Raw genomic sequence first — 56905 nt, 5'->3', positions numbered from 1 at the left:
AGCAATTGCAGCAGCTCCAGCAGCAGCAGCCACGGCGCCTCGGTGTCGTCGCGGCGGCCGATGGCGATGCCGTCGCGTATCAGCGCGGCGAGGGCGTCGGCGTCCACCAGGATCAGTTCGCGCTGCCGGGCTTGCAGCTTGCGCAAGCTGTCGAGCAGCAGCGCGCAACCGGCCGCCTCGACCGCCGTCACGCGGGAAAACTCCAGCCGCAGCACCGGGCTGGCCGCGGCCGATTGCTGCAGCCGTTCCAGCTGGGCGGCGATGTGCGGATCGAGCACGCCGGCGAAGGCTTCGGTCGGCGTCAGGCCGGCAAAGTCGGGCGAGGACGCGGCCAGCGCGGCCGGCGCGTTCCACGGCGGCGGCGAGGTTTCGAAGGTGCTGGCGTAGTCGATCGACAGGTTGTCGAAGCGGTCGCGCTGGCCGCTGACCTGGTACAGGTCGAACAACATCCACCAGACGGTGCGGTCGCCGCCGGCGTCGGCCAGGCTGGCGTCGAGCAGCTGCTCGGCCACGGCGCCCTGGCCGTTGGCGTACAGGATGGCGATTTCCTCCACCACGGGCGCGGTCTCGGCGGCCACGGCCGCCTGCGGCAGGTCGTCGTCGCGCAGCAGCAGGGTGGTGGGGATGTCGGCCAGCGCCTCGGTGTCGGGGCCGCCGTCGGCGTGGGCGGCGGCCTTCTTGGGCCTGGCCGGGCGGGCGGCGCGCTGGCTGCCCCAGGCCGGTTCCGGCTGGTTGAAGATGTCGAAGGTCATCGCCGATTCGATGGCGTCGATCTTCATCGCGGTGGCGCGGGCGATCTCGCGCTGGCGCGCCTGCTGTTGCTGGCGCTCGGTTTCGCTGTTGGCGGCCAGCCGCGCCGCCTCGTCATCGTCGTTGCTCGACTGCGGGGCGGGTGCGGCGTCGCTCTTCTTGAAGATGGAGAACAGTCCCACGCTGATCCTCGTGTTTGCCGTAAAAAAAAGCACGCGGCTGCGTGCTTTTTTTAACGTCCCGGCGAATTAATCGCCGTACAGTTTCTGCTTCAGTTCGCGGCGCTGCTGGGCTTCCAGCGACAGCGTGGCGGTCGGACGGGCGATCAGGCGTGGAATGCCGATCGGTTCGCCGGTTTCTTCGCACCAGCCGTAATCGCCGCCGTCGATGGTGACGATCGATTGCTGGACCTTTTTCAGCAGCTTGCGCTCGCGGTCGCGTGTGCGCAGTTCCAGCGCGTGTTCTTCTTCGATGGTGGCGCGGTCGGCCGGGTCCGGCACGAGCACGGTTTCGCGCAGGTGTTCGGTGGTTTCGCCGGCGTTCTTCAACAATTCTTTTTCAAGCGCTTGCAGCTTGGCTTTGAAAAAGGCCAATTGCGCCGGATTCATATAATCCTTTTCATCCATCTTCAGAATTTCTTCTTCGGTCAGGACGCGGTCGGCGGCGGCGGGGGTCGATTTATTAGTTTTGGTGGTCATAACTTCGCTTACCTTCGATACGACAGAGTTTTCAATTAATCAGCCCGGAGTTTGTGGCTATTTAGCCATCCCCACAAAACCCGGATAGTTTATACCAGACATTGTTCTAAACCGCTAATAAAGATATCTTTCGGCAGATTTTTGCCGATAAACACCATTTTGCTGCCTCGAACGTCGTTTTCTCCCCATTTGGCGCCCAAGTCGCTGCCCATAATCTGGTGCACGCCCTGGAACACTACCTTGCGATCGGCGTCTTTCATGAACAATACGCCTTTGTAGCGCAGCATGCGAGGACCGTAGACATTTACCAGCCCGCCGAGGAACTCGTCGAGCTTGGCGGTGTCGAACGGGCGTGTACTTTTGAACACAAACGCCGCGATATCGTCGCTGTGGTGGCCATGGTGGTGGTTGTGGCCGTGTTCCTCGTGGTGGTGGCCATGATCGTGGTGGTGGCCGCAGTGCTCGTCGTGCACGTGGTCGTCGTCGTGGGCCTGGTCGGTTTCCAGGAAATCCGGATCCAGCTCCAGCTTGTCGTTCAGGTTGAAGCCCTTCAGATCCAGCACCTCGGACAGCGGGGCGCGGCCGAAGTCGGCCGTGCTGATCGGTGCGCGCGGGTTGATGCGCTTGAGGCGGGCGGTCAGCGTGGCCACCTGCTCGGCGCTGACCAGGTCGGTCTTGGACAGCAGCAGCTTGTCGGCGAAACCGACCTGGCGCTGGGCTTCCTCGTGCTGGTCCAGCTGGTCCATGGCGTGCCGGGCGTCCACCACGGTGACCACGGCGTCGAGCATGTAGTGAGTGCCCACTTCTTCGTCGACGAAGAAGGTCTGCGCCACCGGACCGGGATTGGCGAGGCCGGTGGTCTCGATGACGACGCGGTCGAAATGCAGCTCGCCGGCCTCGCGCTTCTGCGCCAGGCCGCTCAGGGCGACGATCAGGTCGCCGCGCACGGTGCAGCAGATGCAGCCGTTGTTCATTTCGACGATCTGTTCGCCGCTGTCCTGCACCAGGATTTCGTTGTCGATGTTTTCCTGCCCAAACTCGTTTTCGATGACGGCGATGCGCATGCCGTGCTGTTCCTGCAAGATGCGGTTCAGCAGGGTGGTCTTGCCGGCGCCAAGGAAGCCGGTGAGGATGGTGGTCGGTATCAGTGCCATGGTGCTTACCAGTCTGGTCTAGGAGGAAACCCTAGATGGGGATCAAATGCGGAAATGCAACCGGCCGATTATGCCGGAATTTGGCCTGGGCTAGCAATTCGTCCGATTGAGCAACGTCAGTACGGCGGCAGGCTATTTCACCTTGGCGCGCGGATGGGCCTGGTCGTACACCTCGGCCAGGTGCTGGAAGTCGAGCGCGGTGTAGACCTGGGTCGAGCTGATGCTGGAGTGTCCCAGCATTTCCTGCACCGCCCGCAGGTCGCCCGACGATTGCAGCAGGTGCGAGGCGAACGAGTGGCGCAGCATGTGCGGGTGCACGTGCACCGGCGCGCCGCTGGCCACGCCATGGGCCTGCAAACGCTGCTGTATCACCCGCGGCGAGACCCGCGTGCCGCGCGTGCTGAGGAACAGGGCGTGGCCGCCGTCCGAGGGCGCCGGCCGCACGGCGATCCAGGCCGCCAGCGCCTCCAGCGCGGCCTTGCCCACCGGCACCACGCGCCGCTTGTCGCCCTTGCCGGTGACGATGACTTCGCGGTTGTCCAGCGCCACCCAGCCCAGCGCATCCTTGCCGGCGGCCAGGTCCAGCCCGGCCAGCTCGGACACCCGCAAGCCGCTGGAATACAACAGTTCGAACATGGCGCGGTTGCACAGTTCGGCCGCTTGCGGGGCGCTGCCGGCATGCGGCCGCGACGGCGCCACCAGTTGCACCGCGTCGTCCACCGACAGCGCGCGCGGCAGCGTTTTGGCGCGCTTGGGGGCGCGCACGCCCTGCACCGGGTTGGCCGCCAGCGCGGTCTGGCCGCCCAGCCAGTCGAAAAAGCCACGCCAGCTGGACAGCTTGCGGGCGATCGAGCGCGGGTCGAGCGCGCGCGCGTGCAGCTTGGCGGTCAGGCGGCGGATGGTGAAGTGGTCGAGCTGCCGCCAGTCCTGGCCGGCGGACAGCCCGGCCAATTCGTGCAGATCGCGCCGGTAGGCGCTGACGGTGTGCGGCGACAGCCGGCGCTGGTCGCGCAGCTGGGCCAGGTAAGCGTCGATCCAGGCCAGCTTGCTGTCCGGTTCGGCGCTCATGGCGGCGCTCAGGCCAGCAGCCAGGCCAGCGCGGTGCTGCTGGTTTCGCCGATGTGGACCAGGAAATCGGTGGCCATCAGCGAGGTGAAGCGCGCCGGGTCGGCCGAGCCCAGGATCAGCAGGCCGAAGGCGCTCTTGTTGCCCGGCTTGCGCAGCGGAATGATGACGGTGGAGGTGATGCCGGTGGCGTCCGGCAACCAGCGCACCGCCTCGAAATCCTTGTTGGTGCCGCAGTAGGGCGCCATCAGGCTGTTGGCGAAGATGCGCGCATCTTCCGTCACGCCGTTGACGAACCATTCGCCGAGATAGTCCGGCGCGGTGTCCCAGATGCGCAGCGTGGCCTGCGGTACATCAAAACTGGACTTCAGGCCGCTGATCACGGCGTGTGGCATGGAACCCACATCCTCGGCTTCCAGCAGCACCTTGGTCCAGCGGTGGAATTTGTTGGCGATCGCTTCGTTTTCCGACGCCAGGCGCATGAGATTGCTCATGCGCAATTCCAGCGCCTTGTATTTGTCGCGCATGACTTCCATCTGGCGCTCTTGCAGCGACACGGCGCGTCCCGTCAGCGGGCTGGCCAGCTTGATTTCACCCAGCAATTGAGCATGTTCGACGAAGAAATTCGGGTGTTCGGTCAGGTATTGGGCGACGAGGGTGTGATCCAGTGGGACAGTCATTGAGGTACTTTATTGGCGAGGTTGGAAAGGCTCAGTCATTCTAAACGAAAAAAAACGGACATGGTTGCCCATGCCCGTCATTCCCCAACCCAAGCGCCGGCAGTTCTTGCCGACCGCGCGGCTTAGAAGTTGTGGTGGATACCGAGGCTGTAGAAATTCAGCGTGGTAGCTGCCTTCTTGTTCGAGGCATCGACATACAGATAGGTACGGGCCGACAGGTTGTAGTCGTAGCCGATCGACGCTTGCTTGGTCTTGACCAGGGCCGGGTTGCCCAGGCTGTTGTCCGGCGTCTTCTGGCCGTAGCCGACGCGCAACATGCCGGCGCCGACGGTGTAGTTGGCGCCCAGGATCCAGGCCTTGGTCTTAGGATTGATCAGGGTGCTGTTGGACTGATCCTGCTTTTGGTAGGAAGCCATCAGTTTCAGCTCGTTGACCGGTTTGAACGATGCGCCGACCGACCACAGCTTGGTTTCGATGGCGTTCTTCTCGTAGGCGGCGTAGGCGGCGAACGGGCCGTTGTTGGCGGTGGCGCTGAGCGAGTAAGGCGTGGTCACCGGCGCGCTGTTGGCCGCGAACTGCGGTGCGGCGGCGTTGCCTTTGCCGATGATGGCCGGGCTGTTGTTGGCTTCCTTGGCGGCGACGGTGACGTTCAGCTGGAACATGCCGGCGATGACCGGGGTGTTGTAGAACACCGCGTTCGAGAAGCGGTTGCCCGAGTTGCCAGCCGGGCTCAGCGGATCGCTGGTGTAGGCGGCCACTTGCAGGTCGGTCTGGTAGCCGGCGACGGCAGGCAGGCCGCTCCATGGTTCGAAGGCGGTGCTGGTTTCCTGGAACGCGGTCAGGCCACGGCCCAGGCGCACGGTACCGAAGTCGCCCTGCAGGCCGACGCGGCTCTGGCCCTGGAACAGCGGACGGGTGGTGCTTTCAATCACGCCGGTGTCCGGCTCGTAGCGGATTTCCAGTTGGAACAGGGCTTTCAGGCCGCTGCCCAGGTCTTCGACGCCGCGGAAGCCGAGTTTGTTGTTGTCGCGTTTGCCAACCATGGTGGTGGTGCCGGTGCGCTTGGAAATCCCTGCATCTACAGTGCCATAGATGGTCACGGACGATTGCGCGTACGCGCCAGCAAATACGCCCATGAGAGCCAGAGCCACTAAAGATTTTTTCATTTGAGTTATTCCTTTATGAGTGAACGTGCATACATCCAAAGCTAGCGGGTCGCGTACTTCGACCCTCGGTTGATAGGAACCTTAATATCTCATCGGGCCAAAAGCGCTGAAATGGTTGATTACGACGGCTAGTTTTGGTCGAAAGCCAAAGAAACCGGGCTTCTTGTTGTATTTTTGAAACGCTTGATTGGCAGGCTATACCAGCCTGTTTGGCTATTATTTCCTTTCATTCAGGCATCAAAACAGCTCTAGCGTACAGGGCGAAGCGGGGTAGGCCGCTTGTGCAAAATCAAAGCGTTCTGCATATTGTTTAGTGTGTGGCGCGGATCGCACGCTACACTCATAAGCACCAACGGTCGTTCCAGCCTGCGCAAACGGCAGGGATGCAGCGCCGCATCGATGAATCGGACTAATAGTGAGACGATGGCTAATCGAGAAGAGTTAGGGATCATCCGGGGAGCCCGCGCGGGAGACGCCGTCTGCCAGCTGGCGCTGGGCAAGCTCTATCTGTTCGGCGGCGCCAGTTTGCCGCTCAGCCTGCCTACCGCGCTGCACTGGCTCAACCGCGCCGCGCTGCAGGAACAGGATGAAGCCTGGATGTTGATCGGCAGCTACGTTCCCTTCGAGCATGCCCAGCACTGCCTGCCGGCGGTGCTGTCCTGGTATGACCGCGCCTACGACGCCGGCGTCGAGCAAGCCGGCCTGGTGCTGGCGCAACTGGTGTTGAACCAGGCCGCGGGGCAGGAAGCGTCGCATTTACGCGACAAGGCCTTGCAGGCGCTGGAGACGGCCGCGCGCAGCGGCTCGGCCGAAGCGCAGTGGTTGCTGGCGCACCAGTCCGGCGCGCAGCCGCCGTCGTCGGCGCCGCAGGCGCCGCTGCCGTCGCGCCGCTCCCCGGGCCGGCCAGCGCCGCATCGCGCCAGCGTCCGCCAGCAGTGGCTGGCGCGGGCGGCCGACAGCGGCCTGGCCGCCGCCCAGTACGCCGTGCTGGAGCAAGCCTGGCACGGCGACCGCGCGGCATATCTGCAACGCGCCTTGCCGCTGGCGCGCAAGCTGCTCGCCGGCGCCCCGGCCGACGCCGAAGCGGCCCGGGCCGCCGACTGGCCGCTGGAGCCAGCCCAGCTGACACTGCTGGCGCGCTGCGGCGAGCTGTTCGACAGCAACACCGAGCACCGCGACGCGCTGCATCACTGCCGCGAACTGGCCGCCCACGGCGGCGACCGCCACGCCCAGCTGGCGCTGGGCTTGTGGTTCGCCCGCATGGACGGCGACGGCAAGCGGCAAGTCAACGGCATCGCCGCCGTCAACTTCAAGCGCGCCATCCGCTGGCTGACCCAGGCCGGCGAGCAGGGCCTGGCCGAGGCCTGGTATGCCTTGTCGCGGATTTATCTGAAACCGGAATTTTCCCAGCGTTGCGTGCCCGAAGCCCAGGCCTACCTGGAGCGGGCGGCCGAGATGGGCCATTGCGCCGCGCAGCTCGAGTGCGGCATGTACGCGTGGCGCAACCGCCGCACCGACGAAAACAGCGACGTGCGCGCCGCCTACTGGCTGCAGAAGGCGGCGGCCCAGGGCTGCGAGGAGGCGGAAACGGCGCTGGCGCGCATCGCGGCGGCGCCCAAGGCGTCGGACTGGGCCGATGCCATTCTGTGCGGCAAGTCGCGCGAAGCGCTGGAAGGCCAGCCCTTGCTGGCGGCGCGGCTGGAGCTGGCCGAGCTGTTCGGCCTGAGCCGGGCGGAAGCGCTGCTGCTGGATGTGAAGGCGGCCGACCAGGGCCATTGCCTGGTGGTCGATATCCGCGCCAGTTACGGCCGCAGCAAGCGGCGCCTGGTGTTGCTGCGCACGGCCCGCGAGCGCCAGGCGCTGGACCGCATCGGCCGCCTGTTCGAGCATCTCGACAACGGCCCGGACGGTCTGGAGGGCAACTACCGCCAGCGCCTGTACCGGCTGAAGACCTGGCAGCCGGCCGACGACGACCGGCTGGCCGCCTGAGTTGCCGCCTTAAATCGCGCGCCTTAAATCTCGATTTCGCCTTCGAACACCGTCACCGCCGGGCCGGTCAGCCAGACCGGCTGGCCCGCGCCCGCCCAGCTGATCGACAGCTGGCCGCCGCGCGCGTCGACCTGCACCGGGCTGTCGAGCAAGCCGCGGCGGATGCCGGCCACCACGGCCGCGCACGAGCCGGTGCCGCACGCCAGGGTTTCGCCGACGCCGCGCTCGAACACGCGCAGCTTGACGTGGTGGCGGCCGACGATCTGCATGAAGCCGGCGTTGACCCGGTTGGGAAAGCGCGCATGGTGCTCGATCAGCGGGCCGGTCAGCTCGACCGGGGCGGCGTCGACATCGTCGACGATCTGCACCGCGTGCGGGTTGCCCATCGACACCACCGAAATCAGCACGCTCTCGCGCGCCCCGCCCAGTTCCAGCACCAGCGGCCACAAGGTGTCGTCGCCCTGGCGCTCGCCGTGCAGGCCGTCGGCGTCGAACGGCACGCGTTGCGGCTCGAGCACCGGCGCGCCCATGTCGACCGTGATGCTGCCGTCCGCTTCCAGGCGGGGCGCGATCACGCCGGCCTTGGTCTGCACCGTGATGCTGCGCTGCGCCGTCAGGCCTTTTTCGGCGACGAATTTGACGAAGGCGCGCGAGCCGTTGCCGCATTGCTCGACCTCGCCGCCGTCGGCGTTGAAGATGCGGTAGCGGAAGTCGCAGCCCGGCTCGGTTGGCCTTTCCACCAGCAGGATCTGGTCGGCGCCCACGCCGAAGCGGCGGTCGCCCAGCAGCCGCCATTGCGCGGCCGAAAAGTCGATGTCCTGGTTGATGCCGTCGATGACCACGAAGTCATTGCCGGCGCCGTGCATTTTGGTGAATTTGAGTTTCATCTGCTGCCTGTGTTGTTACTCGGAACGCTGGTACAGCGAAGCTTCGCCGTTCGGGCGCGTCTTGAACCGCTTGTGCGTCCAGAAATATTCGGCCGGGGCTTCGCGCACGCGCTCCTCGATGAACTGGTTCATGCGGCGGGTGGCGGCAACCATGTCGGGACCAGGGTAATTGTCCCACACTGGATAGAATTTCACACGCCAGCCCTGGTAATCGGGCAGGAAGGTGGCGATCACCGGCATCACCTGGGCGCCGGTGGTGGCGGCGATGCGGGCGGTGGCGGTCAGGGTGGCCGCCTCGATGCCGAAGAAGGGTACGAACTCGGCATCCTTCTCGCCGAAATCCATGTCCGGCAGCATGAAGTAGGGCAGCTTGTCGCGCAGCGCGCGCAGGATGGGCTTGATGCCGTCCTGGCGGGTGAACAGCTTGACCGGCTGGAAGCGGGCGCGGCCGGCGCGCAGCACCCGGTCGAAGGCGGCGTTCTTTTGCTGCACATACATGGACGAGGCGCTGGTCACCATCGCGATCGAGGCGCCGGCCACGTCCAGGCAGACGAAGTGCGGGCACAGCAGGATGGTCGGCTTGGACGTCATTTGCTCCACCGGCACCGGGCCCGGCTCGATCGTGATCAGGCGCTTCAGCCTGGCCTCCGACGCCCACCACAGGATGCCGCGCTCCCACACGCTGCGCGAATACGCCTGGAAGTGGCGGCGGGCGATGCCGGTGCGCTCGGCGTCGCTCAACTCCGGCATGCACAGGCGCAGATTGGTCAGCGTGATGTGGCGGCGCGCACGCATCACCAGGAACAGCAGGCTGCCGACGGCGTCGCCGAAACGGCCCAGCACCGGCAGCGGCAGCCAGTGCAGCAGCCACATGATTCCTAACAGCAGCTTCATGCCGGATCTCCCGAGGATGGCGCCGCAATGCCGGCCGGAACTTTATAGCGGTTGTAGCTCCAGAAATACTGGGTCGGGCTGCGCGCGATCAGGCGCTCCATCGCGTGGTTGATGGTCTGCGCCTGCTCGGCGGCGCTGCCGTCCAGGGTGCCGTCGAAGGGCACGAAGCGGATCACATAGCCTTTGCCGCCCGCCAGGCGCTCGGCGTAGGTGACGATGATGGTGGCGTCGCCCAGCTGCGCCAGCTTGGCCGGCAAGGTCATGGTGTAGGCGGCGCGGCCGAAGAAGCTGGCCCACACGCCTTCGCCTTCCTGCGGCACCTGGTCCGGCAGCAGGCCGATCGGCTTGCCCTTCTTGAGGCACTTGGCCAGCATGCGCACGCCGGACATGGTGGCCGGCGCCAGCAGCAGGTTGTCGCGCGCGCGGGCGCCTTCGATCAGCGGCTTCAGCGCGGCTTTCTTGGGCGGACGGTACATCACCATCAGTTCGGTGCGCAGCGCGATTTCCTGCGCGACGATTTCAAAGCAGCCCAGGTGCGGCGTCAGGAACACGATGCCGCGGCCGGCGTCCAGCTCGGCCTGGACGATGGCCCAGTTCTCGTCGGTGGCGTGGCGCGACACGCGCTCCGGCTTGGCGCACCAGATGAAAGGCAGCTCGACGATGCTTTTGCCCGCTTCGGCGATGGCGGCCGACAGGTGCCGGGAATAGCCGGCCTGCGCCATGTTGTCGCGCATGCGGCGGCGGTAGGAAGGCGAACTCAGGTAGACAATCCAGCCCAGCGCGGCGCCCATTGCGTGTAGAAAAGGCAACGGGAAGATTGAGAGAAATCGAAAAATTGGTACAAGCATGAGTAATTCGTCTAATAGAGGGGTACTTTGGCTTCTGTTGCTCTGCCAAAATTTTTTAAGAAGCGTAAAATAACACGTATGGAGTATCCGCTGAGTTAACAGACAACTTGCGAAGCGGAATATAAATATCGCTAAAGCGTCGCAAGCCGTATTGGTGAGCGACAAAACATTCTCAACCAGTATCAGGAGCTTGCGATGTCTAACGATTATCTTTTCACTTCCGAATCCGTCTCTGAAGGCCACCCGGACAAGGTCGCCGACCAAATTTCCGACGCGATTCTGGACGCCATCCTGGCCCAGGACCCGAAAGCCCGGGTTGCCGCGGAAACCCTGTGCAACACCGGCCTGGTGGTGCTGGCCGGCGAGATCACCACCTTCGCCAACGTTGATTATATTCAAGTTGCGCGCGAAACCATCAAACGCATCGGCTACGACAACACCGACTACGGCATCGACTACAAGGGTTGCGCCGTGCTGGTGGCCTACGACAAGCAGTCGCCGGACATCGCCCAGGGCGTGGACGAGGGCGCGGGGATTGACCTGGATCAAGGCGCGGGCGACCAGGGCCTGATGTTCGGCTACGCCTGCGACGAAACCGCGGAACTGATGCCGGCGGCGATCCACTACGCGCACCGCCTGGTCGAGCGCCAGTCGCAGCTGCGCAAGGACGGCCGCCTGCCTTGGCTGCGCCCGGACGCCAAATCGCAAGTCACGCTGCGCTACGTCAACGGCCGCCCGGTCGCGGTCGACACCGTCGTGCTGTCCACCCAGCACGCGCCGGAAATGCAGCACAAGCAGATTGAAGAAGCGGTGATCGAAGAGATCATCAAGCAGGTGCTGCCGCGCGAATGGCTGGTCGACACCAAATACCTGGTCAACCCGACCGGCCGCTTCGTCATCGGCGGTCCTCAGGGCGATTGCGGCCTGACCGGCCGCAAGATCATCGTCGACACCTACGGCGGCGCCAGCCCGCACGGCGGCGGCGCGTTCTCCGGCAAGGATCCTACCAAAGTGGACCGTTCGGCCGCCTACGCCGCCCGCTACGTGGCCAAGAACGTGGTGGCCTCAGGCTTGGCGCGCCAGTGCCAGGTGCAGGTCAGCTACGCCATCGGCGTCGCGCGTCCGATCAACATCACGGTCTACACCGAAGGCACGGGCGTGATTCCGGACGACAAGATCGCCGCGCTGGTGATGGAGCACTTCGACCTGCGTCCGAAAGGCATCGTGCAGATGCTGGACCTGCTGCGTCCGATCTACGCCAAGACCGCCGCCTACGGCCACTTCGGCCGCGAAGAGCCGGAATTCACGTGGGAACGCACCGACAAGGCCGCCATCCTGCGCGCCGCAGCCGGCCTGAAGTAATCGTCGTCCGCTGCATCGCAACGCCCCGGCCTGCGCCTGCAGCCGGGGCGTTGTCATTTGGGCCGCAGCGGCGGCGGTGGCGGCGGATTCGGCGGCAAGTACCTGTCGCGCTGGTCGCGGTCCATGGTGTGCTCCTGGGGTGGATTACCGGGGATGCCAGTTGGCGTTCAATTTTTTCTGGGTCTTCAACCTTAGGTGCTCGGTCAGCAGCAGATCGTAGGGAAACTCGTCCGATTCGACCTTGTACCGGTTGCGCAGCGTCAGCAATTTCTCCTCGAACTCGGCGATGGAAAACGCCGCATTGATTTTCATTCGGATAATCAGCGCGTCGAGGTCGGCCCGCAGCGCGGCCAGACTGCTGACCGAGGCCGCGTGGACTTTGAGCCGTTTGGCGACGGACAGTTCCTTGGACACGATGGCGAGCAGGGTGCTGACGGATGTAAACACCGGCCATAAAAAAGTATAGTCGCTGTTTTTCCAGAATACGAGGCCGGTGAGCGCGGCGCCGCCGGATGAGATCGCCACGGCGATCTTGGTCACGCTGTCCAGCCAGGTCCAGCGCGCCAGCAGCGCCGTTTCAAGCTCTTCGGTAAAGCTGGCGTTGTACAGCAGATGATGGGTTTCATTCCAGATCGCATCGCGTGGGTCGGGCGCCATGGCGTGCTCCGGGCAAAAAGATCACTATAGGCTGTCGGCATATGGCCTATTTGCGCGGGCTCAAACCGGAATTTCTTGCGCCTGTCTTGCGCAACGGTGCTAAAATGCGGCTTCCGAGGAGCGTTGCGACGAATCATGATTCGCCAGGCTCGGAGTCCCAAACCGCGCTCACGTTACTTTTTTCAACACATGAAAGGAGGGCGTGATGAACGCCGTACTCAAATCCGCACAAGACTTCCTGGTCGCCGACATCTCCCTGGCTGCCTGGGGCGACAAAGAAATCAAGATTGCCGAAACCGAAATGCCTGGCCTGATGGCCATTCGTGAGGAATTCGCCGCCACGCAACCGCTGAAGGGCGCGCGCATCACCGGTTCGCTGCACATGACCATCCAGACCGCCGTGCTGATCCAGACGCTGGAAGCACTCGGCGCCAAGGTGCGCTGGGCCTCGTGCAACATCTACTCGACCCAGGACCACGCCGCCGCCGCCATCGCCGCCGCCGGCACCCCGGTGTTCGCCATCAAGGGCGAAACCCTGGACGAATACTGGGACTACACCCACCGCATCTTCGAATGGCCGGCGGACGCCGCCGGCAACGCGGTCTACTCGAACATGATCCTCGACGACGGCGGCGACGCCACGCTGCTGCTGCACCTGGGCGCGCGCGCTGAAAAAGACCTCTCGGTGCTGGCCGCTCCCGGTTCGGAAGAAGAGATCTGCCTGTTCAACGCCATCAAGGCCCACCTGGCGATCGACCCGCTGTGGTACTCCAAGCGCCTGCCGCAGATCCTGGGCGTGACCGAGGAAACCACCACCGGCGTGCACCGCCTGTACCAGATGCACAAGGAAGGCAAGCTGGCCTTCCCTGCGATCAACGTCAACGACTCCGTCACCAAGTCCAAGTTCGACAACCTGTACGGTTGCCGCGAATCGCTGGTCGACGGCATCAAGCGCGCCACCGACGTGATGATCGCCGGCAAAGTCGCCGTGATCGCCGGTTACGGTGACGTCGGCAAGGGCTCGGCGCAAGCCATGCGCGCGCTGTCGGCGCAAGTCTGGGTCACCGAAATCGATCCGATCTGCGCACTGCAGGCCGCGATGGAAGGCTACCGCGTCGTCACCATGGACTACGCCGCCGAACACGGCGACATCTTCGTCACCTGCACCGGCAACTATCACATCCTGACCGAGAAGCACATGCTGGCCATGAAGGACCAGGCCATCGTCTGCAACATCGGCCACTTCGACAACGAGATCGATGTCGCCGCGCTCAAGAAGTACACCTGGGACAACATCAAGCCGCAAGTCGACCACGTGATCTTCCCATCGGGCAAGCGCATCATCCTGCTGGCCGAAGGCCGCCTGGTCAACCTGGGTTGCGGCACCGGCCATCCGTCGTACGTGATGTCGTCGTCGTTCGCCAACCAGACCATCGCCCAGATCGAGCTGTTCGCCAACACCGACAAGTATCCGGTCGGCGTCTACGTGCTGCCTAAGCACCTGGACGAAAAAGTGGCGCGCCTGCAGTTGAAGAAACTGAACGCGCAGCTGACCGTGCTGACCGAAGAGCAAGCGTCGTACATCGGCGTGTCGCAAGCCGGCCCGTACAAGCCAGACCACTACCGTTATTAATCTGCCGGTATGAAACAGGGCCGGCGGAATCGCCGGCCCTGTTTTTATCCAGTCCTTATTTTTGCAGCGAGTTCATTTTATGCGTTTGGTCCTTACCTGGTTAATCAATGCAATTGCCTTGCTGGCAGTTCCCTACCTGATGCATTCCGTCGATGTCACAAGCATAGGCGCAGCCCTCGTCGCGGCTCTTGTACTGGGCCTGGTCAATACGCTGATACGCCCCGTGCTGTTGTTGCTGACGCTGCCCGTGACCGTGGTGTCGCTGGGCCTGTTCATCTTCATCATCAACGGCTTCATGTTCTGGCTGGTCGCCCAATGGGTGGACGGCTTCCACGTCGATAGCTTCGCGTCGGCGATCGGTGGCGCATTGTTGTACAGCGTGATTTCCTGGGCCCTGTCTACCTTACTTTTGAAGACGTCAGATGGCTAATCATAATTTCAGTATCGAATTCTTTCCGCCCAAGACGGCGGAGGGCGCGGAAAAGCTGCGCGTCACGCGCGCCAAGCTGTCCGAGCTCAAACCCAAGTATTTTTCCGTGACCTTCGGCGCCGGCGGCAGCACGCAGCGCGGCACGCTCGACACGGTGGTGGAAATCCTCGCCGCCGGTGAAGACGCCGCGCCGCACCTGTCCTGCGTCGGCGGCACGCGCGAATCGATCCGCGCGATCCTGACGGAATTCAAGGCCCACAACATCAAGCGCATCGTCGCGCTGCGCGGCGACCTGCCGAGCGGCTACGGCGCGGCCGGCGAGTTCCGCTACGCGAACGAGCTGGTGGAGTTCATCCGCCAGGAGACCGGCGAGTGGTTCCACATCGAAGTGGCGGCCTATCCGGAAGTGCACCCGCAGGCCAAGTCGCCGCAGGACGACCTGCTGGCGTTCGAGCGCAAAGTGAAGGCCGGCGCCAATGCCGCCATCACCCAGTACTTCTACAACGCCGACGCCTACTTCCAGTTCGTCGAGCAGACCCGCAAGATCGGCATCGACGTGCCCATCGTGGCCGGCATCATGCCGATCACGAACTACACGCAGCTGATGCGCTTCTCCGACATGTGCGGCGCCGAGATCCCGCGCTGGGTGCGATTGAAGCTGGCCAGCTTCGGCGACGACAGCGCCTCGATCAAGGCCTTCGGCCTGGACGTGGTGACGGCGCTGTGCGAACGGCTGCTGGCGGGCGGCGCGCCCGGCCTGCACTTCTACAGCATGAACCAGGCCGTGGCCACCACCGCGCTGTGGCAACGGCTGGTGTAACTACTCGGTGATGATGCGGTCCAGCGCCACATCGTGAGCGTCGCTGTCGAACTGACTCCGCAGGCACTGGTAGGCTATGCCCAGTGTCTGCGGACGCGGTGAACGCGCCAGCGTGCGGTCGTAGAAGCCGCCGCCATATCCCAGCCGGTAGCCCTGCGGATTGAATCCCAGGCACGGCACCAGCAGCGCCGGCGGATACGCCTGCTGCAAGCGCAGGTCGGCCGGCACCGCCACCCCCATCGCATCCTTGACCATCGCCTCGCCGATGCGCCATTCGGCAAACTCCAGCGCAGCATGTTTTTCCACCACCACCGGCAGCAGCAGCCGCGCACCCAGGCGCGCCAGCTCCGCGTAGGCCGCCTGCAGGTCCGGCTCGTCGCGCAGCGGCCAGTACACGCCCAGCGCCGCCGGCTGCGCGGCCTTCCACCATGCGATCACCTGCGCGCCGATCGCATGGTCCCACGCCGCGCGCGTGGTGGCGTCCAAAGCGCGCCGCGCAGTCAACAATTGCTTGCGTAAATCGGCCTTTTGCGGGGCTGGCGGGGCTGGTGGTGCAGTCGTGGCGCGTGGTATTCTAGGGTCGCTGGTCATAGGTTAAGATTTTCAAGACTTTAGAGAGTTGCACATTGATTTCCGCTTTAAAATGGATTGCCGGCGCCGCCGCCTTTGCCGCAGTGGCCATGAGCTCCCTGGCCCACGCCGACGACCTTGGCGATGACGGCCGCAGGGCGGACGACTCCTTCCTGCTGCTGCGCGACGCCGTGCGCCAGGACGATGCATCCAAGGCCGATTTCTACGCCGCCCGCCTGGGCGATTATTCCATTCCGTCCTACGTCGATTATTATCGGCTGAAACCGCGCCTGAAGGATGCTTCGCAAGCGGAAATCCGCGATTTCATGAAGCGCTACGAAGGCCAGGCCATCGTCGACCGCCTGCGCAACGACTGGCTGCTGGAGCTGGGCCGCAAGCGCGACTGGGCCACCTTCGACGAGCAGCTGCCGCTGTTCGTGCTGAACGACGACACCCAGGTCAAATGCTACGCGCTGCAATCGCGCGCGCTCAAGGGCCAGAAGGTGGCGGGCGAAGCGCGCGAGCTGCTCACCGCGCCGAACGGCTACGGCGAACCATGCGCGGGCCTGATCGCCACGCTGTACGGTTCTGGCCAGTTCAACCTCGACGACCTGTACGCGCAGCTGCGCCTGTCCGGCGAGTACAACGCCACCGGCCAGGCGCGCCGCATCGTCGCGCTGCTGGACGGGAACGAGAAGAAGGCGGTGCAGGCGGTCGACCTGCCGGCCATCACGCTGGCCAAGGGCGTGGGCAACGGCCGCGTCGAACACGAAATCTACATCGTCGCCATCGGCCGCATGGCCAAGACCAGCATCAAGCTGGCGGTGCTGGCGCTGAACAAGGCATCCTCCAAACTGAGCCCGCAGGAACAGCAGGAAGCCTGGGCCGCGGTGGCGCTGCAATCGTCGTATTCGCTGTCGGCCGAGACCACCGAGTACTGGCAGAAATCGAACGGCGCCGCGCTGTCGATCGACCAGGTTCAATGGAAGACCCGCGTCGCGCTGCGCAACGGCGACTGGAAGCAGGTCGAGAAAAACATCCGCGGCATGCCGTCCGCGCTGCGCGCCGATCCGGCCTGGGTCTACTGGCTGGGCCGCGCGCTGATGGTGCAGGCGGGCTCAATCCAGGCCACCGGCGAAGCGATGCAGCTGTTCCGCAGCATCTCGGACCAGTCCAACTTCTACGGCCAGCTGGCGCTGGAGGAAACCGGCAAGCTGATCACCATTCCGCTGCCGGGCCTGCCGATCGGCCAGTCCGAAATCGTGCCGATCGCCGCCAATCCCAACTTCCAGCGCGCCATCAAGTTCTTCAGCATGCGCCTGCGCTTCGAAGGCACGCGCGAATGGAACTGGGGCCTGCGCGGCCTGAGCGAACGCGAACACCTGGCCGCCGCCGAATTCGCGCGCCAGAACAATATCCTCGACCGCATGGTCAACACCTCGGACCGCACCCGCATCCAGGTCGACTACACGCAGCGCTTCCCGTCGCCGCACATCGACATCATGCATCCGACCACGCAGACGCTGGGCCTGGACAAAGCCTGGGTGTACGGCCTGATACGGCAAGAGTCGCGCTTCATCATGGACGCGCAATCGCGCGTCGGCGCCTCGGGCCTGATGCAGGTGATGCCGTCCACCGGCCGCTGGGTGGCCAAGAAGATCGGCCTGACCGACTTCGCGCAGGAGATGCTGAGCGACGTCCGCACCAACATCCTGCTGGGCGCGAACTACCTGAACATGGTGCTGGGGAATATGGACGGCTCGCAGGTGCTGGCCACCGCCGCCTACAACGCCGGGCCGGGCCGCCTGCGTTCGTGGCGCTCGGCCTTGACCCGCCCGATGGACAGCGCGGTCTTCATCGAGTCGATTCCGTTCGTCGAAACCCGCACCTACGTCAAGAACGTGATGTCGAACACCACCTATTACGCGGCGCTGTTCGAAGGCCGCCCGCAATCGTTGAAGGCGCGCCTGGGCAACGTCGCGCCAAGAGGCTATACCGAACAGGAACAGCAGGAGTCGAGCTTCGGCTCGCGCTGACATCTACAACCACTTTTGGACGCACCATGCAGACCACTCAACTCGATCCCAGCCTGTCGCAAACCCTGGCCACCGCGCGCCAACCGGGCCTGACGCTCATCATCGGCAACAAGAACTATTCGTCATGGTCGATGCGTCCGTGGGTGGCGATGACCGCCTTCGGCATCCCGTTCCAGGAAGTGCGCGTGCTGCTGGACCAGGACGACACCGCCAACCGCATCTGCGGCTACTCGGCCAGCGGCCGCGTGCCGGTGCTGCTGGCCGGCGAGATGACGATCTGGGACAGCCTGGCGATCTGCGAATACCTCGCCGAACAGTTCCAGGAGCTGCACCTGTGGCCGCAGGACGTGGCCGCGCGCGCGATGGCGCGCTCGGTATGCGCCGAGATGCACGCCGGCTTCAGCGACCTGCGCACCTCGATGTCGATGAACATCCGCGCCAGCTATCCGGGCAAGGGCCGCACCAACGGCACCCAGGCCGACATCGGCCGCATCAGCGAAATCTGGGAAGAGTGCCTGTCGCGCTTCGGCCACCACCAGTTCCTGTTCGGCGATTTCTCGATCGCCGACGCCTACTATGCGCCGGTGGTGCTGCGCTTCCGCACCTACGGCGTGTCGCTGGCGCCGGCGCTGGACGCCTACTGCCAGCGCGTGCTGGCCCATCCCGCCGTGGCCCGCTGGGTCGACGAGGCGATGGCCGAAACCGAAACGGCGCCCAAGCACGACGCCGAAATGCCGGACTGACGACCATGCGGATTTATGTAGTCGGCGGCGCCGTGCGCGATGAACTGCTTGGCCTGCCGGTCAAGGACCATGATCACGTGGTCGTTGGCGCCACGCCGGACGACATGCTGGCCAAGGGCTTTCGCCCGGTCGGCAAGGACTTCCCGGTGTTCCTGCACCCGAAGACGCAGGAAGAATATGCGCTGGCCCGCACCGAACGCAAGACCGCCCCAGGGTACAAGGGCTTTGTGTTCCATACCTCGCCCGACGTCACGCTGGAAGACGACCTGGTACGCCGCGACCTGACCATCAACGCCATCGCCCGCGCCGACGACGGCACGCTGACCGACCCCTACGGCGGCCGGCGCGACCTGGAGCAGCGCATCTTCCGCCACGTATCCGAAGCGTTTGCCGAAGACCCGGTGCGCATCCTGCGCGTGGCGCGCTTCGCCGCCCGCTTCAGCGACTTCCGCGTGGCGCCCGAAACCAATGCGCTGATGCGGCAGATGGTGGAGCAGGGTGAAGTCGACGCGCTGGTGCCGGAGCGCGTGTGGCAGGAGCTGTCGCGCGGCCTGATGGAAGACAAACCGTCGCGCATGCTGGAAGTGCTGCGCGATTGCGGCGCACTGGCGCGCATCCTGCCGGAGCTGGATGTGTTGTGGGGCGTGCCGCAGCCGGAGAAATGGCATCCCGAGATCGATACCGGCATCCACATGCTGCAAGTGATCGACTGCGCGGCGGAAGCGGGCCACGAACTGGCCACGCGCTTCGCCTGCCTGATGCACGACCTGGGCAAAGGCGCCACGCCGCCCGGGAACTGGCCAGCGCACCACGGCCACGAAGGCCTGGGCGTCAAGCTGGTGGAGCCGGTGTGCAAGCGCCTGAAGGTGCCGACCGAATGCCGCGACCTGGCCGTGATGACGGCGCGCGAACACGGCAACGTCGGCCGCGCCCTACAGCTGCGGTCCAACACCATCGTCACCCTGTTGGAGCGCTGCGACGCCTTCCGCAAGCCGGCGCGCTTCTCGCAGATGCTGCGGGCGACCGAATGCGATTCGCGCGGCCGCATCGGCCCGAACGCCAGCTTCCGCGACACGCCGTTCCCGCAACGGGCGCACCTGGAGGCGGCGCTGGCCGCCGCGCGCGGCGTCAATGCCGGCGAAATCGCGCAAGGCTGTGCCGACAATCCGCAACGCATCCCGGAACTGGTGCACCGCGCGCGCGTGACAGCGGTGAAGGTCGCGCTGAATGCCGGCGATGACGACGATGACGGGGCCGCGGCGGGAACATGAGCTCGATCGACCTTTTCCAGAATCCGCTGCGCCGCTGGGGCAAGCACAAAGACGGCAAGCGCCGTCCGACGGTTCTGGTCAAGGAGCTGCGCGAGCGCGATCGGCGGCGCATGGTCAAGCACTTCCTCGGCCTTGAAGACAGCGACCGCCTGCTGCGCTTCGGCACCATGCTGCCGGACGAGCAGGTGGCGAACTACGTCAACCGCATCGCCTTTTCGCGCGACATGGTGTTCGGCGTGTACAACCGCGTGTTCAAGCTGGTGGCGGTGGGTCACCTGGCGTTCGCGCCGCGCGACGAATCGAAGAGTGCCGTCACCGACAAGGAAAGGGTGGCGGAATTCGGGGTGTCGGTCAGCCGCTCGGCGCGTGGCCTGGGCATCGGCTCCAAGTTGTTCGAACGCGCCGCCATCCACTGCCGCAACAACGACGTCGATACGCTGTACATGCATTGCCTGTCGTCCAACAAGACCATGATGCATATCGCGAAAAAAGCCGGCATGGAAATCCATCGCGACTACGGCGAGGCGGACGCCTACCTGAAACTGCTGCCGGCCAATCCCGCCAGCATGCTGCAAGAAGCGCTGGACGAGCAATTCGCCACGCTGGACTACACCCTCAAAGCCAACAAGCGCATCGCCGCCAAATGGTTCGACCGCCTGCTCGGCCGAAAATAAATCTCTCCCCGCTAGAACCTTTGCTGCGCGGCCGGGTATGAACGGTCGGACAAGATACGCAACCGGCAGCAAAACCACCCATATTCCGTGTCGTCGATTACTCATTTTTGCAGCACGCAGTTGCAGGCGCCGGACTTCGCCGTCTGCCTTCGCTTGCTGCTGCTCTCGCCTGCGCTGGAGGAATGTGTGGTCAGGGCCGGGCTACAGGAATGGATGACGCGCCAGCTGGCCGCCCGCAACGGCGGCCTGCCTTTGACGCAGGGCGGCCCCGTGCTGGTGTCGACGGCGGTTTTCGGTTTGCTGCATATAGGCTCCGGCTGGCAGCACGCGCTGGCGGTGCTGGCGCCGGGACTGGCGCTGGCGCTGCTCTACCAGCGCAGCCGAAGCTGGACCTGGTGCGCCCTGGCGCACAGCGGCATGAATGCCGTTGCGATCTCTGTCTGCAGCTTATAGATCAATTTTCAGATCAAACTTCAGGAGAGTGTCATGACAGGCTTGTTAGCAAAGGTGTTCCGGCTGCGGTGGACTGCGGTCCTGGTGGTCGGTGTGATGGGGCAAGGCGTCAATGCGGCCGATGCCTTGAACGGCAAGAGCCTGTATCTGAACGGGCCGGTGTCCGGCGGCGCTTCATGCGCCACCTGCCATAGCGCCTCGCCGGCGAATAACGTCAACGGCGTCCTGGCGGCGGCCAACCAGCCGTCCGTGATACAGAACGCCATCGCCAGCAACAAGGGCGGCATGGGTAGCCTGTACAACGGAAAATTCAGCGCGGCGGAATTGGCCGACCTGGCCGCCTTCATCGGCAATCCGAACGTGGTGGCCGCACCGGTCGCCTCGCTGGCGCCGGCCAGCCTGACCTTCAGCGGCACCAGTATCGGCCAGACGGCCGGTCCGCTGGCCGCCACCTTGAGCAATACCGGCAACGCCGCGCTCAATATCGGCACCATCTCCATCACCGGCGCGGCGGCGGGCGACTTCAGCGTCGCCGGCGGCAGTTGCGCCAACGGCGGCGCCGTCGCGGCGGGCGCCAGCTGCACCGTGCAGGCCAGCTTCAAGCCGACGGCGGCGGGCGCGCGCGCGGCCTCGCTGACCGTCACGCACAACGCCACCGGCGGCAGCAGCAGCGTCGCGCTGAGCGGCACCGGCAACGCCACGCCGCAGGCCACCATCGCCTTGTCCGCGGCCAGCGTCAATTTCGGCACGCTGCTGACGGGCTCTCCTTCCGCCGTATCGACCATCACCGTCAGTAACAGCGGCCAGGCCGCGCTGAGCTTCAGCTCCGTCGCGCTGGGCGGCGCCAATGCCGGCATCTTCACGCTGGGCGGCAGCTGCGCCGTTGCCACGCCGGTGCCTGCGGGCGGCAACTGCACGGTGACGCTGCAAGCGCTGCCGGTTGCAGCCGGCGCCTTCTCCGCCAGCCTGACGCTGGCCTCCAACGCTTCCAACGGCAACGCCACGGTCGGCCTGTCCGGCAGCGCCGCCACACCGGCGCCGGGATTGACGGCCACGCCGTCGGCCATCGCCTTCGGCACGCAGACCATCGGCGCCGCCGCAGTGGCGCAGACGGTCACGCTGGCCAACACCGGCAATGTCGTCATCGGTTTGAACAGCATCGGCCTGGCTGGATCGGGCGCTGCCAGTTTCAGCCTGGGTGGCGGCAATTGCGGCGCCAGCCTGGCGGTGGGCGCCAGCTGCGCCTTGCCGGTGCGCTTTGCGCCGACGGCGGAGGGCGCGGTGACGGCGGCGCTGGCGGTGAGCTCGAATGCGGCTGCGCTGCAAGTCGGCATCACCGGCAGCGGCACCAAGCAGGCCACGGCGACGCCTTTGCTGTCCGAAGCCGGTCCGATCGTCTTCGCCGATACCCAAGTCGGCAGCAGCGCGGCGGTGCATACGACCACGCTGTCCAACAGCGGCAACGCCTCGCTGAGCATCGCCACGCTGACGCTGGGCGGCAATCAGCCGGGCGACTTCGTCCTTGGCGGCAGCTGCGCCGCCAGCGCCACCGTCGCTCCGGGCGCCAGCTGCACCCTGACCACCGCGTTCAAACCTGTCGCCGCCGGCGCCCGCAGCGCCGACCTGCTGCTGGTGACGGACGGCGGCGCGCAGTTCCATCTGGCGTTGCAGGGCAACGGCGTGGCCGTCGCCATCAGCACGCCGTCGCTGACGATCGCGCCGCAGAGCTTCGACTTCGGCGCCGTCGTCATCGGCAGCGCCGCGCCGACCCGCCGCTTTACGCTGACTAATAGCGGCGCCGCCGCTGTCACGCTGGCCAGCGCCGCCTACACCGGCCCGTTCGCCGCCGTGGCGGACAGCACCGGCTGCGCAGCCTTCCCGGTCACGCTGGCGCCGGGCGCCTCGTGCGACCTGGTGGTGGGCTATACGCCGGTCAACGCCGGCAGCAGCAGCGGCAGCGCGGTGATACAGGCCAGCGTCGCCGGCAGCAGCTGGACCATCGCGCTGAGCGGCCAGGGTACGGCGGCGGCCAGCAACGCCGCGCCGACCAACAAGGGCGGCGGCGGTTGCTCGGCCTCGGACGACGTCAACGACCCGATGATGGTGTTCCTGGTCATCGCGGCGGCTATCGCCATCGGCTGGCGCCGTCGTCAATCGAAACGCGTGGGAGGCTGACATGAAACCGATATCGATCGCCATGCTGCTGGCTGCCGCATTGAGCGCAGCCCCGGCCTGGGCGCTGGAGAAGGGCGCGGCGGCGCCGCAGTTCGACCTGCAAGGCCTGGACGGCGCGGTGAAGCTGGCCAAGCTGCAGGGCAAGGTGGTGTACGTGGACTTCTGGGCCTCCTGGTGCGGCCCGTGCCGCCAGTCCTTCCCGTGGATGAACGAGATGCAGGCCAAGTATGGCGCCAAGGGCTTGCAGATCGTCGGCGTCAACGTCGACGCCAACAGCGCCGACGCGCGCCAGTTCCTGACGACGACGCCGGCGCGCTTCGCCATCGGCTTCGATCCGCAGGGCGCCACGCCGCGCAGCTACGGCATCAAGGGCATGCCGAGCAGCGTGCTGATCGGGCCGGATGGCAAGGTGCTGCTGGAGCATTCCGGCTTCCGCGATGCCGACCGCGCCGAGTTGGAAAGCAAGATCCAGAACGCATTGGGAGCCGTCAAATGAAATCGCTACTGTTGATCGCGCTGGCGGCGGGCCTGTCCGGCTGCGCCACGCTGGGTAATGTGCAGCCCTGGGAGAAGGGCGCGCTGGCGCGCACCGAGATGACCTTCGGCGACGGCCATATGTTCACACGCTTCGACGACCATATCTACACCAGCCGCGAGGCCTCGTCCGGCGGCGCCGGTGTGGGTGGCGGCGGTTGCGGCTGCAATTGAGGACCACCATGACGAGCATCGAAGACAAACCATCGGGGCGCGGCCTGGCCGCCTCCATCATGACGGCGGCGCTGATGCTGCCTGGCGTGCAGGCGCATGCCGAAACGCCGCCGGCCAATGGCAACATCACGCTGGGCTACCTGAACTACAAGGACAGCCAGTCTGGCCTGGACCGCATCACCGTGCATTCGCCGTCGGTGTCCATCATGGCGCCGGTGGCCGGTGTGTGGAGCATCGGCGCCTCGCTGGTGTCGGACGATGTGTCGGGCGCTTCGCCGCGCTACCACACGGCCATATCGGGCGCCTCGCACATGCAGGACCACCGCACGGCGGGCGATGCGTCGGCCACGCGCTATTTCGAACGAGGTAGCGTGACGGTCGGCGCGGCGTATTCGACCGAGCACGATTACGTGTCGCGCGCGCTGTCGCTGCAAGCGAGCCTGGAGAGCGAGAGCAAGAACACCACGTGGACCGTCGGCGTCGGCCACGCGGATGATCGCATCGATCCCGTCAACAAGATCGTCAGCAACGAGAAGAAGCGCACCAGCAGCCTGCTGCTGGGCGTGACGCAGGTGCTGACGGCCAACGACATCGCCCAGCTGACGTTGACGCACAGTCAAGGCGAGGGCTATTTCTCCGATCCGTACAAGGCGCTGGACAACCGCCCGCGCAGCCGCAACGAAAGCACGCTGCTGGCGCGCTGGAATCACCACCTGGCGTCGACCGGCGGCACCAGCCGGCTGTCCTACCGCTATTACCGCGACAGCTTCGGCGTGCGCGGCCATACGCTGGGCGCCGAATATGTGCAGCCGCTGTCGCAGGGCTGGACCGTGACGCCCGAGCTGCGGCTGTATTCGCAGAGCGCGGCGAGCTTTTACTACGATCCGTTCTACGACGCCAAGCTGGGCGCGCCGTTCCCGCCGGGGTACAACGGCGGCGGCTACATGTCGGCCGACCAGCGCCTGTCCGGCTTCGGCGCGGTGACGTTGGGGCTGAAGGTCAGCAAACAGCTGGACAAGCTGTGGTCCGTCGACGTGAAGGCGTCGGTGTACCAGCAGCGCGGCAGCTGGCGCCTGTTCCACCAAGGCAGTCCTGGCCTGGATGCATTGCGGGCGCAGACGCTGCAGATAGCGATCAACCGGCAATGGTAGAAGCAAAATGATAGACGCAAAATGATCGACGCAATTCACCGCACCACGTTCCAGGCCATGGCCAGCCGCTGCGAGCTGCGGTTCGCCGCGCCGGACGCGCAGTCGGCGGCGCTGCTGGCGCAGCAGGCCATGGACGAGGTGCTGCGTATCGAAACCAAGTATTCGCGCTACCGGCCGGACAGCATCGTCTCGCGCATCAATGCGGCGGCGGGCAAGGAGGCGGTGCGCTGCGACAGCGAGACCATGTCGCTGATGGGTTATGCGGCGGCGCTGCACGGCGCCAGTGAGGGTCTGTTCGACATCACCTCCGGCGTGCTGCGGCGGGCCTGGGATTTTCGCCAGCCCAAGGTGCCGCGCAAGGAAGTGTTGGAGCCCTTGCTGGCGCTGGTCGGCTGGGACAAGGTGGCGTGCGGCGCGGAGGAGGTGTATCTACGGCAGGCCGGGATGGAGATCGATTTCGGCGGCTTCGGCAAGGAGTATGCGGCGGACCGCGCGGCGGCGCTGCTGGCCGATGCGGGCGTCAGGCATGGCTATGTGAATTTGGGCGGCGACATGCGCTTCATCGGTCCACGCCTGAACGGGCGGCCGTGGAGCATCGGTATCCAGGATCCGCGCGATCCGGACAGCGTGATCGCGAGCATACCGGTCAGCACGGGGGCGTTGGCCACCAGCGGCGATTATGAGCGCTACTTCGAGCTTGATGGGCAGCGTTACTGCCACATCCTCGATCCGCGCGATGGCATGCCGGTGCGTTACTGGCGCTCGGTCAGCGTGCTGGCGCCGATGGCGATCGCCGCCGGCAGCTGCTCGACCATCGCGATGCTGAAGCAACAGGATGGCTTGAGTTTTTTGAATGCGTCGGACATGGGGTATCTGGCCGTGAACGATCAGGGGCAGATGCTGTTCAGGGATGTTTGAATAGGATGGAAATGATGAACAATTGGATGACGCGGTTAATGGCGCTGCTGGTGGCGGTGATTGCCCTGGCTACCGGCGCGCGGGCGGATGATTTCCTGGAGCCGGACCAGGCGTTTCAGCTGAAGGGAGAGCTGGTCGATGCGCACACGGTTCGGCTGTCGTGGGTGATCGCGCCGGGCTATCACTTGTACCGCGACCGCTTGAGTTTCAAAGCGGATGGCGCGCAGATGGAAGCGCCGGCGCTGCCGGCAGGGTTGCGCAAGTTCGACACCAACTTCAACAAGGAGATGGAGACGTACCAGGACAGCCTGGTGGTCAAGCTGCCGGTGACGGCAACGGCGGCGTTCACGCTGCAAGTGGGCTATCAGGGTTGTGCGGACGCGGGCCTATGCTACTCGCCGGCGACGCAGAGCTACCGCGTCGATCCGTCGGCGCCGGGCAAGCTGCTGGCGGTTGATACGCCGCCGACCGGCGTGCCGGCCACGGCCGCCGCGCCGGTCCATGAAGACGACAGCTCCCTCGCCCAGCGCACGCTGCAAAGCGGCAGCGCGTGGCGCATCGGGCTGGCCTTCCTCGCCTTCGGCCTGCTGCTGTCGTTCACGCCGTGCGTGCTGCCGATGGTGCCCATCCTGTCTTCGATCATCGTCGGCGAGGGCGCGGTGTCGCGCGGCCGGGGCTTCTCGCTGGCGCTGGCGTATTGCCTGGGCATGGCGCTGGTCTATACCTCGCTCGGCGTGGCGGCCGGCCTGGCGGGCGAAGGCTTGGCCGGCGCGCTGCAAAAGCCGTGGGTGCTGCTGACGTTCGGCGCGCTGCTGGTGGGCCTGGCCTTGTCGATGTTCGACGTCTACCAGTTGCAACTGCCGAGCGCCCTGCAAAGCCGCTTGAGCACGACCAGCGGCAATCTGGGCGGCGGCCGCTTCGCCGGGGTGTTCGTCATGGGCGCCTTGTCGGCCCTGATTGTCGGCCCATGCGTGGCCGGCCCGCTGGCCGGCGCGCTGCTCTACATCAGCCAGACGCGCAACGTCTGGACCGGCGGCTGGGCCTTGTTCTCGATGGCGGTCGGCATGAGCGTGCCGCTGCTGCTGACCGGGATCTCGGCCGGCAGCCTGCTGCCGCGCGCCGGCGCCTGGATGAACGGCGTGAAGAAGATCTTCGGCCTGCTGCTGATCGCGGTGGCGATCTGGATGATCTCGCCGGTGTTCCCGGTGACGGTGATGATGGCTTTGTGGGGGATGTTCGCGCTGTTGTGCGCCGTGTTCCTGCATGTGCTGGAGCCGCTGCCCGCCGGCGCCAAGTCCGGCCTGGGCGCCTATGCGGGCAAGACGCTGGGACTGGCCTTCCTGGTCGGCGGCCTGTTTGAACTGGCGGGCGCCGCCAGCGCCGGCCGCGACGTGTTGCAGCCGCTGGGCCATCTGAGCCTGGCCCGCAGCGAAGGCGCGGCGCCGGCCGGCGACGAAATCCGCTTCAGCCGCATCAAGACCGTGGCCGAGCTGGATCAGGTGCTGGCGTCGAGCACCACGCCGGTGATGCTGGACTTCTACGCCGACTGGTGCGTGTCCTGCAAGGAGATGGAGCGCTTCACCTTCTCCAAGCCGGCCGTCAGCGGCAAGTTGAAGCAGGTGCGCCTGATCCAGGTGGACGTCACCGCCAACAGCGCCGACGACAAGGCCTTGATGAAGCGTTTCGGCCTGTTCGGCCCACCGGGCATCATCCTGTTCAACGGCGGCAAGGAGATCCCCAACAGCCGCGTGATCGGCTTCCTGGCGCCGGAACCCTTCGTCCAGCACCTGGGCCGCCATCTCACTTCCTGAGCGGCGCAGCCTTCCTTTGCTGAGTTTCCAGATCAATGCCCACTGCCTTCTCCGCAGTGGCATTGATCGCGGCAAAGCGCACGTACCCGTTGAACAGCAGGCCGACCGCAAGTATCACGCCGAGGCCCGCGATAAAGGCCGTAACAATATCTCGCCCCCAAGCCCTCAGAGTTTTTTTCTCATTCAGTTTTTTTTCGATACTTGTGAAGCCCAACTTGATACGTTCATCCAGCGTGAAAATCCCGCGTATCACTTCTGACTGCATGACTATGGCTTCTATTGCTTCCATCTTTTCTTCTACAGACTTGGCGGCAAAATCTCGCGCAAGTTTTTCGCCGCGCTGTTTTAAATTTGCCAGATTTTCGGGGAGCATGCAGATGGCGATAAATTCCGCTTCATCCGCCAGCGTCGGTTCGTTGCCGCAGTGGGGTGCCGGAAAGTTCGCACGCCATTCGGCCTTGCTGCGCTTGTACACAGCATAGGCGAGGGCGCCGGGAACATCGTAGTCGCCTTTGACGAGCTCGGCATATATGTTCAACATTGGCTAATCCTTTACCTGCTCTTTGGCAAGCTTAGCCACGATTCGTTCAAGGTCGGACTCCGTAAAATGCACGGATTTCATAATGCGCTGGCCGAACGGAGACAAATGCGAACCCTCGGCAATGCTGAGCGACATCCTGTCGCAAATCCGCTTGATGTCCTCTTCCGAGAAATAACTTGAAAAATGGAACATTGCCATCCTCCATTGCTGCCAGGTTGAAAGCCGGCTGGCCGCGCATCCGGCCAGCCATCCTCCTTTATACCAGCGGCAGCGCGGTGGTGTCTTTGATGCGCTGCAGGGCGAACGAGGATTTCACGTCCAGCACCGCCGGGTGGCGCAGCAGCGTGGCCATCATGAAGCGCGAGAAGTGGTCCATGTCTTCCACGTGCACCCGCAGCAGGTAGTCCATCTCGCCCGTCATCGCGTAGCAGGCCACCACTTCCGGCCACTGTTCCACCGACACCGCGAAATCCGCCCGCGGCGACACCGGCGCGTTCGGCGCGCCCAGCGCGCGGGCGTTGCTGTGCGCCGCCGCATCGCTGTGCTTCTCCAGCCGCACGTTGACATAGGCCAGCAGCCCCAGGCCGATCTTGTCCGGGTCCAGCAGCGCCACGTACTGGCGGATCACGCCCGCCTCTTCCAGCCGCTTGATGCGACGCAGGCAGGGCGACGGCGACAGCGCCACCAGCTCCGCCACATCCTGGTTCGACAGGCGGCCGTCGGCCTGCAAAATTGACAATATTTTACGGTCAGTTTTGTCCAGCGCAATTTTGGTCATAAATACCTCAAAAATTCATGGTTCAAGCAATATTATTGCGCAGAACCGCGATGCGTGGGAATTGTTTGCAATTTAATGCCGATGAAGCGGGTCTATACTGTGCGCTATTCAAAGAAGGAGACTCGCATGAAATTTACGCCTTGGGACAACCCGATGGGTACCGATGGTTTTGAGTTTGTCGAATACGCCGCACCCGATCCAAAAGCTCTGGGCGCGCTGTTCGAAAGCATGGGTTTTACCGCAATCGCCCGTCACCGCCACAAGGATGTGACGCTGTACCGCCAGGGCGACATCAACTTCCTGATCAACGCCGAGCAGGACTCCTTCGCCCAGCGCTTCGCCCGCCACCACGGCCCGTCCGTGTGCGCGATCGCGATCCGCGTGCAGGATTCCGCGTTCGCCTACAAGCGCGCGCTGGAGCAGGGCGCCTGGGGCTTCGATAACAAGACCGGTCCGATGGAGCTGAACATCCCAGCCATCAAGGGTGTGGGCGATTCGCTGATCTACCTGGTCGACCGCTGGCGCGGCAAGAACGGCGGCGAGCAAGGCTCGATCGGCGACATCAGCATCTACGACGTCGACTTCGTCGCCATCCCGGGCGCGGTCGCCAATCCGGTCGGCCATGGCCTGACCTATATCGACCACCTGACCAACAACGTCCATCGCGGCCGCATGAAGGAATGGGCGGACTTCTACGAGAAGATGTTCAACTTCCGCGAAGTGCGCTACTTCGACATCGAAGGCAAGCTGACCGGCCTGAAGTCGAAAGCCATGACCTCTCCATGCGGCAAAGTGCGCATCCCGATCAACGAATCGTCGGACGACAAGTCGCAGATCGCCGAATACCTGGACGAGTACCACGGCGAAGGCATCCAGCACATTGCGCTGGGCACCGACGACATCTACTCGTCCGTCGAAGCGATGAAGAAAACCGGCATCGCCTTCCAGGACACGATCGAGACCTACTATGAGCTGGTCAACCGCCGCCTGCCGAACCATGGCGAGTCGCTGGAAGACCTGCGCCGCCTGCGCATCCTGATCGACGGCCACAGCAACGAAACCGAACGCGAACTGCTGCTGCAGATCTTCAGCCAGAACGTCATCGGTCCGATCTTCTTCGAGATCATCCAGCGCAAGGGCGACCAGGGCTTCGGCGAAGGTAACTTCCGCGCGCTGTTCGAATCGATCGAACTGGATCAGATCAAGCGCGGCGTGCTGAAGGATCCTACCGCCGCATAAAACAAGGGTGTAAAGCCGGTAGTCCCGCACAGAACGGGGCGCAGGCCTGTGGTACCCTATAAAAAACCACATTTTTCCGTTCCGCCGTCTCCACAAGAGCCGGCGGATCGCGCGCTAATGGGCCAAACCGGCCCTGTAGCGCATGGCATAAAGAATAATGGAGACACAATGAACGCACCTCACAAGGGCTCGCAACTGGAGCCGGGCACGCACTCGGACAACGAAATTTCACTCGACGACAAGTGGACGCTGGAACGCGGCCGGGCCTTCATGACCGGCACCCAGGCCCTGATCCGTCTACCGATGATGCAGCGCGAACGGGACCTGAAGGCAGGCCTGAACACCGCCGGCTACATCACCGGCTATCGCGGTTCCCCGGTCACCAGCGTCGACATGACGGCGATGAAGGCCAAGAAGTACCTGGACGCCCATCACGTCAAGTTCCATCCCGGGATGAACGAAGACCTGGCCGCCACCGCGGTCTGGGGCACGCAGCAGACCAATCTTTTCCAGGACGCCAAATACGACGGCGTCTTCTCCATGTGGTACGGCAAAGGCCCGGGCGTAGACCGCTGCGGCGACGTCTTCAAGCACGCGAATAATGCGGGGAGCGCCAGGCACGGCGGCGTGCTGGTGCTGGCCGGCGACGACCACGCGGCCAAATCCTCGTCCACCGCCCACCAGTCGGACCACATCCTCAACGCTTGCGGCATCCCGGTGCTGTATCCGTCGTCGGTGCAGGAATACATCGACTACGGCCTGCACGCCTGGGCCATGAGCCGCTACACCGGCCTGTGGGTATCGATGAAGTGCGTCACCGACATCATCGAATCCGGCGCCGTGGTGGACTTCGACCCGGACCGCGTGCAGATCGAACTGCCGATCGACTTCGAGCTGCCGGTCGGCGGCCTGAATATCCGCTGGCCGGACACCGTGCTCGACATGGAAGTGCGGATGAACAGCTACAAGTGGTACGCCGCACTGGCCTACTGCCGCGCGAATAAACTCAATAAAATCATCTGGGATTCGCCGAAGGCGAAGATCGGCATCATCACCGCCGGCAAGTCCTACCTGGACACGCGCCAGGCGCTGGCCGACCTGGGCATCGACGAGCAGGCCGCCGCCGACATCGGCATCCGGCTGTACAAGATCGGCATGACCTGGCCGCTGGAGGCAGACGGCGTGCACGAATTCGCCAAGGGCCTGGACGAGATCCTGGTGGTCGAAGAAAAGCGCCAGATCCTCGAATACGCGCTGAAGGAAGAGCTGTACAACCTGCCGGACGGCGAACGTCCGCGCGTGGTCGGCAAGTTCGACGACACCGGCGAATGGAGCAACAAGGGCAAGACCGGCCACGGCGACTGGCTGCTGCCGGCCACCTATGAGCTGAACCCGGCGCAGATCGCGCGCGCCATCGCCTCGCGCATCGCCCACTACTGCGCCGGCCATCCGGTGGCGCAGCGCGTGCAGGAGCGCGTGGCCTTCCTGGAAGCGAAGGAACTGGCGCTCAAAACGCTGCCGTCCAAGCCGAATCCGGAAACCGACCGCACGCCGTTCTTCTGCTCCGGCTGCCCGCACAACACCTCGACCAAGGTGCCGGAAGGCTCGCGCGCGCTGGCCGGCATCGGCTGCCACTACATGGTGCTGTGGATGGACCGCGAAACCTCGACCTTCACCCACATGGGCGCGGAGGGCGTGACCTGGGTGGGCCAGGCGCCGTTCACCAACGAGAAGCACGTCTTCACCAACCTGGGCGACGGCACCTACTTCCACTCCGGGATCCTGGCGATCCGCGCGGCGGTGGCGGCCAAGGTCAACATCACCTACAAGATTTTGTTCAACGACGCCGTCGCCATGACCGGCGGCCAGCAGTTCGACGGCCCGCTCGATCCGGGCATGATCTCGCGCCAGATCGCCGCCGAAGGCGTGACGCCGATCATCGTCGTCACCGACGAACCGGAAAAATACCCGGCCGGTTACAAATGGGCGGAAGGCGTCACCGTGCGCCATCGCAGCGAATTGATGGACGTGCAGCGCGAACTGCGCGACAAGCCGGGCGTCTCGGCCATGATCTACGACCAGACCTGCGCCTCCGAGAAGCGTCGCCGCCGGAAGCGCAACGAGTACCCGGATCCGGCCAAGCGCGCCGTCATCAACGAAGCCGTCTGCGAAGGTTGCGGCGACTGCTCCGTGCAGTCCAACTGCCTGTCGGTGGAGCCGCTGGAGACGGAACTGGGCCGCAAACGCCAGATCAACCAGTCGTCCTGCAACAAGGACTTCTCCTGCACCACCGGTTTCTGCCCGAGCTTTGTGACGGTGGAAGGCGGCGCGCTGAAGAAGCCGAAGAAGGCCGCCGTGGGTGAAGGCCCGCAAGCGGCGCTGCCTACGCCGGTGTTGCCGTCGACGGCGACGCCGTACGGCATCCTGATCACCGGCATCGGCGGCACCGGCGTGGTGACGGTCGGCCAGATCCTGGCGGTCGCGGCGCACGTCGAAGGCAAGGGCGCCATCGTGCTGGACATGAGCGGACTGGCCCAGAAGGGCGGCCCGGTGATGTCGCACGTGCGCCTGGCGGACAAGCAGGCCGACCTGCACTCGACCCGCGTCGGCACCGGCAGCGCCGACCTGGTGGTGGGCTGCGACCTGATCGTCACCGCCTCGCGCGACGCCTTGTCGCGCATGGGCGAGGGTCGCACGCACGCGATGATCAACTCGACCGGCTCGTCGACCGCGGCGTTTGTGAAGAATCCGAACTGGCAGTTCCCGGATGCGTCCTCGCGCGGCGAAATCGTCCGCGCCTGCGGCAACGAGCTGGTGGACTTCGTCGACGCCGGCCAGATCGCCACCGCGCTGATGGGCGACTCGATCGCCACTAATATGTTCATGCTCGGTTACGCGTTCCAGAAGGGCCATGTGCCGCTGAGCGAAGCGTCGCTGATCAAGGCGATCGAGCTCAATGGCGTGTCGGTGGGATTCAACAAATCGGCCTTCAACTGGGGCCGCACCGCCGCCCACGACCTGGCTTCCGTGACCAAGCTGACCACCCCGTCCAAGGTGATCGAGTTCAAACGCATCCAGACGCTGGACGACGTGGTCGCCCGCCGCGTCGAGCTGCTGACCGCCTACCAGGACGCCGATTATGCTAAACAGTATAAATCGTTTGTCGACCAGGTGCGCGCGGAAGAGGCCAAGCTGGGCAAGACCACCCGCCTGAGCGAAGCCGTGGCGCGCTACTTCTACAAGCTGATGGCGTACAAGGACGAGTATGAAGTCGCGCGCCTGTACACCGACGGTGCATTCCAGCAGAAGATCGCCGGCATGTTCGAAGGCGATATCAAGCTGAAGTTCCACCTGGCGCCGCCGCTGCTGGCCAAGCACGATGCCGAAGGCCACCTGATCAAGCAGGAATTCGGTCCGTGGATGATGAAGGCCTTTTCCTTGCTGGCCAGGTTCAAGGGCCTGCGCGGTTCGGCGCTGGACATCTTCGGCTACACGGCGGAGCGCAAGATGGAACGCGCGCTGATCGGCGAGTACCGCGACACCGTGACCTCGCTGCTGCCGAAGCTGACGGCCGAGAACCTGTCGCAGGCGGTGGCCATCGCCAGCATCCCGGAAGACATCCGTGGTTACGGCCACGTGAAGGAGCGTCACTTCAAGGCGGCCAAGCAGAAGGAGGCGGCGTTGCTGGCGGCCTTCGGCAAGCCGGCTGACAGCCACACCAACGCAGCATAGAAAACGGCCCCTCGGGGCCGTTTTTTCGTCTGTCCGTTTTACACCTTGCGCAGCGAGCAGACGGTGTCGAACCAGGATTGCATGCCGACCAGCGGTTGTGGATTGATCGGCAGCAGGGCGTTGATGTTGACGCCATTGCCCCTGCCACCGTTCTTCTTGTCCCACCACACCCCGGCGTTCAGGTCATCGAGCGCCGGCGCCGGCCCGAAGGCCTTGGCCGACTCCGGACCGATGCCGTGTGCCACCACTTCGACCCGGCGTCCGTTGCGGCCTTCCGCCGCGCGGCCGCCGCTGATCCATCCCAGCGAATTGGACACCGCCACCACGCGCGGATGGATGCCGCGCGTGACGAACACCCGCATCCGCGCCGAACCGATTTTCTCGCCGTTGCCGCGATAGGCCTGCAGGGACGGCTGGTCGGCCGGGCCGGACTGCGGCCGGTAGGTGGTCAGCTCGACCATGTCGCCGCTTTTCAGGCCCAGTTTTTTTGCCGTCGCAGTGTTGATCCACATCGGGTTGTCGTGCACGATCTCGGTCAGGTATTTCTGCGACGCGGTGCGGCCCTGCGTGTGGACATTCCACTTGAAGGTGCTCAGGATGTAGCGGTCCGCCGGCAGCTTGCGGTGCGACGGAATCTGCACGAAGGTCGGCATGCCGTCGTCGTCGAAGCCGCGCGTCTTGGCCACCAGCGTCACCTCCGGCGCATGCACTTCGAACTTGCGCGACGGCGTAGCGAATCCGCGTACCGCCGCGCCGCCGGCCATCAGGCCGATGGCGCTGTCCTTGCCCTTGTCGTTGGGCCGGTAGACCACGCCGCTGGCGGCGTCCACCCGGCTGCCGTCCAGCTGCTTGCCGCTCAACGGTTTCTGGAACACCTCGTAAGGCTTTGGCTGGGAGGTGTCGACGTAGACGCCGTAGTGCTTCATGTATTCAAAGCCGTCCTTGAACTGCTTGCCGTCCGGCCCCGTGGCCGGCAGCTTCGAGCACTGGATGCGCACGAAGTCCTCGTGGCTGCCGAACTGGAAGTACTTCGCCTGCTCCGGGCCAAGACGGCGGCCGATATCGAACAACACGTCGGCAAAGCTGCGCGCCTCGCCCGGCGGCGGCACCAGCGGCTGGCGCAGCGTAACGAAGTGCGTCAGCTCCATGTTGTTGCGGATGTCCATGCCCCAGCGTTCAAGGTAGGTCGCGTCGGGCAGGATCAGGTCCGCATAGTGCGCCATCTCCGAATAGACGATGTCCGAGCAGGCGTGGAAGGGAATCAGCTTCTCGTCCATCAATACTTCGACCGTGGTGCTGCGGCCCTCCGGCCACGTCATCGGCGAGGCGATGGTGTAGCTCAGGTAGACGTCCAGTTTGGCGCGGCCCTGGCGCAGGTAGTCGTAGACGATCTGGCCGACCTTCATCTTTTGCCAGCGGTTGGCCAACGGCCACTCCGGCGGGTCTTCCAGGTCGGTGCGGATCTTGGGCGCGGGCGGCACGGGCTGCGGTTGCGGATAGCGGCTGACCGACAGCTTCTCTTCCAGCCCGTAGCAGTAGCCGCCCGGACGGGCGATCGAGCCGACCAGCGCGTTGAGCATGACGACGGCGCGTTCGGCGTTGAAGCCGTTGTAGTGGGCGCCGGCGCCGCGGTTGGTGAAGGCGGCGACGGCCGGCCGCTTGCGGGCAAACTCCAGCGCCAGGCGCTCGATGTCCTGCGCGGCGATGCCGGACAGCTTGGCGGCCCACGCCGGCGTGCACGGGGCCAGCCAGCCGCGTATGGTTTCAAGGCCGGGCTGGACGAACCTGTCGATGAAGTCGTGATCGATCTCGTTCTCGCGCACGATCACGTGCGCCATCGCCAGCGCCACCGCGCCGTCGGTGCCGGGAAACGGCTGGTGCCATTCGTCGCTGCGGCCGGCCGTGTTGGACAGGCGCACGTCGAACGTCACCAGCTTGGCGCCGTGGTCGAAGCGCGCCTTGACCACGCGGCTCACCAGATGCAGGCCGCCCTGGTGCGCCTCGTAGAAATTGGAACCGAAATTGAGGAAGTACTTGCAGCGTTCGGCGTCGATCGATTCCCAGTCGGTCTCGCCGAGCGAAACGTAGTTGGCGGCGCGCTTGTTGGAGGAGCACAGCGCGCGATGGTTCAGTTGCACCGGCGTGCCGATCGCGCTCAGGAAGCGATTGATCTCGGCGTCGATGCGCGAACGGCCCTGGTGCAGCGCTACCCGTTCCGGATGGCCGCTGTCGATGCTGGCCTTGATACGCTCCGCCACTTCGGCGTAGGCCTCGTCCCAGCTGATGCGCTTCCACAGACCCGCGCCGCGTGTGCCGACCCGCTTGAGCGGATACAGCAGCCGCTCCGGATAGTCGTTGATGGTCGGCCCGGACTGTCCCTTGGCGCAGGTCATGTAGCTGCCCATGTTGGGATCGAGCGGATTGCCACGTATCTTGATCACCTTGCCGTCCTGGACGAAGGCTTCGATGCCGCACACGGTCGAACAGTTCAGGCACACGCTGGTGATGCGTTTGGCGCTGCGGTAATCGTTCTTGACCTTGCGCTGCGCGCCATCGGCCAGCGGCCGGTAGTTCAGCGCCTGCGCGCTGTTGGGCGTCAGCAGGATGGTCTCGCCCAGACCCAGTCCGGCCATCGAGCCGATGCCGCTTTTGATGAATCCCCGACGGTCCATGTTCAGGCTCCCTTCGGTGGCGAGAACGCCGACTTCAGCTGGTCCCAGGTGTCGATCTCGTAGGAGAACGGATCGTGGCTGCGGCCCTTGGGCACCTTGTGCGCCATCGCGCGCGGCACCACGCCGCCCAGGCCGCGATACTGCACCAGCGGCTTAGTCTTTTCCTCCGGCTTGAGCGGCGCCACCTGCTGCCGGTGTTTGGCATGGAACCGGCTGACCGGGCTGGCCGGATCGTTCAGGTCACCGAACGCGAATACGTCGGCCGGACATACTTCCACGCAGGCCGGCTCCATGTCGGCCGCCAGCCTGTGCGAACAGAAGTCGCATTTGTCGGCAACTTCCGCCACCGGGTCGATGTGGATGGCGCCGTAGGGACAGGCCTTGATGCAGTCGCGGCTGCGGTCGCAGGCGCTATCGTCGATGTGGATGATGCCGTCGCTGCCGCGCGCGATCGCGTCGTTGGGGCAGGCGTCCAGGCAGGGCGCATCTTCGCATTGCATGCACAGCGTCGGCAGGAAGGCGCGCTTGGTGGTCGGCTGCTGGTTGTACGGGTTGATCGACGCGAAATCGTAGTAATACACTTTGGTGCGGAAGTGGCCGAGCGAGACGGAATTTTCGACCTTGCACGCAACTGAGCACGCGTGGCAGCCGATGCAGCGCTCAAGGTCGATCGCCATACCCCACTTGGGGCCGGCGCTGTTGGATGTGGTCATGAGACTGTCCCCGATAGATGAAAAAACATTAGACCACAAGATAATGCATAAGCAATCGCGAATTCCTTCGTTCAGGTTTGATCCGTGGCTTGATAAGGTGGCATCCCTTTCTCACCCCGGATTACCTCAATGAAGACAAAATTTGAATTGAAGCCGCTGGCGGCGGGCGCTATCGCCCTGCTGTGCGGCGCTGCCGGCCCTGCGCTGGCGCAAGCGCAGGAGGCGGGCGCAGTCACCGCTGCGCCGCCTGCCGTCGTCGTCACCGGCTCGCGCATTCCGCGCGCCAGCCTGGAAGGGCCTTCCGCCGTCACCGTCGTCACCGGCGAGGACATCACCAAGCAAGGCTACAAGAACGTCTTCGATGCGCTCAGCAACCTGACCCAGAACAGCGGCTTCACCCAGGGCGCCGACTACGGCAACACCTTCACGCCGTCGGCCAACACCATCAGCCTGCGCGGCCTCGGACCCAATCACACGCTGGTGCTGCTCAACGGTCGCCGCCTGGCGGACTTCCCGATCGCCTACGAAGGCACGGTCAACTTCACCAACCTGGCCAACATCCCGTCGAGCGTGGTGGACCGCATCGAGATCCTCAGCGGCGGCGCTTCCGCCGTCTACGGCTCGGACGCGATCGCGGGCGTGGTCAACATCATCCTGAAGAAACAGGCCTCCGGCCTGGACGTTAATCTCAAAGCCGGCGCCACCACGCGCGGCGGCGGCGGCGACCGGCGCCTGCAGCTGACCGGCGGCGACAGCTACGGCAAGCTCAATACGCTGTTCAGCGCCGAATTCCTGGAGCGCGATCCGCTGTGGAGCCGCGAGCGCGACTTCATGAGCGCCAAGGTGGGCGTGGCGCCGACTGCTCTGTTGTGGCGCAAGAACGTCGACACCGGCAAGTACATCGATCCGGGCGACACCTGCGCCCAGCTTGGCGACCTGTTCGGCGGCAGCACCGTCAAGTACACGGGCAAGGCGGGCAGCTACTGCGCCAGCCCGAAAGTGGGACCGACTTACTGGACCACGCAGACCAAGAACAGCAGCCAGAACCTGTTCGGCAGCGCCAACTACGAGCTGTCGCCGACCACCACCTTGTTCGCCGAGGCGCTGTACGGCCAGAACCGCAGCGCCAACAACACGCGCGGTCCATCGTGGACCTCGGTGGCGACCGCCGACACCTATTTCTGGAACCAGAACACCAAGACCAACGAAGCCTGGAACCGCTACATCTCGCCGGAGGAAATCGGCGGCGTGACGCGCTACAACCGCAGCTGGGACGACCAGGCCGCGTCGCTGTCGTTCGGCGCCAAGGGGGCTATCCCCGGCACCAACTGGCAGTACGAGGCCGGCTACACGGCCTCGCTGTACAAGAGCGAGAGCCACGCGCCGCGCGCGCTGGCCAACATCGACAGCTTCTTCCTCGGCCCCAAACTGGGCGTGGACGCCGATGGCGTGCCGATCTACGCGCCCGATCCGGCGCGCCTGAGCAAGCGCCTGACGCCGGCGGAATTCGACAGCATCACCGGCACCGCGGTCAGCAACGACAAGTCGTGGACCAACACCGTCAGCCTCAGCGCCAACGGCGAGGCGTTCAAGCTGCCGGCCGGTCCGGTCAAGCTGGCGACGGTGGCGGAGCTGGGCAAGCAGGGCTTCTCGAACGCGCCGGACCCGCGCATCAACCAGGGCTACTTCAATACGGTGACGCCGTCCGACGTGACGGCCGGCACCCGCAAGCGCTATGCGCTGGGGGTGGAGGCGAACGTGCCGCTGCTGGAGAAACTCGACGCCACCGTGGCCGCCCGCTATGACCGCTACAGCTTCGCCGGCGTCAGCGACGGCAAGCTGGCCTACAACGCCGGCCTGGAATGGCGTCCGGCCACGCAGCTGCTGCTGCGCGCCAACCACGCCACCAGCTTCCGCGCGCCGGACATGAACTACATCTACAAGGCGCGCGGCACCGGCTACTACTCGTCGAGCACCGACTACTACCGCTGCGCCAAGGCCGGCCAGCCGCTCGACACCTGCGAGTTCGCCAACATCTCGCCGGGCGCCAACTACGTGCAGGCCGGCAGCAAGGAGCTGCGCTCGGAAAAAGGCCGTTCGTCGGGGCTGGGCGCGGTGTGGTCGCCGAGCGCCGGCTTCGATGTGTCGCTGGACTACTGGAACATCAAGATCGACGACCTGGTCACCAACCTGAGCGCCGACAAGCTGCTGCGCGACGAATCGACTTGCCGCATCGGCGGCGACCTGACTTCGCCGACCTGCGCCGACGCCATCGCCCGCATCGTCCGCAATCCGCTGACGGCCTTGAACAAGCCGGGCGAGATCAAGGAGATCCATGTCAATCCGATCAACGCCGCCTCGACCAGCGTCAGCGGGATCGACGTCAGCGCCAGGCACGTGCTGCGCACCCAGGCTTACGGCGTGTGGATTTCGAAGCTCAATTACTCGAAGACGCTGAGCGCCAAATCGCGCCAGTTCTCCGGCGACGAGCTGAAGGACGACCGCGAAGACCTGGGCAACTCCGACTGGCGCGACAAGCTCAATGCCAGCCTGATCTGGAACCAGGGCGACTGGTCGAACACCTTGTTCCTGCAGCGCTACGGCAAGGTGCCCAACGCGGCCGGCACGGCCTTCCTGTCGCCGACCACCCTGGCCAACGCCAGCGTCGTGTATCGCCTGAACCAGCGCACCACGGTGTCGGTGGCGGTCAACAACCTGTTCAACAAGGTCAAGCCCGACACCAGCGGCGGCTGGCCGTACTACCCGGTGGGTAACTACAGCCCGACCGGCCGCCAGGGCTGGGTCGAGCTGAACTACCACTTCGGTTCCTAAGGGGCCGCCATCGCTGAGTCGCAAAGCAGACTATAATTTCCAGCGATCCGATGCCGGCGGGTAGGCCCCGCCGGGCATCGGCCATTCAACCTTTGCTGGAAGCCAGTCCATGATACGTTCCGCCATTCTGTTTGCCTTTGCCGCCACCTCCAACCTGGCCGCCGCCGCGCCGGCCTCCGCACCACTGAGCACCATCGCCGAACGCTCCGGCTTCCAGAACACCGGCCGCTACGACGAAGTCGTCGACCTGTGCGGGCGCTTCCAGAAGGCGTATCCGAAACAGGTGCGCTGCTTTGAATTCGGCCGCACGCCGGAAGGTCGTCCGATGCTGGCGCTGGCCGTCTCGCGCAGCGGCGCGCTGACCGCCCAGCAGGCGAAGAAGCGCGGCGTGCCGGTGCTGCTGGTGCAGGGCGGCATCCACGCCGGCGAGATCGACGGCAAGGACGCCGGCTTCCTGGCGCTGCGCGAAGCGCTCGAGAACAAGGCCGCGCCGGGCGCGCTGGACCAGCAGGTGCTGCTGTTCGTCCCGGTGTTCAACGTCGACGGCCATGAGCGCTTCGGCAAATGGAACCGCCCCAACCAGCGCGGCCCGGTGGAGATGGGCTGGCGCACCACGGCGCAGAACTACAACCTGAACCGCGACTACGTCAAAGCCGACGCGCCGGAAATGCAGGCCATGCTGGCGCTGGTGAACGCCTGGGATCCGCTGGCCTACGTCGACCTGCACGTCACCGACGGCGCCAAGTTCCAGCCCGACGTCTCGATCCAGGTCGAGCCGGTGCACGGCGGCGACGAGGAGCTGAAGCGGGCCGGCCTGGCGCTGCAATCGGCGGTGATCGCCGACCTGAAGGCGCAGGGCTCCGATCCCAAGCCGTACTACATTTCGTTCGCCACCGACGACGACCCGAGCTCCGGCTTCGTCGACAGCATGTCGACGGCGCGCTTCTCGACCGGCTACTTCCCGATGCGTAACCGCTTCGCCATGCTGGTCGAAACCCACTCGTGGAAGGACTACCCGACCCGCGTGCGGATCACCCGCAACACCATCGTTTCATTGCTGTCGCAGGTCGCCGCCCACGGCAGGCAATGGCAGAAGATGACGCAGGAAGCCGACGCGCGCGCCGCCGCCCTGGCCGGCGCCGATTTCCCGATCAGCTACCGCACCACCTTCAACGCCAAGACCATCGAGTTCCCCGGCTACGAGTACACGCGCAGCTATTCGGAAGTGTCGGGCGGCCTGATGACGCACTACGACGAGACCAGGCCGCAGATGTGGAGCGTGCCGCTGCGCGACGAAGTGGTGCCGGACCTGAAGATCGCCGCGCCCAAGGGCGGCTACCTGGTGCCGCTGGCCGATGCTGCCCGCATCGGCGCCAAGCTGAAACAGCATGGCATCGCCTTCAAGGTGGTGGAGGCGGACCTGATGTCGGTCGAAGTGGAGAGCTTCCGCGCGACCAGGACCAAATTCGGCGCGCAGTCGTTCGAGGGCCGTCAATCGCTGGCGGTGGAGGGCGACTGGGAACGCGAGCGCCGCAGCGTGGTGAAGGGGGCGCTGTTCGTGCCGATCGCGCAGCCGAAGGCGCGCCTGGTGATGACGATGCTGGAGCCGCGCGGCGCCGATTCGTTGCTGGCCTGGGGCGAATTCAACAACGCCTTCGAGCGCAAGGAGTACATGGAGGAATACGTGGCCGAGGACGTGGCGCGCGGCCAGCTGGAAGCCGATCCGGCGCTGCGCGCCGAGTTCCAGAAAAAACTCGACAGCGACGCGGAGTTCAACAAGAGCCAGGCCAAGCGGCTGGAGTTCTTCGCGCGCCGCCACGCATCGTGGGATGAGCGCTACAACCTGTATCCGGTGCTGCGCACGGCGCAGAAGTACTAAACCTCAGGGCTGCCGCCGCCGGATGCCTTGGCGGCGGCTTCCTCCATCTTTTGCCGCAGGATCTCGGCCACCTTGGCCATGATCGAGGCCTGCTCCTCCGGCGACTTGGCCGCCAGGCCCTCCGGCGTCAGGCCCAGGCTTTTCAATATCATTTCCTGCATCCGTTGCGCCGGCGATTTCTTCATGTAGGTGTCCAGCTCCTGCGCGGCGGTCGGCTGCTTGGCCGCCTCCAGCGCGGCCTTGAAGTCGGCGCCGCCGTCGGATTTTTTACGCGGGGCGAAGGCTGCCACGCTGGCGTCGCCGAGCGCTCTGGTGTCGATTTTCATGTTTGCTTTCCCTGTTAGTGGTTATTTACGCAATATAGCGTAATTTGCACTAGCAGGGGGAGCGCAGAAGGTCGGCGGCCGCTCAGCCCTGCTGCAGCGGGATGATGCCGGGCACGGTGGCCGGGGTCGAACACGGTTCTTCGTCGAAGGCGATGTCGCCCAGCGGGTTGGCCTGGCCGTCGGCCTTGATGTCCTTGAAGCCGAACAGGTCGCGGTCCATCAGGTGCGACGGCACCACCGTCGACAGCGACGAGAAGATGCTCTCGACGCGGCCGGGGAATTTCTTTTCCCAGTCGCGCATCAGGCCCTTGATCTGCTTGCGCTGCAGGTTTTCCTGCGAGCCGCACAGGTCGCACGGGATGATGGGGAAGCCTTTGACCGCGGCATAGCGCTCGCTGTCTTCTTCCTTCACGTAGGCCATCGGCCGGATCACCATGTGCTTGCCGTCGTCCGACACCAGCTTGGCCGGCATGGCCTTGAGCTTGCCGCCGAAGAACATATTCAGGAAGAAGGTCTCGAGGATGTCGTCGCGGTGGTGGCCCAGCGCGATCTTGTTGCAGCCCAGTTCATCGGCCACGCGGTACAGGATGCCGCGCCGCAGGCGCGAGCACAGCGAGCAGGTGGTCTTGCCTTCCGGGATCAGGCGCTTGACGATGCTGTAGGTGTCCTGGTTCTCGATGTGGAACGGGATGCCCAGCTGCTTCAGGTAGGCCGGCAGGATGTGGTCGGGGAAGTTGGGCTGCTTCTGGTCCAGGTTGACGGCGACGATCTCGAAGTCGATCGGCGCGCGTTCGCGCAGCGTCATCAGGATGTCCAGCAGCGCGTAGCTGTCCTTGCCGCCGGACAGGCAGACCATGACCTTGTCGCCGTCCTCGATCATGTTGAAATCGCCGATCGCCTGGCCGACCAGGCGGCACAGGCGCTTGTGCAGCTTGTTGTTTTCCAGCGCGATCTTTTCGGCCGACTTGGCGCAAGCGGCGGCCGGCGCGGCCGCTACGGTGTCGAGTACTGCGTTCATACGGATTCCTTGATCTTGAATACTTCCACGCCCACGCCTTCGCAGTCCGGATACACGTCCGGCTTCATGGTCGATACGCGGGCCGCGCGCACGCGCGGGTGTTCCAGCATGGCGCTGACGATGTCGTCGCACAGGCTCTCTTGCAGGTGGACGTGGCCGCGCGCCATCAGCTTGGCGATGGAGTCGCGCATGAAGTCGTAGTCCACCACTTCTTCCAGCTGGTCCTTGACCGGGGTCGAGACGGCCAGCGGGATGTACAGGTCGACGTTGATCAGCAAACGCTGCTCGCCCTTTTTCTCGAACTCATAGACGCCGATGTTGATCAGCACTTCGTAATTGCGCAGGAACAGGCGGCGGCAGTCGTTCAGTTGCGGGTGGATCAGGGCGGACAGCATAGGATTACCTTTTTTCGATTGTATTCATTTAGCCAAAAACATCACGTCGCGCGGCAGCGCCATCAGGTGCTGGCCGCCGTCGACCAGCAGGGTGGTGCCGGTCAGCGCGCGCGCCGTGGCGGCGTAGACCACGCTGTCGGCGATATCTTCCGGGGTGCTGGAGCGGCCCAGCGGGGTTTGCCGGTGCGCGTGGGCGAAGCCGGCTTCGGTCTGGTCGCCGGACAGCAGCGTGATGCCGGGCGCGATGCCGACCACCCGCACCGCCGGCGCCAGCTGCTGCGCCAGCATCGTGGTGGCCGCTTGCAGCGCCGCCTTGGACAGGGTGTACGACAAAAAATCAGGATTGAGATTGTACAGTTTTTGGTCGAGCAGGTTGATCACCACCCCTTGTTCGCCGACGGCGAGCGCCGCGTGCAGCGCCTGCGCCAGGATCACCGGCGCGGCGACGTTGGCGCGCATGTGGGCGTCCAGCCGGCCGGCGGTGAAGTCGGCGGCGCTGTCGTAGTCGAACAGCGAGGCGTTGTTGACCACGCAGCGCAGCGCGCCCAGCGCCGCCGCCGCCCGCGGCAGCAGCGCGCGCACGGCCGCTTCGTCGGCCAGGTCGCAGGGCAGGGCGACGGCGCGCCGGCCCAGCGCTTCGATCGCGGCCACCACTTCGCGCGCCTCGGCCTGCGAGGCGCGGTAGTGCACCGCCACGTCCCAGCCGGCGCGCGCCAGGCCAAGCGCGATGGCGCGGCCGATGCGGCGGCCCGCGCCGGTTACCAGCGCAACTGGCGCTGGTAACCCAGGCGCCACGGGTATGTCGGCTGGTGTTGGTTCTGCTGTCGTCATGTGCTGTCTGAATGTCAAAATGGCGGCCCGGCGCGCCGATTCGCTACAATGCCGGTTATGTCCCTACCTGTACCTTCCAGTGACGCGCTGGCCGCGTCCCACGCCCTGTCGCACCTGATCGCCGCCGAAATCGCGCGCAACGACGGTGCCATCTCCTTCGCCCGCTATATGGAACTGGCGCTGTACGCCCCCGATCTGGGCTACTACAGCGGCGGCTCCGCCAAACTAGGCAAAGATGGCGATTTTACAACCGCGCCCGAACTCACGCCGCTGTTCGGCGCGGCGGTGGCGCAGGCCGCAGCCGCTATTATCGCCCAAAGCGCGCCGCAGATCCTCGAATTCGGCGCCGGCACCGGCAAGCTGGCGTTCGACATCCTGACCGAGATGGCCGTCGCCGGGGTGGCGATCGAGCGTTATTTCATCGTCGAGCTGTCCGGCGAGCTGCGCGCGCGCCAGCAGGAAAAGCTGCGCGACTTCCCAAATGTGCGGTGGCTCGATGAATTCCCCGACGCCTTCGACGGCGTGGTGGTCGGCAACGAGGTGCTCGATGCGATGCCGGTCCACCTGGTCACCAGGCACCCGCAGGGCTGGCAGGAATTGCAGGTGACGGTGCGCGACGGCCGTTTCGATTACCTCGAAACGCCGGCCGGCGCCGAACTGCAGGCGCAGATCGACCTGCAAATCCAAGAGCACGACAGCCTGCCGGTCGGCTACGTGACCGAGGTGCACGGCGTGGCCTGCGGCTTCATGGCGACGCTGGCGCGCATGCTGCGCAACGGCCGCGCCAACGCCGCCTTCCTGTTCGACTACGGCTTCCCGGCGCACGAGTACTACCTGGGCCAGCGCGCCACCGGCACCTTGATGTGCCACTACCGCCACCATGCGCACCCGGACCCGTTCTACTATCCGGGCCTGCAGGACATCACCGCCCACGTCGACTTCACGGCGATGGCGCTGGCGGCGCAGGAGGCCGGCGCCGAGGTGCTGGCCTACCTGAACCAGGCCGGTTTCCTGATCGGCGCCGGCGCCGGCGAGCTGCTGCTGCGCACCGACCCGGCCGACGCGCTGCGCTATCTGCCGCAGGCCAAGGCCTTGCAAAAGCTGTTGTCGCCGGCGGAGATGGGGGAGTTGTTCAAGGTGCTGGTGATCGGCAAGAACGTCGTCTTGCCGGACGCCATAGCCGCCCAGGATCGCAGCCACCGCCTGTAGATTAAATGTTACAGTGGTCAAAACAGCAAGCTGCATCCTTGTTTGATCGCTGAGTTGCCGCGCGCCAGATCGGCTATGATGAATGACGCGCGCTCGCCGGACAATTATTGGAACGATGGCAAAGATACACACTCACTATGACAACCTGAAAGTGTCGCGCATGGCGCCTCAGGAAGTCATACGTGCCGCCTACAAGGCGCTCAGTCAAAAATACCATCCGGACAAAAATCCGGGGGATGAGAAGGCTGCGCGCATCATGGCCATCCTCAACAGCGCCTACGACACCCTGTCCGACGCCCAGCGCCGCAAGGAACACGACGAATGGATCGCCGCCGAGGAATGGGAGATCGAGTGGCTGGAGAGCACCCGCCACGAGGACGGCCATGGCCACCGGGGCGGTGACAGGCATCGCCACGACGCGCCGGACCGGGCCTGGAGCCCGGAGTCGGTCGACGACAGCCCGCGCCCGCGCCGCGCAGCCTGGAAATGGTGGGGCGGGCTGGCGGCCAGCCTGGTGCTGGGCTGGGTGGGCGGCGTGACCATGGTGGCCGAACCGCAGCTGCTGTCGTCCGCGCTGGCGGCGGCCTGGGGCGGCAAGGCCGACCATGGCAGCGCGCGCGCGCAGGCCCGCGCCGCGGCGCGCGACCCCAAGGCCGAACAGCGCGAGGCCTGGGCCAGCAACCAGCCCTATTATCCGGAGGCGAACAGCAACCGGCCGGCGCCGATCAAGGTGCAGGCGCTGTCGCAGGTGATCCTGCCGAATACGAGTGCCGATTGCGACAGCGAGACCCAGACCCTGGTGGCGCCCAACGGCGAGCCCTGGCCGACGCAGTCCGGCTATATGACCGGCTTCCCGGTCGGCAACCGCGGCGACGACCTGCAGCTGATGCTCGACAATGCCGGCAACGCCTCGGCGGTGTTCATCAAGATCTACGATACCGAGCGCCGTTCGAACGTGCGCTACGCCTACGTGCAGGCGCACGACAAGCTGGTGGTCGACCAGCTCGCCAACGGCAAGTACGAGATCCGCTACCAGAACCTGGACGTCGGCGCCAACCAGAGCGGCTGCACGGCGGCCAGCCGCACGGCGGCGGCCAGCGCCGACTCGCCGGCGCCGCCGGTCAACAATTAAGCGTTTCTAAAACTCTTCCCACTCCGAATTCAGGTTCGCCTTGGGCTTGGCCGCCGCTTTCGCGGCCGGCTTGGCGGCCGGCTTGACGGCGGCGGCCTGGGTCGGCGCCAGGCGCGGCGCGGCCGCCGGCGCGGGCCTGCTGGCGCCGGCCGGACGGGCCGCCGCCGGCTCCGCCGCATAACTGTCGTCGAGCTTGAACACGCTGACCGAAGCCGACAGCGTGCCCGCCTCGTCCTGCATGCTTTGCGCGGCGGCGGCGGCCTGCTCGACCAGCGCGGCGTTCTGCTGCGTCATCTCGTCCATCTGCGAAATCGCCTCGTTGACCTGCTCGATGCCCATGCTCTGTTCCTGGCTGGCCGAGGTGATCTCCGCCATGATGTCGGCCACCTGCTGCACCGAGGTGACGATCAGGCCCATGGTTTGCCCGGCCTCGTCGACCACGGCGCTGCCGCCGTCGACCTTTTCCACCGAATCGTCGATCAGCACCTTGATTTCCTTGGCCGCCGTGGCCGAGCGCTGCGCCAGGCTGCGCACTTCCGACGCCACCACCGCGAAGCCGCGTCCCTGTTCGCCGGCGCGCGCCGCTTCCACCGCCGCGTTCAGTGCCAGGATGTTGGTCTGGAAGGCGATGCCGTCGATCACGCCGATGATGTCGACGATCTTGCTGGAGCTGGCCTTGATCGAGCCCATGGTGTCGACCACCTGGGCCACCAGCTGGCCGCCGCGCGTGGCCACCGACGACGCCGAGATCACCAGCTGGTTGGCCTGGCGCGCGTTGTCGGCGTTCTGCTTGACGGTGGAGGTCAGCTGCTCCATGGTGCTGGCGGTCTGCTCGAGCGAGCTGGCCTGCGATTCGGTGCGGCCCGACAGGTCCATATTGCCGCTGGCGATTTCGCCCGAGGCTTGGTTGATGGTGGCGGTGCTGCGCCGCACCTCGTGCACGGTGCGCGCCAGGCTGCTGTTCATGTGCCGCAGCGCGTCCAGCAGCTCGCCGGTTTCGTCGCTGGCGCGCACCTCGATGCGGGTGCTGAGATCGCCGGCCGCCACCGATTTGGCGATCGCCACCGCCGCCTCCAGCGGGCCGGTGATCGAGGCCGTGATCCACACCGCCAGCGCGCCCGAGACGATCAGCGCCACCACCCCCAGCACGATCATCATGGTGCGCGAAAAGTCGATGTGGCCGGTGGCGACCTTGCCGCCGTCCTCGATGTCGCTCTTCTGCTGCCTGACCATGGTGCCGGTCAGCTCTTCCAGCGCGTCGAGCGCGGGGAAGGTCTCGCGGTTCATCAGCTCGGCCGCCTTGTCGCGCTCGTCCGCCTCGACCAGGTCGGCCACCTTCAGGAAGGAGGTGTTGTAGCTGACGCGCGCGGCCTGGATCCTGGCCAGCAGCGCCTTCTCGTCGGGGGTGGCGGTCAGCTGGCCCAGCGTGGCCAGCGCGGCGTCGATGGCTTTCTTGTCGAGGTCGATCCGTTCGTAGCTCTTGGCGCGCTGCGCCTTGTCGCTGATGACGAACAGGGCCAGCACGCGGCGCGCATCCTCGCGCGCGGCGGCGTCGATGGTGGCGGCGGCCGAGGCGCTCGGCCAGTCGCGTTCGACGATGTCCTTGGCGCTCTGGCCGACCGCGCCGAAGCGGCCGATGGCGGTGACGATCATGATCAGCATCAGCAGCAGCACCAGGCCGAAGCCGGCGCCCAGGCGGGTCTTGATTTTATAGTCGGTCAGGTTCATTGGGGCTTCCGTGTTGATAGGGTCAGTTGGCGGCGGCGACCACGTCGGTCAGGCCCATCTCGGCGCTCGACATCAGCTTGTCGATATCGACCAGGATCAGCATGCGCTCTTCGATGGTGCCGAGGCCGATGATGTAGTCGGAATTGAAGGCGGTGCCCATCTCCGGCGCCGGCTTGAGCTGGTCGGGCGTGAGGGTGGTCACGTCCGACACCGAATCGACCACCATGCCGACCACGCGGCCGCCGATGTTGAGGATGATGACCACGGTGAACTGGTCGTACACCGGCGCGCCCAGCTTGAACTTGATGCGCATGTCGACCACCGGGATGATGATGCCGCGCAGGTTGATCACGCCCTTGATGAACTCCGGCGCGTTGGCGATGCGGGTGACCACCTCGTAGCCGCGGATCTCCTGCACCTTGAGGATGTCGATGCCGTATTCCTCGGCGCCCAGGGTGAAGGCGAGGAACTCCCGGCCGCTGATGTCCGATGCGTTTTCTTGCATGATTATGGTCCTTGAAATATTGATCTGACCGCGCTAAGCCTTGGTCGGCGCGCGCGCCGCAATCCTTACAATGACGGCGCTAGCGTATCAGAGTCGGAGCGCGATGACGAGCGCGGAAAGGCCGCGCATGGGCGAAAAACGCACGCCTGTTGCTATCAATTTCGAAGGGGGTTGTCACAGGGGGGGAATCTGATTATGCTAGGACCAAGACAGCCACGGGCCTGGCCCCAGGAGATGTGATGACAGATTCGACCGCCGCAGACGACAACTGGCTGATCCAGGAAGACGAGGAGCCGGCGCCGGTTGACGGAACGGGATCGCCGGACCAGCGCCTGTGGCGGGTGCTGATCGTCGACGACGACGTCGACGTCCACGCGGTCACGCGGCTGGCGCTGCGCAACGTGTCCTTCAAGGGCCGCGAGCTGGAGCTGTTTTCCGCCTACAGCGGCCGCGAAGCCTACGACTTCCTGCGCGACACGCCGGACATCGCGCTGGTGCTGCTGGACGTGGTGATGGAGACCGACGACGCCGGCCTGCTGCTGGCGCGCCGCATCCGCGAGGAGCTGCACAACGCCATCGTGCGGGTGGTGCTGCGCACCGGCCAGCCGGGCCAGGCGCCCGAGCAGCGCGTCATCATCGAATACGACATCAACGACTACAAGGCCAAGACCGAGCTGACCACGCAGAAGCTGTTCACCACCGTGATCTCGGCGCTGCGCGCGTACGAGAGCCTGAACATGCTCGAGCGCAGCCGCATCGGCCTGGGCAAGATCCTGGCCGGCGCCACCAATCTGTACCAGATCCACTCGCTGCGCGAATTCGCCTCCGGCGTGCTGAACCAGGTCAGCGCCATCCTCGACGTCGGCGCCGACGGCGTGCTGTGCCTGATGCAGGGCGACACCGGCGTCACCAGCGTGGTGGCGGCCACCGGCAGCTACGCCGCGCTGAGCGAATCGGAGCTGATGCCGACCGCCCATCCGCTGTGGCCGACCATCGCCAAGGCCTTCGCCGAAAAGAAAAGCCAGTTCGACCATCCGGCCAATGTGCTGTTCATCCACACCCAGGAAAACCGCGAGGTGGCGATCTCGGTCACGCCGCCCTGGCCGCTGGCGCAGATCCAGCGCGACCTGCTGGAGGTGTTCTGCCAGCGCATCGCCGCCGCCTTCGACAACCTCTACATGTTCGGCCAGCTGCGCAAGGCGCAGGAGGCGACCGTGGTGGCGCTGGCCGACCTGGCCGAGTTCCGCGACAGCGGCACCGGCGGCCATGTGCGGCGGGTGCAGATGCTGTCGTCGTCGCTGGCCCAGCGGCTGTCCGCGCGCGGCGTCTACGCCGACGAGCTGACGCCGCAGCTGCTCGACATGATCGGCCTGGCCAGCATCCTGCACGATGTCGGCAAGGTCGCCACGCCGGACCACATCCTGCTCAAGCCGGGCATCCACACGGCCGAAGAGCGGGCCGAGATGCAGACCCACGCGGCGGTCGGCCGCACCATCCTGGAACGCGCCGCCAACATGGTCGACGGCGTCAGCTACCTGACCTACGGCGCCGAGATCGCCGGCGGCCACCACGAGCACTACGACGGCAACGGCTATCCGAACCAGCTGGTCGGGCGCGACATCCCGATTTCCGCCCGCATCGTCGCCGTGGTGGACGTGTTCGACTCGCTGCTGCACGAGCGTCCGTACAAGGATCCGTGGCCGCACACCGAGGTGATGACCTATATCACGGACCGCGGCGGCAAGCAGTTCGATCCCGAGGTGGTGGCCGCGCTGCTGGACCTGATCGAGCGCGATCCGACCATCGGCCACACGCCGGACTAGGCTGCGCGCCCGCGGGCGGCGTAGCACCACGCCAGGACATGCCATGCCATCGACCCCGCTCCCGTCAGACAGCGAACTGCGCCCGGTGCGCGGCGCGCTGCTGAAAAAGCTCAGCGGCGACGAGGGCATGTTCGCGCTGGGGGCGTCGGTGGCGCGGGTGGTGCAGATGGCCGATTCCGACGACCAGGGCACGCAGAACCTGGCCTACTACGTGCTGTCGGACGTGGCGCTGACGCAGAAGGTGCTGCGGCTGGCCAACACGCCGACCTACCGCGCCGCCGGCGGCACCGCCGTCACCACCATCTCGCGCGCGATTTCCCTGCTCGGCTTCGACAACGTCAAGACCACGGCGATGGCCATGCTGCTGGTCGACACGCTGGCCAACAGCCGCCACGCGCACAGCGTGCGCATCGAGCTGGAGGCGGCGCTGTGCGCCAGCCTGGTGGGGCGCGAGATGGCGCGCCTGAGCATCTACCAGGGCGCCGAGGAGGCGGCCATCGGCGCGCTGTTCAAGAACATCGGCGCGCTGGTGGTGGCCTCGCACGAGCACGGGCTGTTCCGCGAGATCGGCCTGCTGACGGCGGCCGGCAAGTTGACCCAGGCGCAGGCGGCCTTGCAGGTGCTCGGCTGCAGCTACGACAGCCTGTCGGCCGCCATCCTCAACGAATGGAAGATCCCGGACGTGATCGTGCGCTCGCTGGCGCCGCTGCCGCCGGGCGCCTGCAAGCCGGCCGCCAGCCGCCCGGAGTGGATGCGGCAGGTGGTGGCGTTCAGCATGGAGACGGCGCGCCTGCTGGCGCGCCGGCTGGGCGCCGACAGCGCCGAGGGCAAGGCGCTGGAGCAGCGCTACGGCGCCGCGCTCAACCTGGACCGCGAGCGCTTGACGCAGCTGTTCGCCACCGTCTCGCGCGACATGGACGGCCTGCTGGAGAGTCTGCAGATGGGCGCGCACGCCGATCCCGACGACGGCGCCCCCGGCCTGCCCAGCGTGCTGGCGCAGGCCACCATGGGCGCGGGCGAGGCGCAGCAGGGCAACCATGTCAGCGGCAAGCCGTACAACGCCCGCGAGCAGTTGCTGGCCGGGGTGCAGGAGGTGACGCAGATGCGCGCCGGCGGCCACGGCAAGGTCAACGACATCATCCAGGCGGTGCTCGAGACGCTGTACCGCGGCATGGGCTTCCGCTTCGCCACCGTGTGCCTGAAGGATGTGCGCAGCGGCCAGTACCGGGCGCGGGTGGCGTTCGGCGAGCTGCATGCGGAGCGCCAGGCCGGCTTCCTCTTCCCCAGCGCCGGCGGCGACGACCTGTTCCACCTGGCGATGCAGAACAACGCCGACCTGATGATCGCCGACGCCAGCGCGCCGAAGATCCGCGCGCTGCTGCCGGAATGGCACCGCCGCCTGCTGCCCGACGCCCGCAGCTTCATCGTGCTGCCGCTGGTGGTCAATTCGATCCAGCTCGGCCTGTTCTACGCGGACCGCGCGCTGCCGGCGCCGGAGGGCGTGCCGCCCGACGAGACCTCGCTGATCCGCGCCCTCAAGGGCCAGGTGCTGGTGGCGCTCACACCGGGCTGAGTTCAACCGCGTCCCGGCTGACGCTGCGCACCATCGCCTCGAACTGCGCCACCGGCATCGGCCGCGCGAACAGATAGCCCTGCGCCTCGTCGCACTGCTTGGCGTCGAGGAAGTCGCGCTGGGCCTGGGTCTCCACGCCTTCCGCCACCACGCCCAGTCCCAGCGAGTGGGCCAGCGCGATGGTGGCGGCGACGATCACGGCGTCGTTCGGATCGCTCTCGATATCCTTGACGAAGCCGCGGTCGATCTTGATGCGGTCGATCTCGAACAGCTTCAGGTAGCTCAGCGAGGAATAGCCGGTGCCGAAATCGTCGATCGCCACCTTGAAGCCGCGCGAGCGCAATTCGATCAGCAGCGCGCGGCTGCGCTCCGGGTCCTGCATCGCCGCCGATTCGGTGATCTCCAGCTCCAGCAGGGCCGGGTCGATGCCGTGGGCGTCGATCAGCCGGTCCAGCTGCGGCAGCAGGCCGGCGCCGTGGCACTGGCGCGCCGACAGGTTGACCGCCAGCCGCAGGTGCGCCAGCCCCGGCGCGCGCCACGAGGCCAGCAGGCGGCTGGCGCGCTGCAGCACCCAGTCGCCCAGCGGCAGGATCAGGCCCGACTCCTCGGCGATCGGGATGAAGCGGTCCGGCCCCACCATGCCCAGCTCCGGATGGTGCCAGCGCAGCAGCGCCTCGGCGCCGATGATGCGGCCGGACGCCAGCTCGACCTGCGGTTGCAGGTACAGCTCGAATTCGTTCTGCTCGAGCGCCTGCCACAAACGGTTCTCCAGCATCAGGCGTTCGTGGGTGGCGCTGTTCATCTCGGCCGAGAAGAACTGGAAGTTGCCGCGGCCCTGGCTCTTGGCGGCGTACATGGCGGTGTCGGCGTGGCGCAGCAGGGTGCTGCCGTCCTCGCCGTCGGACGGGAACATGGCGACGCCGACGCTGGCGCCGCTGTGCACCGTCTTGCCTTGCAGGTGGTAGGGCGCGCCCAGCGATTCGACGATGCGCACCGCGATGTTGGAGGCCTCGTCCGGCGTCACGCAGCCGGAGGTGACGACGATGAATTCGTCGCCGCCGAGGCGGGCGATGGTGTCGACTTCGCGCAGCAGCTCCTGCAGGCGCTGGGCCACCGCCACCAGCAGCAGGTCGCCGGTCTGGTGGCCGTGGGTGTCGTTGATCTTCTTGAAGTGGTCGAGGTCGATGAACAGCACCGCCGCCGCGCCGCCGCTGCGGCGGGTCTGGGCCAGCAGCTGGTCCAGCCGCAGGTTCAGCGACAGGCGGTTGTCGAGGCCGGTCAGGGTGTCGTGGTGGGCCAGGCGGTGGATGCGTTCCTGCGCCAGCTGCTGCGCCGTCAGGTCGTGCAGGATGGCGACGAACAGGTGCTCGTCCGGCAGCTCCACTTCGCTGACCGACATCGCCAGCGGGAATTCGTTGCCGTCGCTGCGCCAGCCGGTCAGCTCGTATTCGTGGGTGACGCCGCAGGCGATCATGCGCAGCAGGCCGGCCGCGTCGAGGCCGGCGGCGTCGCCGACGCCGACCGGCAGCAGGCGCTCCAGCGGCAGCTTGGTCATGTTCTCCGGCGCGTAGCCGAACAGGCGGCCGGCGGCGGCGTTGGCCGACATCAGCAGGCCGTCGCCGTCGATGGTGAGGATGGCGTCGGCCGCCTTGTTGAGGATGGCCTGCAGGCGCGCCTCGCGTTCGCGCAGGCGCGCGGTGCTGTCCTTGACCTGGGCCTGGATGCGCGCGCGCTCGCCGCTGATCAGCATCATCAAGGTGCCCAGCAGTCCGGTCAGCAGCAGGCCGCAGGTCAGCACGGTCCAGCTTTGCCAGCCGCGCTGCTGTTGCAGGTAGGCCGCGGTGGGCGCCAGGGTCAGCTCGTAGATGCGGCCGCCGAAGTGCAGCTGGCGCTGGAAGTCGCCCGCCGCCGGCGCCCGTTGCAGGCTGTCGCGCACCACGCGGCGCGGGCCGTCGTCGTCCATGTCCTCGAAGCGCATCAGGAAGTGGCCGAACTCGGAACGCTTGAGCGCCTGGTCCAGGTAGGCGTCGAACTGCATCGAGATCAGCAGCGAGCCGATGGCCTGGTGGCGGTTGTTGTTGGGGTAGACAGTTTGCAGCAATAGCAAGCCGGAGCCGGCCTGCGTGCGTATCAGCTGCAGCGGCGCGGTGGCGGTCGGCTGGCCGGACTGGATGGCGCGCTCCAGCGCGGTGCGGCGCTGCGGATCGGACAGGAAATCCAGGCCCTGGTAGACGCGGCTTTCCGCCGGCTCGATATAGGTGGCGACGAAGTGGCGCTGGCGCACGGCGGCCGGAACCAGGGCGCCGTCGGCGTCGCGCTGGCGGATCTGGAAGCCGGGCGCGATCTGGGCGCGGCCATGGGCTTCGAAGGCGGCCCGTTGGTCGCCGGCCACCGGCGTCAGCCAGGCCATCGACAGCAGTTCGGGGCGCTGGTCCAGGTAGCCGTGCGCCAGGTTGCCGAAGTCCTCGGCGCTGAGCGTGCGGCGCGGGTCGTTGAGGGCCTTGGCCATGGCGTAGATGAAGCGTTCGTGCTCGCTGAACTGCGCCTGCAGCAGGTCGCCGGTCTGCTGCGCCTTGAGGCGGAACGCCTGCAACTGCTGGTTGTTCTCCCAGCGGTCCGCCTGCAGGTAGATGGCGATGAAGGCCGCCGCCGACAGCAGCAGCGGCAGGCCGACCAGCAGCCGGCGGCGCGACCACAGCGCGCGCGGGCGGCCGATGACGATCCAGCTCAGCGGCGCCGCCAGCAGGATGCCGATGGTGTCGCCCATCCACCAGGCCAGCCAGTCGAGGATGATGGTGTCCCAGCGCAGGATGCCGAGCAGGCCCATGCCGCTCAGCGAGACGGTGCTGCTGATCACGGTGACGCCGGCCGCCAGCAGGATGAAGCGCACCACGTCGCGGCCGGAGCCGATGGCGGGGTCGATGTAGCGGCGGAACAGCGCGCTGCCGGCCCAGGCTTGCAGCGAGGCGCCCAGCGCCGGGAAGCAGGCGCCGGCCAGCGCGGTGGCGCCGATGCCGCCGGGGCTGAGGAAGGGATAGATCAGGTTGACCGTCAGCGAGCCCAGCGCCACCGCCGGCAGCAGGCGGGCGCCGCCGATCACGCAGCCGGCCAGCGCCAGGCCGGCCGGCAGGAAGATGGGCGAGGCGTAGCCGGGCGGCAGCGCCAGCAACAGGCCGAGACGGCCGGCGACGAAGTAACAGGCCAACAGGCCCACATTGGCCAGCACCAGGCTGCGCAAACTACCGCTACGGTTGTTCAACTGCGGGGCTCCAGGTCTGAGTATCGTGGGCCGATTGTATAGGAATTCGTCGAACGTAAAAACAACACTTGCACATTTGCAGTTGGTGCAGTTAAAATCTCGCCCCGAAGCAGACGGTTCATCTGCATGGCGCGAAATAGGGTAGTAAAAAGGCGCGATGCGGGGTTGACAGGTCAAAGAAGTTGCTTCATACTCTGCGGTTCCTCGCGGAGGGGTGGCCGAGTGGTTAAAGGCGACAGACTGTAAATCTGTTCTTTCGAGTACGCTGGTTCGAATCCAGCCCCCTCCACCAAGTTTTTGCAAAAAGACTGGGTAAGCAAGTAGATGCGGCAAGTAGATGAAGAAGAATTGAACAATCCTCGCGGGTGTAGCTCAATGGTAGAGCAGAAGCCTTCCAAGCTTACGACGAGGGTTCGATTCCCTTCACCCGCTCCAGTATTGTTGCAATGCAGAAGTACCCCATAAGCCCTTTTAGCTCAGTGGTAGAGCACTCCCTTGGTAAGGGAGAGGCCACGTGTTCAATCCACGTAAAGGGCACCAGAATTCGCAGCATCCTGCAGTACCGGCAGCATATTTAAAAATATACGCAGCACTATCAAGACAGTCGGGCGTACGCCCAGGCAATCACACCAAATCGTTAGGAGTCTAAAATGGCAAAAGAGAAATTCGAGCGGACCAAGCCGCACGTTAACGTCGGCACCATCGGCCACGTCGACCACGGCAAGACCACCCTGACCGCTGCGATCGCTACTGTTCTGTCGAAGAAATTCGGCGGCGAAGCTAAAGCATACGACCAGATCGATGCTGCTCCAGAAGAAAAAGCACGCGGCATCACCATCAACACCGCGCACGTCGAATACGAAACCGCTACCCGCCACTACGCTCACGTAGACTGCCCAGGCCACGCCGACTATATCAAGAACATGATTACCGGTGCCGCGCAGATGGACGGCGCGATCCTGGTTTGCTCCGCAGCCGACGGCCCTATGCCACAGACCCGCGAGCACATCCTGCTGGCCCGTCAGGTTGGCGTTCCATACATCGTCGTGTTCCTGAACAAGTGCGATCTGGTCGACGACGAAGAGCTGCTGGAACTGGTTGAAATGGAAGTTCGCGAGTTGTTGTCGAAGTACGAATTCCCAGGCGACGACCTGCCTATCATCAAAGGTTCGGCACG

Annotated in this window: 48 protein-coding genes, 3 tRNA genes and 1 riboswitch (1 of these 52 cut by a window edge); of the genes, 28 read left to right on the top strand and 23 right to left on the bottom strand. The window is 65.5% G+C overall.

What is annotated here, in order from left to right; genetic code table 11:
- The 6 genes from AC1RMD_RS00255 to AC1RMD_RS00230 form a co-directional block, all read right to left on the bottom strand.
- On the bottom strand, nucleotides 1–932 hold the 5' portion of the coding sequence (locus AC1RMD_RS00255) for an STAS domain-containing protein (protein WP_492922510.1). 394 nt of this gene lie to the left of the window's left edge; 932 of the gene's 1326 nt are visible here — the first part of the coding sequence; it begins with the start codon at nucleotides 930–932; its stop codon lies off the left edge, out of view.
- Between the two features lie 66 nt (nucleotides 933–998).
- Nucleotides 999–1448, bottom strand: a complete 450-nt coding sequence (gene dksA / locus AC1RMD_RS00250) for an RNA polymerase-binding protein DksA (RefSeq protein ID WP_492922508.1) — start codon at nucleotides 1446–1448, stop codon at nucleotides 999–1001.
- Between the two features lie 89 nt (nucleotides 1449–1537).
- Nucleotides 1538–2602 carry a CobW family GTP-binding protein gene (locus AC1RMD_RS00245; RefSeq protein ID WP_492922506.1) on the bottom strand — a complete coding sequence of 355 codons (1065 nt, stop codon included), beginning with the start codon at nucleotides 2600–2602 and terminating at the stop codon, nucleotides 1538–1540.
- Nucleotides 2603–2734: 132 nt separating this feature from the next.
- Nucleotides 2735–3670: a tyrosine recombinase XerC gene (locus AC1RMD_RS00240; RefSeq protein ID WP_492922504.1), complete on the bottom strand. Its 936-nt coding sequence runs from the start codon at nucleotides 3668–3670 to the stop codon at nucleotides 2735–2737.
- 8 nt (nucleotides 3671–3678) lie between these two features.
- Nucleotides 3679–4347, bottom strand: a complete 669-nt coding sequence (locus tag AC1RMD_RS00235) for a DUF484 family protein (RefSeq protein WP_492922502.1) — start codon at nucleotides 4345–4347, stop codon at nucleotides 3679–3681.
- 122 nt (nucleotides 4348–4469) lie between these two features.
- Complete coding sequence (locus AC1RMD_RS00230; protein WP_492922500.1) at nucleotides 4470–5513, bottom strand: porin; 1044 nt, start codon at nucleotides 5511–5513, stop codon at nucleotides 4470–4472.
- A gap of 423 nt (nucleotides 5514–5936) precedes the next feature.
- Between AC1RMD_RS00230 and AC1RMD_RS00225 the strand changes: the two genes are divergently transcribed.
- Nucleotides 5937–7502, top strand: a complete 1566-nt coding sequence (locus AC1RMD_RS00225) for a tetratricopeptide repeat protein (RefSeq protein WP_492922498.1) — start codon at nucleotides 5937–5939, stop codon at nucleotides 7500–7502.
- 23 nt (nucleotides 7503–7525) lie between these two features.
- Here AC1RMD_RS00225 and dapF read toward each other — a convergent pair whose 3' ends face one another.
- From dapF to AC1RMD_RS00210, 3 genes are read right to left on the bottom strand one after another with little or no spacing between them, the layout of a single operon-like run.
- Complete coding sequence (gene dapF / locus AC1RMD_RS00220; RefSeq protein ID WP_492922496.1) at nucleotides 7526–8389, bottom strand: diaminopimelate epimerase; 864 nt, start codon at nucleotides 8387–8389, stop codon at nucleotides 7526–7528.
- Nucleotides 8390–8404: 15 nt separating this feature from the next.
- A complete protein-coding gene (locus tag AC1RMD_RS00215) occupies nucleotides 8405–9283 on the bottom strand; it encodes an LpxL/LpxP family acyltransferase (protein ID WP_492922494.1) in 879 nt (292 codons plus the stop codon).
- A complete protein-coding gene (locus tag AC1RMD_RS00210; RefSeq protein WP_492922492.1) occupies nucleotides 9280–10131 on the bottom strand; it encodes a lysophospholipid acyltransferase family protein in 852 nt (283 codons plus the stop codon). Before AC1RMD_RS00210 ends, AC1RMD_RS00215 begins: the two co-directional genes overlap by 4 nt.
- Before the next feature lie 195 nt (nucleotides 10132–10326).
- Here AC1RMD_RS00210 and metK point away from each other — a divergent pair, with 195 nt between their 5' ends.
- Nucleotides 10327–11493: a methionine adenosyltransferase gene (gene metK, locus AC1RMD_RS00205; protein WP_492922490.1), complete on the top strand. Its 1167-nt coding sequence runs from the start codon at nucleotides 10327–10329 to the stop codon at nucleotides 11491–11493.
- 144 nt (nucleotides 11494–11637) lie between these two features.
- On the opposite strand, the gene AC1RMD_RS00200 is transcribed toward metK, so the two are convergent.
- Complete coding sequence (locus tag AC1RMD_RS00200) at nucleotides 11638–12150, bottom strand: hypothetical protein (protein ID WP_492922488.1); 513 nt, start codon at nucleotides 12148–12150, stop codon at nucleotides 11638–11640.
- 110 nt (nucleotides 12151–12260) lie between these two features.
- Nucleotides 12261–12327, top strand: a riboswitch (S-adenosyl-L-homocysteine riboswitch).
- A gap of 28 nt (nucleotides 12328–12355) precedes the next feature.
- On the opposite strand from AC1RMD_RS00200, the gene ahcY reads away from it, so the two are divergent.
- The 3 genes from ahcY to metF all read left to right on the top strand — a co-directional run bounded on the left by ahcY (nucleotide 12356) and on the right by metF (nucleotide 15033).
- Nucleotides 12356–13783, top strand: a complete 1428-nt coding sequence (gene ahcY / locus AC1RMD_RS00195) for an adenosylhomocysteinase (protein WP_492922486.1) — start codon at nucleotides 12356–12358, stop codon at nucleotides 13781–13783.
- A 79-nt stretch (nucleotides 13784–13862) separates the two neighbouring features.
- A complete protein-coding gene (locus AC1RMD_RS00190; RefSeq protein WP_117012654.1) occupies nucleotides 13863–14213 on the top strand; it encodes a phage holin family protein in 351 nt (116 codons plus the stop codon).
- Nucleotides 14206–15033: a methylenetetrahydrofolate reductase [NAD(P)H] gene (metF, locus tag AC1RMD_RS00185; RefSeq protein WP_492922484.1), complete on the top strand. Its 828-nt coding sequence runs from the start codon at nucleotides 14206–14208 to the stop codon at nucleotides 15031–15033. The genes AC1RMD_RS00190 and metF overlap by 8 nt, the downstream gene beginning before the upstream one ends.
- Here metF and AC1RMD_RS00180 read toward each other — a convergent pair whose 3' ends face one another.
- Nucleotides 15034–15624 carry a 5-formyltetrahydrofolate cyclo-ligase gene (locus AC1RMD_RS00180; protein ID WP_492922482.1) on the bottom strand — a complete coding sequence of 197 codons (591 nt, stop codon included), beginning with the start codon at nucleotides 15622–15624 and terminating at the stop codon, nucleotides 15034–15036. It lies immediately after the preceding gene.
- Nucleotides 15625–15713: 89 nt separating this feature from the next.
- On the opposite strand from AC1RMD_RS00180, the gene AC1RMD_RS00175 reads away from it, so the two are divergent.
- The 11 genes from AC1RMD_RS00175 to dsbD all read left to right on the top strand — a co-directional run bounded on the left by AC1RMD_RS00175 (nucleotide 15714) and on the right by dsbD (nucleotide 27543).
- A complete protein-coding gene (locus AC1RMD_RS00175) occupies nucleotides 15714–17639 on the top strand; it encodes a lytic transglycosylase domain-containing protein (RefSeq protein ID WP_492922480.1) in 1926 nt (641 codons plus the stop codon).
- A 26-nt stretch (nucleotides 17640–17665) separates the two neighbouring features.
- Nucleotides 17666–18382: a glutathione S-transferase family protein gene (locus AC1RMD_RS00170; RefSeq protein ID WP_492922478.1), complete on the top strand. Its 717-nt coding sequence runs from the start codon at nucleotides 17666–17668 to the stop codon at nucleotides 18380–18382.
- Between the two features lie 5 nt (nucleotides 18383–18387).
- Entirely contained in the window at nucleotides 18388–19653 is a 1266-nt protein-coding gene (locus AC1RMD_RS00165) for a multifunctional CCA addition/repair protein (RefSeq protein WP_492922476.1), read from the top strand.
- Nucleotides 19650–20327: a GNAT family N-acetyltransferase gene (locus AC1RMD_RS00160; protein ID WP_492922474.1), complete on the top strand. Its 678-nt coding sequence runs from the start codon at nucleotides 19650–19652 to the stop codon at nucleotides 20325–20327. The genes AC1RMD_RS00165 and AC1RMD_RS00160 overlap by 4 nt, the downstream gene beginning before the upstream one ends.
- An 87-nt stretch (nucleotides 20328–20414) precedes the next feature.
- Nucleotides 20415–20780, top strand: a complete 366-nt coding sequence (gene mrtJ / locus AC1RMD_RS00155; RefSeq protein WP_492922472.1) for a JDVT-CTERM system glutamic-type intramembrane protease MrtJ — start codon at nucleotides 20415–20417, stop codon at nucleotides 20778–20780.
- Nucleotides 20781–20813: 33 nt separating this feature from the next.
- Complete coding sequence (locus AC1RMD_RS00150) at nucleotides 20814–22955, top strand: choice-of-anchor D domain-containing protein (protein ID WP_492922470.1); 2142 nt, start codon at nucleotides 20814–20816, stop codon at nucleotides 22953–22955.
- A gap of 1 nt (nucleotide 22956) precedes the next feature.
- The gene (locus tag AC1RMD_RS00145; protein ID WP_492922468.1) at nucleotides 22957–23451 is read left to right on the top strand and encodes a TlpA family protein disulfide reductase; all 495 of its coding nucleotides are present in this window, start codon (nucleotides 22957–22959) and stop codon (nucleotides 23449–23451) included.
- Nucleotides 23448–23663 carry a DUF4266 domain-containing protein gene (locus tag AC1RMD_RS00140; RefSeq protein WP_492922466.1) on the top strand — a complete coding sequence of 72 codons (216 nt, stop codon included), beginning with the start codon at nucleotides 23448–23450 and terminating at the stop codon, nucleotides 23661–23663. The genes AC1RMD_RS00145 and AC1RMD_RS00140 overlap by 4 nt, the downstream gene beginning before the upstream one ends.
- A gap of 8 nt (nucleotides 23664–23671) precedes the next feature.
- Nucleotides 23672–24814 (top strand): DUF3570 domain-containing protein, encoded by a 1143-nt coding sequence (locus AC1RMD_RS00135; RefSeq protein WP_492922464.1) that lies wholly within the window; start codon nucleotides 23672–23674, stop codon nucleotides 24812–24814.
- 21 nt (nucleotides 24815–24835) lie between these two features.
- Nucleotides 24836–25732, top strand: a complete 897-nt coding sequence (locus AC1RMD_RS00130) for an FAD:protein FMN transferase (RefSeq protein WP_492922462.1) — start codon at nucleotides 24836–24838, stop codon at nucleotides 25730–25732.
- A gap of 26 nt (nucleotides 25733–25758) precedes the next feature.
- Nucleotides 25759–27543: a protein-disulfide reductase DsbD gene (dsbD, locus tag AC1RMD_RS00125; RefSeq protein WP_492922460.1), complete on the top strand. Its 1785-nt coding sequence runs from the start codon at nucleotides 25759–25761 to the stop codon at nucleotides 27541–27543.
- On the opposite strand, the gene AC1RMD_RS00120 is transcribed toward dsbD, so the two are convergent.
- From AC1RMD_RS00120 to AC1RMD_RS00110, 3 genes are all read right to left on the bottom strand, one after another.
- Entirely contained in the window at nucleotides 27533–28084 is a 552-nt protein-coding gene (locus AC1RMD_RS00120; protein WP_492922458.1) for a hypothetical protein, read from the bottom strand. The two genes, dsbD and AC1RMD_RS00120, sit on opposite strands and share 11 nt — an antisense overlap.
- 3 nt (nucleotides 28085–28087) lie before the next feature.
- The gene (locus AC1RMD_RS00115; protein ID WP_492922456.1) at nucleotides 28088–28276 is read right to left on the bottom strand and encodes a hypothetical protein; all 189 of its coding nucleotides are present in this window, start codon (nucleotides 28274–28276) and stop codon (nucleotides 28088–28090) included.
- A 64-nt stretch (nucleotides 28277–28340) separates the two neighbouring features.
- Nucleotides 28341–28862 (bottom strand): Lrp/AsnC family transcriptional regulator, encoded by a 522-nt coding sequence (locus tag AC1RMD_RS00110; protein WP_020704271.1) that lies wholly within the window; start codon nucleotides 28860–28862, stop codon nucleotides 28341–28343.
- A 126-nt stretch (nucleotides 28863–28988) separates the two neighbouring features.
- Between AC1RMD_RS00110 and hppD the strand changes: the two genes are divergently transcribed.
- Nucleotides 28989–30101, top strand: a complete 1113-nt coding sequence (gene hppD, locus AC1RMD_RS00105; RefSeq protein ID WP_492922453.1) for a 4-hydroxyphenylpyruvate dioxygenase — start codon at nucleotides 28989–28991, stop codon at nucleotides 30099–30101.
- Nucleotides 30102–30269: 168 nt separating this feature from the next.
- Nucleotides 30270–33833: an indolepyruvate ferredoxin oxidoreductase family protein gene (locus AC1RMD_RS00100; RefSeq protein ID WP_492922451.1), complete on the top strand. Its 3564-nt coding sequence runs from the start codon at nucleotides 30270–30272 to the stop codon at nucleotides 33831–33833.
- A gap of 38 nt (nucleotides 33834–33871) precedes the next feature.
- Here AC1RMD_RS00100 and AC1RMD_RS00095 read toward each other — a convergent pair whose 3' ends face one another.
- On the bottom strand, nucleotides 33872–36505 hold the full coding sequence (locus AC1RMD_RS00095) for a molybdopterin-containing oxidoreductase family protein (RefSeq protein WP_492922449.1): 2634 nt from the start codon (nucleotides 36503–36505) through the stop codon (nucleotides 33872–33874).
- 2 nt (nucleotides 36506–36507) lie between these two features.
- Nucleotides 36508–37218, bottom strand: coding sequence for a 4Fe-4S dicluster domain-containing protein (locus AC1RMD_RS00090; protein ID WP_492922447.1), 711 nt, complete (start codon nucleotides 37216–37218; stop codon nucleotides 36508–36510).
- Nucleotides 37219–37347: 129 nt separating this feature from the next.
- On the opposite strand from AC1RMD_RS00090, the gene AC1RMD_RS00085 reads away from it, so the two are divergent.
- Nucleotides 37348–40050: a TonB-dependent receptor plug domain-containing protein gene (locus AC1RMD_RS00085; RefSeq protein ID WP_492922445.1), complete on the top strand. Its 2703-nt coding sequence runs from the start codon at nucleotides 37348–37350 to the stop codon at nucleotides 40048–40050.
- A 109-nt stretch (nucleotides 40051–40159) separates the two neighbouring features.
- Nucleotides 40160–41929, top strand: a complete 1770-nt coding sequence (locus AC1RMD_RS00080; protein ID WP_492922443.1) for a M14 family metallopeptidase — start codon at nucleotides 40160–40162, stop codon at nucleotides 41927–41929.
- Here the strand turns inward: AC1RMD_RS00080 and AC1RMD_RS00075 are convergent.
- The 4 genes from AC1RMD_RS00075 to AC1RMD_RS00060 form a co-directional block, all read right to left on the bottom strand.
- Nucleotides 41926–42255, bottom strand: a complete 330-nt coding sequence (locus AC1RMD_RS00075; RefSeq protein ID WP_492922441.1) for a hypothetical protein — start codon at nucleotides 42253–42255, stop codon at nucleotides 41926–41928. The two genes, AC1RMD_RS00080 and AC1RMD_RS00075, sit on opposite strands and share 4 nt — an antisense overlap.
- 82 nt (nucleotides 42256–42337) lie before the next feature.
- A complete protein-coding gene (gene ttcA, locus AC1RMD_RS00070; protein WP_492922439.1) occupies nucleotides 42338–43273 on the bottom strand; it encodes a tRNA 2-thiocytidine(32) synthetase TtcA in 936 nt (311 codons plus the stop codon).
- Nucleotides 43270–43668, bottom strand: coding sequence for a dihydroneopterin aldolase (locus tag AC1RMD_RS00065; RefSeq protein ID WP_217943547.1), 399 nt, complete (start codon nucleotides 43666–43668; stop codon nucleotides 43270–43272). Before AC1RMD_RS00065 ends, ttcA begins: the two co-directional genes overlap by 4 nt.
- A gap of 24 nt (nucleotides 43669–43692) precedes the next feature.
- The gene (locus AC1RMD_RS00060; RefSeq protein ID WP_492922437.1) at nucleotides 43693–44499 is read right to left on the bottom strand and encodes an SDR family oxidoreductase; all 807 of its coding nucleotides are present in this window, start codon (nucleotides 44497–44499) and stop codon (nucleotides 43693–43695) included.
- A 57-nt stretch (nucleotides 44500–44556) separates the two neighbouring features.
- On the opposite strand from AC1RMD_RS00060, the gene AC1RMD_RS00055 reads away from it, so the two are divergent.
- Both AC1RMD_RS00055 and AC1RMD_RS00050 read left to right on the top strand, forming a co-directional pair.
- Nucleotides 44557–45708 carry a class I SAM-dependent methyltransferase gene (locus tag AC1RMD_RS00055; RefSeq protein ID WP_492922435.1) on the top strand — a complete coding sequence of 384 codons (1152 nt, stop codon included), beginning with the start codon at nucleotides 44557–44559 and terminating at the stop codon, nucleotides 45706–45708.
- 115 nt (nucleotides 45709–45823) lie between these two features.
- Entirely contained in the window at nucleotides 45824–46840 is a 1017-nt protein-coding gene (locus AC1RMD_RS00050; protein WP_492922433.1) for a J domain-containing protein, read from the top strand.
- A 6-nt stretch (nucleotides 46841–46846) separates the two neighbouring features.
- Here the strand turns inward: AC1RMD_RS00050 and AC1RMD_RS00045 are convergent, their stop codons facing one another.
- Both AC1RMD_RS00045 and AC1RMD_RS00040 read right to left on the bottom strand, forming a co-directional pair.
- A complete protein-coding gene (locus tag AC1RMD_RS00045) occupies nucleotides 46847–48568 on the bottom strand; it encodes a methyl-accepting chemotaxis protein (protein WP_492922431.1) in 1722 nt (573 codons plus the stop codon).
- 22 nt (nucleotides 48569–48590) lie between these two features.
- On the bottom strand, nucleotides 48591–49073 hold the full coding sequence (locus tag AC1RMD_RS00040; RefSeq protein WP_492922429.1) for a chemotaxis protein CheW: 483 nt from the start codon (nucleotides 49071–49073) through the stop codon (nucleotides 48591–48593).
- 239 nt (nucleotides 49074–49312) lie between these two features.
- Between AC1RMD_RS00040 and AC1RMD_RS00035 the strand changes: the two genes are divergently transcribed.
- Both AC1RMD_RS00035 and AC1RMD_RS00030 read left to right on the top strand, forming a co-directional pair.
- On the top strand, nucleotides 49313–50896 hold the full coding sequence (locus tag AC1RMD_RS00035; protein ID WP_492922427.1) for a DUF3369 domain-containing protein: 1584 nt from the start codon (nucleotides 49313–49315) through the stop codon (nucleotides 50894–50896).
- Nucleotides 50897–50939: 43 nt separating this feature from the next.
- A complete protein-coding gene (locus AC1RMD_RS00030) occupies nucleotides 50940–52469 on the top strand; it encodes an HDOD domain-containing protein (protein WP_492922425.1) in 1530 nt (509 codons plus the stop codon).
- On the opposite strand, the gene AC1RMD_RS00025 is transcribed toward AC1RMD_RS00030, so the two are convergent.
- The gene (locus tag AC1RMD_RS00025) at nucleotides 52456–55728 is read right to left on the bottom strand and encodes a bifunctional diguanylate cyclase/phosphodiesterase (RefSeq protein WP_492922423.1); all 3273 of its coding nucleotides are present in this window, start codon (nucleotides 55726–55728) and stop codon (nucleotides 52456–52458) included. The two genes, AC1RMD_RS00030 and AC1RMD_RS00025, sit on opposite strands and share 14 nt — an antisense overlap.
- A 208-nt stretch (nucleotides 55729–55936) precedes the next feature.
- On the opposite strand from AC1RMD_RS00025, the gene AC1RMD_RS00020 reads away from it, so the two are divergent.
- From AC1RMD_RS00020 to AC1RMD_RS00005, 4 genes are all read left to right on the top strand, one after another.
- Nucleotides 55937–56020 (top strand) — tRNA-Tyr (locus AC1RMD_RS00020).
- Between the two features lie 69 nt (nucleotides 56021–56089).
- A tRNA-Gly gene (locus AC1RMD_RS00015) sits at nucleotides 56090–56163 on the top strand.
- Nucleotides 56164–56193: 30 nt separating this feature from the next.
- A tRNA-Thr gene (locus AC1RMD_RS00010) sits at nucleotides 56194–56268 on the top strand.
- A 110-nt stretch (nucleotides 56269–56378) separates the two neighbouring features.
- The coding region (locus tag AC1RMD_RS00005; RefSeq protein ID WP_492922421.1) for a GTP-binding protein at nucleotides 56379–56905 on the top strand (527 nt) is incomplete at its 3' end.

Source organism: Duganella sp. GW822-FHT06D06 (assembly GCF_058799615.1).
Note: the sequence above shows the minus strand (reverse complement) of the source record. Positions and strands in the feature narration are given on the sequence as shown.

Bases quoted from the DNA above. Each gene is read 5' to 3' on its own strand.
- dksA (WP_492922508.1), bottom strand. From the start codon at position 1,448: ATGACCACCAAAACTAATAAATCGACCCCCGCCGCCGCCGACCGCGTC.
- AC1RMD_RS00245 (WP_492922506.1), bottom strand. From the start codon at position 2,602: ATGGCACTGATACCGACCACCATCCTCACCGGCTTCCTTGGCGCCGGC.
- AC1RMD_RS00240 (WP_492922504.1), bottom strand. From the start codon at position 3,670: ATGAGCGCCGAACCGGACAGCAAGCTGGCCTGGATCGACGCTTACCTG.
- AC1RMD_RS00235 (WP_492922502.1), bottom strand. From the start codon at position 4,347: ATGACTGTCCCACTGGATCACACCCTCGTCGCCCAATACCTGACCGAA.
- AC1RMD_RS00230 (WP_492922500.1), bottom strand. From the start codon at position 5,513: ATGAAAAAATCTTTAGTGGCTCTGGCTCTCATGGGCGTATTTGCTGGC.
- AC1RMD_RS00225 (WP_492922498.1), top strand. From the start codon at position 5,937: ATGGCTAATCGAGAAGAGTTAGGGATCATCCGGGGAGCCCGCGCGGGA.
- dapF (WP_492922496.1), bottom strand. From the start codon at position 8,389: ATGAAACTCAAATTCACCAAAATGCACGGCGCCGGCAATGACTTCGTG.
- AC1RMD_RS00215 (WP_492922494.1), bottom strand. From the start codon at position 9,283: ATGAAGCTGCTGTTAGGAATCATGTGGCTGCTGCACTGGCTGCCGCTG.
- AC1RMD_RS00210 (WP_492922492.1), bottom strand. From the start codon at position 10,131: ATGCTTGTACCAATTTTTCGATTTCTCTCAATCTTCCCGTTGCCTTTT.
- metK (WP_492922490.1), top strand. From the start codon at position 10,327: ATGTCTAACGATTATCTTTTCACTTCCGAATCCGTCTCTGAAGGCCAC.
- AC1RMD_RS00200 (WP_492922488.1), bottom strand. From the start codon at position 12,150: ATGGCGCCCGACCCACGCGATGCGATCTGGAATGAAACCCATCATCTG.
- ahcY (WP_492922486.1), top strand. From the start codon at position 12,356: ATGAACGCCGTACTCAAATCCGCACAAGACTTCCTGGTCGCCGACATC.
- AC1RMD_RS00190 (WP_117012654.1), top strand. From the start codon at position 13,863: ATGCGTTTGGTCCTTACCTGGTTAATCAATGCAATTGCCTTGCTGGCA.
- metF (WP_492922484.1), top strand. From the start codon at position 14,206: ATGGCTAATCATAATTTCAGTATCGAATTCTTTCCGCCCAAGACGGCG.
- AC1RMD_RS00180 (WP_492922482.1), bottom strand. From the start codon at position 15,624: ATGACCAGCGACCCTAGAATACCACGCGCCACGACTGCACCACCAGCC.
- AC1RMD_RS00175 (WP_492922480.1), top strand. From the start codon at position 15,714: ATGAGCTCCCTGGCCCACGCCGACGACCTTGGCGATGACGGCCGCAGG.
- AC1RMD_RS00170 (WP_492922478.1), top strand. From the start codon at position 17,666: ATGCAGACCACTCAACTCGATCCCAGCCTGTCGCAAACCCTGGCCACC.
- AC1RMD_RS00165 (WP_492922476.1), top strand. From the start codon at position 18,388: ATGCGGATTTATGTAGTCGGCGGCGCCGTGCGCGATGAACTGCTTGGC.
- AC1RMD_RS00160 (WP_492922474.1), top strand. From the start codon at position 19,650: ATGAGCTCGATCGACCTTTTCCAGAATCCGCTGCGCCGCTGGGGCAAG.
- AC1RMD_RS00150 (WP_492922470.1), top strand. From the start codon at position 20,814: ATGACAGGCTTGTTAGCAAAGGTGTTCCGGCTGCGGTGGACTGCGGTC.
- AC1RMD_RS00145 (WP_492922468.1), top strand. From the start codon at position 22,957: ATGAAACCGATATCGATCGCCATGCTGCTGGCTGCCGCATTGAGCGCA.
- AC1RMD_RS00140 (WP_492922466.1), top strand. From the start codon at position 23,448: ATGAAATCGCTACTGTTGATCGCGCTGGCGGCGGGCCTGTCCGGCTGC.
- AC1RMD_RS00135 (WP_492922464.1), top strand. From the start codon at position 23,672: ATGACGAGCATCGAAGACAAACCATCGGGGCGCGGCCTGGCCGCCTCC.
- AC1RMD_RS00130 (WP_492922462.1), top strand. From the start codon at position 24,836: ATGATCGACGCAATTCACCGCACCACGTTCCAGGCCATGGCCAGCCGC.
- dsbD (WP_492922460.1), top strand. From the start codon at position 25,759: ATGACGCGGTTAATGGCGCTGCTGGTGGCGGTGATTGCCCTGGCTACC.
- AC1RMD_RS00120 (WP_492922458.1), bottom strand. From the start codon at position 28,084: ATGTTGAACATATATGCCGAGCTCGTCAAAGGCGACTACGATGTTCCC.
- AC1RMD_RS00115 (WP_492922456.1), bottom strand. From the start codon at position 28,276: ATGTTCCATTTTTCAAGTTATTTCTCGGAAGAGGACATCAAGCGGATT.
- AC1RMD_RS00110 (WP_020704271.1), bottom strand. From the start codon at position 28,862: ATGACCAAAATTGCGCTGGACAAAACTGACCGTAAAATATTGTCAATT.
- hppD (WP_492922453.1), top strand. From the start codon at position 28,989: ATGAAATTTACGCCTTGGGACAACCCGATGGGTACCGATGGTTTTGAG.
- AC1RMD_RS00100 (WP_492922451.1), top strand. From the start codon at position 30,270: ATGAACGCACCTCACAAGGGCTCGCAACTGGAGCCGGGCACGCACTCG.
- AC1RMD_RS00095 (WP_492922449.1), bottom strand. From the start codon at position 36,505: ATGGACCGTCGGGGATTCATCAAAAGCGGCATCGGCTCGATGGCCGGA.
- AC1RMD_RS00090 (WP_492922447.1), bottom strand. From the start codon at position 37,218: ATGACCACATCCAACAGCGCCGGCCCCAAGTGGGGTATGGCGATCGAC.
- AC1RMD_RS00085 (WP_492922445.1), top strand. From the start codon at position 37,348: ATGAAGACAAAATTTGAATTGAAGCCGCTGGCGGCGGGCGCTATCGCC.
- AC1RMD_RS00080 (WP_492922443.1), top strand. From the start codon at position 40,160: ATGATACGTTCCGCCATTCTGTTTGCCTTTGCCGCCACCTCCAACCTG.
- AC1RMD_RS00075 (WP_492922441.1), bottom strand. From the start codon at position 42,255: ATGAAAATCGACACCAGAGCGCTCGGCGACGCCAGCGTGGCAGCCTTC.
- ttcA (WP_492922439.1), bottom strand. From the start codon at position 43,273: ATGAACGCAGTACTCGACACCGTAGCGGCCGCGCCGGCCGCCGCTTGC.
- AC1RMD_RS00065 (WP_217943547.1), bottom strand. From the start codon at position 43,668: ATGCTGTCCGCCCTGATCCACCCGCAACTGAACGACTGCCGCCGCCTG.
- AC1RMD_RS00060 (WP_492922437.1), bottom strand. From the start codon at position 44,499: ATGACGACAGCAGAACCAACACCAGCCGACATACCCGTGGCGCCTGGG.
- AC1RMD_RS00055 (WP_492922435.1), top strand. From the start codon at position 44,557: ATGTCCCTACCTGTACCTTCCAGTGACGCGCTGGCCGCGTCCCACGCC.
- AC1RMD_RS00050 (WP_492922433.1), top strand. From the start codon at position 45,824: ATGGCAAAGATACACACTCACTATGACAACCTGAAAGTGTCGCGCATG.
- AC1RMD_RS00045 (WP_492922431.1), bottom strand. From the start codon at position 48,568: ATGAACCTGACCGACTATAAAATCAAGACCCGCCTGGGCGCCGGCTTC.
- AC1RMD_RS00040 (WP_492922429.1), bottom strand. From the start codon at position 49,073: ATGCAAGAAAACGCATCGGACATCAGCGGCCGGGAGTTCCTCGCCTTC.
- AC1RMD_RS00035 (WP_492922427.1), top strand. From the start codon at position 49,313: ATGACAGATTCGACCGCCGCAGACGACAACTGGCTGATCCAGGAAGAC.
- AC1RMD_RS00030 (WP_492922425.1), top strand. From the start codon at position 50,940: ATGCCATCGACCCCGCTCCCGTCAGACAGCGAACTGCGCCCGGTGCGC.